Genomic DNA, 43,331 nt, shown 5'->3' with positions numbered 1-43,331 from the left:
AGCCCGCTCGCCACAAGTCGCCTTATTTAAGCCCGCGGCCACATTCAGGGTGCCAGGAAGTCGAACACCAGGTGCACTGTGCCGTAGTACTCGCCGCCGCGATATCCGTCATCGGGTTTTATCGCGGCGATGTCCAGTTCGGCGCGGCGGCCGGCGCGGGCGTCGTTGGCGTTGACCACTTCTATCGGGTCCAGGGTCAGGGCTACCCGGTTGAATTGCACCTGCAGGTCGATGCGGTTACGCCCGTTGTACAGGTACGGCTCGACCCCCAGGCGGGCCGCGACCCCGCCGTTGAGGTTTTTCACGTCGAAGTTCTTGCGCAGCCTGCCCAGTTGCTCGGTCACCAGGTTCCAGGCCAATAGTTGGTCCTGGCCCATCCAGTCCGACTCGGACGGCAGTACATAGGCCTCATGCACCGGGATGGTCACCGAAACATCGAATGAGTGGCGCTCCTGGATTGCCGCGGTGTGGGTAGCTGCCAGCATGCAAGCCGCCAGTACACCGAGTCTTGTCAGTTGCTTGGACATCATCATCACCCGTTACTTTTCTCGACCTTCATCGGTTTTTTATCCAACCCTTCCACCAACACAAAGCTGTAGCGCCGGCCCGGTTTTTTCTCGAACTTCAATTGCCGCTCCGGCAGGATGTGGTGCTTGGTGGTAGGCACGCAGTCGGTGGCGTCGGTCACCGAGCAATCATGAAACTCATCGAGCACCACGGTGCTGTTGCCGGCGTTGCGCAGTTGGTATTGATCGGTGGTGTCGCTGATCTGCGTATCAAACCGCGTGTCTTTGGGGCGCACGAAAAACACCGTGCCGTAGCCGGCCATCACGTTGATCCCGGCAGCGAGGTGGTCCTTGTAGTCGGCGCGATCTTCTTCGGTGATGCCGAAGTTGTCGTCTTTTTCCGGAACCACGGGGATAAAGCGCACGCGGAAATAGCGCTCCTTGTCGCGCGGGCCCATGTACAACAGGCGCGTGCCCTGGCGGCCGTTTACCGGGACGATCAGGCGCGACGGGCTGGCCATCAGGCCGTCGCGGCTGGTGGTGGCGCCCTTGTCGTCGGTCATCGAAGCCACCGGTACTTCGCGGGTGGTGCCGTCGGCGTTGTAGATGATTTCCAGCACATTGACCTTGATGAACGCGGTGCTGGTGCCACCATTGAATACACGCTTGAGGTAGGAGCTGCGATCGCCTTCGAGGTAGTCATACACCACCCCCACATTGATCAGCGGCCCGGCCTGGGCGGTGAGGGACATCAGGCACAACCCGATCCATAACGCTGCTTGTTTCATGTTTACTACGCCTCATTGATTGAATGCGGCGGGCCAGGCCCGCCGGTGGTGCGGCGAGACTAAATCTCGGAATCCCAGATCACGGTCGCCACGCCCGAGTAAGTGCTGCCCGGCTGGTTGAGCATGCCGGCCATGTCGTCCCGCAGGACTTCAAAATGCAGGGTGCCGGGACGGTCGTTGACGTAGAACAACGGCTGGAACAGGTCGGTGCCGTCACCGTCCAGGCGCAAGGGGCGTTTTTGCACGGCCTGGTTACCACGCCCATCGATGCCGCTGGGCAGTGTCACGGCGATCTGCAACGGCACTTCATCGCCATTGGCGTTGCGCAGGCCGCAGGTGTTGCCCATCACGATCGAGCACTCCAGCTGCATTTTGAAACGCGAACTGGCGGCGATGCGGAAGGTCTGGTCGCGGTACAGCCGGGTCGGCGCACGCCCACGGTTGAGCCAGGCTTGCCAGCCGCCCTCGGGGATCAGCTCGATACGGTTGCCGCCAGGGGGGATATCAACCTTGAGGTCGTGTTCCACGCTCAGGATAAAGTTGAAGGTGAGCGCATTTTTATTGGTGACCAAAACGTCGCCAAAGTCGTAATCGCCACCCGGGCCCATGGTGTAGGTGATGCTGCCGTGGTACTGGCCACCCGACATGGTCAATGGGTTTGGCGTCCTGAGTTCATAGGCGTATTCCAGAGTGGCGATCCGCATATAGCTCAGGTCATGGGAAGGTTGACGAGCGCAAGCGCCCACCCCTTCAGGTGTCAGCCAGAACCAGGACGCGGCAGAAACCCCGGCAGCAAGATGGCCGGTCCGTCGACAGCCGCCTGGTGGATTAAGCCATTGGCCCTGCCAACTGAATCCAGGTTTGGCCCAGGTCGATACGCCTGGCGGCCGGGGTATGTACCACGTCGAACCGATGCCCGCGATGCGTAGTTGCACGGTCTCGGTTTCCCCGGTGGCAGTGTGGGTCACTTGCAGGTCACGCCAGTCCGAAGGCACCTTGACCATGAAGCCTTTACGCTCATCCTCGTGGTTGGCCAGGATGGGTTGGTTGGAGTCCGCCCTGAGGTCGTTGTCCCTGAGGCTGAAAATCCCCAACGCCCGGCACTGGGTGGGAATATGCGCCGCACAAATCGAGCTGATCGGCGTGGTGTTTTCGAAGTCGTTCTTCATCGGGTTGGCCGGGTCGGGCCGGAACCGCGCAGTGATCTGCTCGTCCGCCAGTGACGCGCTGGCGCTGAACAACAGCGCCGCGCACACGGCCATGACCAAGGTGTTGAAGGGTTTCATCGTGAGAGTTCTCGTCATGGCACTCAACCTGCGGTGCGAGTGCTGGAGGTGTTTTCAGCAAGGGTGTCCGGCGTGCAACGCAGGTCACCGATCATCAACACGTCGTGTTCATTGGCGGAGGTGGCCGGGTCCAGGCGGAACTGGCACAGCAACTGGTCGCGGTAGCGCACTTCGAGGGTCGGCGAGCTGGCGCTCATTTCCATCGAGAAGAACCCATCGACTTCGCTGACACCACGGCTGGCGTGGTTGATCACGTGATGGCCCTTGAGCGGCTGGCCCTGGGCATCAAGCAGGCGCCCGAGCACCGACACGGTCTTCATCACGGTGATTTTGCGGTAGTCCACCCCGCCCCGGTTGAGGTGGTAGGTGGTCCGCGCCGGTTGGATGTTGGCCGCCGGCGGGTGGTTGCCTTCAAAGTCGAAGTTCACCGTGCTGCTCTTGTAGGCGGCCACCGGCACAAAGTTGCGCCCGGGCCGCAGGATGGCGCCGCCACCGCTGAAGTCGTCGGCACGCAAGGTGATCTCATCGAGGTCAGTCTCGACGTCGACGATCATGCCCGCGCCATTGGTCTGGTACTGGCTGGTCATCAGCATCTGGTCGCCACCGGCAACGAAGGTGCTGTGCAGGTTCAGGCCACCGCTGAGGTTGCCGTTGAACGAGCTGCGTTGGACGAAGCCATCACCGCTGACGACATCACTGTCAAAGCTGGCCATGCCCGACAGGCCGACGCCGTAGGTGTCGGTGATCGCCGTGGCCGAGACGCTTTGCAGCAGGTGCTCGGTGAGGTCCTGGCGGTAGGTGACCGAGGCATTGTTATCGCGGCCACCGTCGCGGTCGGTACGGGTACCGATGCTGCCGGAAATCTGCCGGCCATCGCCGCCCAAGGCCAGGCTCACGGAGAGGTCCACGCCACGATTGCGCTGATCGCCGGTGCCAGAAGTGCCCGGTCGATCGAACACCGAGAACCGCCAGTTGGCGTCGCTGCCCCACAAGGTATCGCGCCGGCTCCAGCCCAGGTCCAGCCCGGTGCCTTCGACGTTGCCCTCGCTGTGGGACAGGCGCAGGTTCCAGGAATTTCTTGCGTCGACCCGGTGGTTGACCGAGAGCGCCGAGTTGCTGGCCTGGCCGACAAAGGTATTGCGCCGCAGACGCGTGCCGTCCGGCAGGGTTTCATAGGTGTCACGGGTGTCGAGCCAACTGCGGTTATGGCTGAACACCAGGTTGGTGGCCCCAAAGGTATAGAGCCCCTGCAAATCCATGCCAGTGCCGTGTTGACGGGTCTGATAGAGGTTGGCGAAAAGGCTGGTGTTGTTGGCCACCGTCCAGTCTGCCGAGCCGCCGTATTGGAGTTGGTCGCGCACTTCGCGCGCCGACAGGCCGAGGATCACCCGTGGGTGTACCAGGTAGTTGAGCGAGGCGCCGGCAGTAACCGCGCCGGACGCCTGTTCGTCCCAATTGCTGAACAACTTGGTTTCGCGCCCGGCAAACACGTTGTAGCGCCAGCGGTCTTCCGCGTTGCGCCAGTTGCTGGGTTTGTAGACCAACTCCTGGGTGGTGCTGACGGTCAGGCCATCTTCCACCAGGCGCACTTCGACTTCGTAGATGCCGCCGGGCAACGGTCGCGTGTCCAGGGTCTGCAAGCCTGCCGCCACCGCCTGGGTGTTGACTAGCAGGCCATTGCGGTAAATCTCCACGGCGGCCTGGCGATTGGCGGTGACGTAGATCGGATAGACACTGGCCTTGGTGTTGTTGATCGCCAGGCTGTCGGAGCTGCCGTACATGACACCCAGCGCCGTATCGGGGCTGGCGCCAAAGCTGCGCAACTGACGGGTCAGGCCATCGGAGTTGGGTGTGAAATGGCCCAGGCGCAAAAAGCGACCTTCCAGTTCACGTTGGGTGTAGAGCTCGTGAATCGCGTGGCGCAGTTGTTCTTCATCGCCACTCTGGCGCGCCAGTTGCAAATTGAACACTTGGGTCCAGTTGCCCAGGCTGGCACTGGCCTGCAGACCATAACGCCCGCCCAGGTCTTCATCCTCGCCGCCGTTGAGGTTGAGCTGGTTGTTGATAATCAAGCCATGGCTGCCGCCTTCGGGCTGTGCGTGATAGCGCGGAGCGTCGCCGGCGTGTTCGACGTTCTGGGTGATGATCGACAGCAGCGAGCTTTCAAGGTTGTAGTGGGTGGACACCAGTTGCTGTGGGCAAGACTGGGTGCACGCGCCAAGAGCAACGCCGCTGGCCAGCACCGCTTGCCAGATGTCGCGGGTGGCCGCCGGGACTTTGCTGTCGCCGGTGTCGGTGAATTCCAGCAACGTCACACGTTCGTCCTGCGACAGGACAATCAGCGCCTCCCCCAGGGGTTGCTGGTCCAGTTCAACCTGTACCGCCAGCGGCACATCGAAGAAATGATCGCTGAACCCGGCAGGCAAACCCTGGGCCTGGGTCAACAGACTGGCGGGCGTGACGATACCTGGCGTGGGCGCGGCCAAGGCACTCGTACAAATCACTAGCGCAAGCGCAACCGCGATGAGCGTCATCGGGAACATGAAAGGAATACTCTGAGGGCCAAGAGACAAAACAAAAAACCAGGCCGGCCTACGGGGAGAATCAGCCGGCCCGAACGCAAATGCCCGCGGGCGTAAAAGCCCGGCGGGCACCTACACCATCAAGGTGTCGTTGGCAGCACCGCGTCGAACACCAACGGCACAGCGGTGGTGTAGGCACCGCGCTGGGTTGCCGAAGGCTTGGCTGCCACGATGCGCAGTTCAGCAGCGACGCCTGGGGTGGAGTCCGCTTCGGTGACGACTTCTTTAGGGGTGCCGGTCATCTCTACACCGTTAAAGCTGGTGGTCAGCGCAATGTTCTGTGCAACGTTGCCGTTGAACAGCACGGCCGGGCCGCCTTCGATGTAGGCGTGGACCGAGCCGTTGGTGTTTTTCACGTCGTAGACGGCGGTCAACGGCGCCAGCTCACCGCTGACAATGTTGTAGCTCATGGTTTCATCGCGGCCGAAGTTAGGGTCACGTGGCTGCGCGTGGAACACGGTTGTCGGGATATTCGCCTTGATGTTGACGGTGTGGTTGGCTTCACCGGCGGCGAATGCCATCGACGAATTCAGCGCCAGAAGGGCCAGAGGGGCAGCAATTGCGAACTTCTTGAACATGGTGATTTCCTGTTTTTCGGACAAGTTAGTGACCCACTGAAAGTTGAGAATCAGATCCAACAAACAATGAGAGCCGTCGCGATGAAACTTAAGTGATTGCAACGCGAAGCAGATGATCCACTAACTTTAAAAACAGATATGCAAGGCAGTTCCCACACTGCCGTAGCCAACAGACACAGGTCGACGCGGAAAAATATGGCACTTTGCCAAAACTTTAATTTTTTCCGTAGGATAAAGACTACATGAATGGTTACAGCAAACAAACAATGAAAAGTCCGTAAGAACAGTACCACAAAACCAACTAAGCAGAGGTGCAACGCCACCCACTAAAGTTTGAGCTTTGACTCTAATACTAGTTATGAAGCGCAACTTATGGGGAATAAATTAACTTGGCGCACGGCTCGCCCGCCCACGGATGACCGTTGGTCACCTGCCTCTGGCTGGAATTTAAGATATATCTTACGTTATGTCTAAACCACACAGCAGAGAGCATGACAATGAGAGACCCTCATTCCCACCGTGAACCCGGTGACGATCGCGACGGCTTCGAAAAACGTCCAGGCCGCGAACGCGCTGGTCGAGGCCCACGGGTCTTCGCACCCGGCGACCTGAAGCTGTTGCTACCGGCGTTGATCGCCGAACAGCCGTGCCATGGCTACGACCTGATCCGTCAGATCGAAGGCCTGTTCGATGGCGCCTACAGCCCCAGCCCTGGGGTGATCTACCCCACCCTGACGTTCCTTGAAGAAAGCGAACTGATCACCGGCGACGCCCAGGCTGGAAAAAAACGCTACACAATCACCGACGCCGGACGTCTGTTCTTAAGTGAGCAAGCCATTGCGCTGGACGGTGTGCGCATGCGCATTGATGTCAGCAAACGCTCATTGCGCGGCCACGACCGACCGCCGCAAATCCACGAGGCAGTGCACAACCTGCGCCATGCCTTGCAGTTGCACCACGGGCGCTGGAGCCCGGAAGAAATCACCCGCGTCGCGGCGCTGCTCAACAGCACCGCCCAAGCCATTGTGGACGGCCCGGCCGTCCCACCTGTACAGGGGAAAACCCTATGAGTACGCCTGTCATTCACCGTGTGAGCCACGAGATCAAACGCCGGCGCCTGGAGGTGCTGCGCGTGGTCGACATCACCCCGCGCATGCGTCGTATCACCCTGGGTGGCGAGCAGTTGGCGGGGTTCGTCAGCCTGGGTAGCGATGACCATATCAAGCTGCTGTTCGCACAGAACGCTGCCGAGCAGGCGGCACTGGAAAGCCCGACATTCAGTGTCAAGGGCGAGGGGCCACAACCGGCGATGCGCGACTACACCCCGCGTCGGATCGACCTTAGCCGCGGCGAGTTGGATATCGACTTCGTGCTGCACGGTGACGGCCCAGCTTGCACCTGGGCCGAACAGGCCAAGCCCGGCCAGCACCTGCACATTGCCGGCCCCCGCGGGTCGATGATCGTGCCGGACATCTTCGACAGCTATCTGCTGGTGGGCGACGAAACCGCCATCCCGGCCATTGCCCGCCGCCTGGAAGAACTGCCGGCAGGGCGCAAGGCGCTGGTGGTGATCGAGATTGCCGATGAGCATGAAAAGCAGGCACTCGACAGCGCAGCCGATGTGCAGGTGAACTGGGTGGTGCGTGGCCAGGATGAGTTGCTCGGCACCGTACGCGACCTGCAAGTGCCAGAAGGCTCGTTGTATGCCTGGGTCGCCACCGAGACCAAGCTGTCGCGCCAGGTACGCCGGGTGCTGCTCGACGAGCACAAGCTCAACGATGAGTTCGTCAAGGCCGTGGGTTACTGGCGTGCACAGGGCAGCGACGAGGAATAACCCTTCTCCAGGCAGACAGAGCTGCTGTGGCGAGCGGGCTTGCCCCGCGCTGGGCTGCGAAGCAGCCCCCTCTAGTTCAGACACACCGAGCCAGCAGGGTTTGGGGCGGCTTCGCCACCCAGCGCGGGGCAAGCCCGCTCGCCACAGGGGTTTTGAACTACGCTGCCGGCTTCAGGATCTTGTCCAGGCCCACTAGCGCCAATGCCACCAACACAAACCCCAACAGGATGCCCCCGGCATTCATGAACACCTGTGGATAACCCAGCGTCCCTACATCAATGAACGGGTACTGGTATTGCCCCAGGGCGTGCCCGCGCAGCAGTACATAAGCGAAGTACACCAACGGGTAAATCACCCAGTACCCGACGTGCCTGAGCCGCAGCGCGCCCTTGGGCACACAGAACCACCAGTAGCCCAGGAACAGCAACGGCATCACATCGTGCAGCAATTCGTCGGCGATAAACTGCCAGCCCTCGGGGCTCCACAAATGCCGCAACAGCAAGCTATACGCCAGGCCCACCACGACAATGCTCACCGCAATACCGCTGCTGACCGCCGGGCGCAGGAAAAACCGGCGTGCGGCCGAAGGACGATTCACCAGTGCATAACTCAACACCACAGCGGCCAGGGTGTTGGTCAGCACGGTAAAAAAGCTGAAGAAGTTCACCAGGCCGCCCAACAGGCTGGCATCGGCCATCCAGCGCGAATAGCCAATCAGGTACAGCTGGATCGTCAGGCCCGCCCAACCGGCCAGCGCTGCCCCTGCCACATATGCCCTCATTCCTGGGGGCGTTTGGTGCGCATCAACTTGACGTACAACCCTTCGACCTTTTCCCGCGCCCATGGCGTCTTGCGCAAGAACGTCAGGCTCGACTTGATGCTCGGGTCGTTCTTGAAGCAGCGGATGTCGATGCGCTCGGCAAGGCCTTGCCATTCGTAGTGCGCCACCAGCGCGGTGAGCACCTGTTCGAGGGTAACGCCGTGCAGTGGGTTGTTGTTCGGTGCGGTCATGCCGGGCCTTTGCCAAGTAAATGAAGAAGAAGCCGCGCACCTTAGCCGAGGTGCCAGGCCGGTGGAAGCACGACCTTGATTGTAGCCCCACCCCCGCCCCCTGTAGAAGCGAGCTTGCTCGCGAAAATCGTCAACGCTGAAGCGGGGCATCAGGTTTAACGCGGCGTCCTGAAGTTTTTCGCGAGCAAGCTCGCTCCTACAGGGCTTGTGAAAAGTTCCACTCCACGGCCTAAAAAGAGATGTTATATTGTAACTATAAGTATCCAACTCTCTGCTCGACCAAGGAACCTCCCGATGTCCCTCTCCCCTCTCTGGCGCCTGACCCCGCTGGCGGCTGCCCTGTTGATCGGCTCCCAGGCCCACGCCCTGGAACTGCAACCCCAAGTCATCACCGGCAACCCCCTGGGCAGCCAGCAACTGGCCTCGCCCACGACGGTGCTGGAAGGCGATGACCTGACCCTGCAACAAAAAGGCAGCCTGGGCGAAACCCTGAACAAGCAGCCAGGGGTGTCGTCGTCGTACTTCGGCCCTGGCGCCAGCCGCCCGATCATCCGTGGCCAGGATGGCGACCGCATCCGCATCCTGCGCAATGGCGTCGGCGCGCTGGATGCCTCGTCGCTGTCCTATGACCATGCGGTGCCGCTGGACCCGGTCAACGTCGAGCGCATCGAGATCGTGCGCGGCCCGGCTGCCCTGCTCTACGGCGGCAGCGCCATTGGCGGCGTGGTCAACACCTTCGACAATCGCATCCCCACCGAAGCCATCGAAGGCATCCACGGTGCCGGTGAACTGCGCTACGGCGGCGCCGACACCACCCGCAGCAGCGCCGGCAAACTGGAAGCCGGCAACGGCACCTTCGCCCTGCATCTGGATGCCAGCGCGCGGGAATTCAACGACCTGAAAATCCCCGGTTACGCCCGCAGCCGCCACGCCCCCCAAAGCGAGAATGGCCCCGGCAAAAACGGCCGCCTGGGCAACAGCGACGGACGCCAGGACGGCGGCGCGGTGGGCGGTTCCTACACGTGGGACGACGGTTATGCCGGGCTGTCCTACAGCAACTCCGACAGCAACTACGGCTCACCCGCCGAACAGGATGTGCGCATCCGCATGCAGCAGGAGCATTACGCGTTCGCATCGGAGATTCGCAACCTGCAAGGCCCGTTTACCTCGGTCAAACTCGACGCCGGCTACACCGATTACGAACACCGCGAAATCGAAGGTGGCGAAACCGGCACCACCTTCAAGAACAAAGGCTATGAAGCACGCATCGAAGCGCGCCACCAGCCGATGGGGCCTTTCGATGGCATCGTCGGCGCCCAGGTCAGCCGTAGCGAATTCTCCGCCTTGGGCGAGGAAGCTTTCGTACCGCAGACCGATACCAATGCTGGCGCGCTGTTTATCCTCGAAGAAATGCAGGCCAGCGAACGCCTGAAACTGAGCCTGGGTGCACGCCTGGAGCACACCACCGTCGACCCGGACGGCAAAGGCAACGAGCGTTTCGCCAAGGCCAACAGCTCCAGCAGCTTCACCGCCGGCAGCCTGTCGTCGGGCGCGGTGTATACGCTGACGCCCATCTGGTCGCTGGCCGCGACCTTGGGCTACACCGAGCGCGCTCCGACTTTCTACGAGCTGTATGCCAACGGCGCCCACGTCGCCACCGGTACCTATGAAGTGGGTGATGCCAAGCTGTCGAAGGAAAAGGCCGTGGCCAGCGACCTGGCCCTGCGCTTTGACAATGGCACCCACAAGGGCAGCTTCGGCGTGTTCTACAGCCACTTCTCCAACTACATTGGCTTGCTGAACAGCGGCCGCACCTTGAATGACGAGGGCGAAGAAGACGCCGATGGCATCCCGGAATACACCTACTCCGGCGTGCGCGCGCGTTTCGTCGGCTTCGAAGCCCAGGATCACTGGAAACTCAGCGAAGGGGCCTACGGCAAATTCGCCCTGGAACTGTCGGGCGACTACACCCGCGCCACCAACCTGGATACCGGCGAAGCCTTGCCGCGCATCGCCCCACTGCGCTTGAACAGTGGTTTGTTGTGGGAACTGGACCGCTGGCAGGCGCGCATTGATGTCGAGCACGCTGCCGGCCAGGGCCGTGTACCGCGCAACGAAAGCGGGACCGACGGCTACACCACCTTGGGCGCCAGCGCCGGTTATCGCTTCAACCTGGGCGGCAGCCAATGGCTGGCGTTCGTCAACGGCGAGAACCTGACCAACCAGACCGTACGTTATGCCAGCTCGATCCTGCGCGATATTGCGCCGGCGCCGGGGCGCAGTGTGCAGGTGGGCTTGCGCACGACCTTCTGACAGACACTGACCTGCAACCTGTGGGAGCTGGCTTGCCTGCTCCTACATTAGTTTTGCGGTGCCTGCACCGACTGTTACCAAATCCGAAAGAATCCATCTTGCGATTAGCGCTTTCTCTCCCCGAGCCGGCGCTTTATCCTTGTCGGCAACAACCTGAAACGTTTCATCCGCCGCTCAAACCTGACCCGTTGGCACCCGCCAATCGCGGTTTGCGTACTAAAACCAAAAACTATTAAGACCTGCCCTTGCCTATGCCTGCTTTCCCAACCCTGCGCCTGTGCGCTGCACTGCTGCCTTTGTGCCTGATCACCTACGCCCAGGCCGCGCCGGCCTTTGACCGTGAGTCCCCGTGGATGCTGGGTGATTTCGGCGGCTCTCGGACAGCGCTGTCTCAACAGGGCTACGACTTCAAGATCGACTACACCGGTGAGATGGGCAGCAACCTGCACGGCGGCTCGGACCACGACCGCACTGCGCGCTACAGCGATCAATGGGCCTTCGGCAGCCACCTGGACCTGCAGAAGATCCTTGGCTGGCACGACGCCGAGTTCCAACTGACGATCACCGAGCGCAGTGGCAACAACATCACCAACGATCGCATCAACGATCCGCGGGTCGGCGGCTTTACCTCGTCCCAGGAAGTCTGGGGCCGTGGCCAGACCTGGCGCCTGACGCAGATGTGGTACCAGCAGAAGTTCTTCGACCAGAAGCTGGATATCAAGGCTGGGCGTTTTGGCGAAGGCGAGGACTTCAACAGCTTCCCCTGCGACTTCCAGAACCTGGCGTTCTGCGGCTCCCAAGTGGGCAACTGGGTCGGCGGCATCTGGTACAACTGGCCGGTCAGCCAATGGGCGCTGCGGGTCAAATACCACCTGACGCCCGAGCTGTACGCGCAAATCGGCGCCTATGAACAGAACCCGTCCAACCTCGAGCGCGGTAATGGCTTCAAGCTCAGCGGCAGCGGCACCCAAGGCGCCTTGCTGCCGGTGGAGTTGGTGTGGACCCCGAAGATCCACGGCCTTGCTGGTGAATACCGCGCCGGCTATTACTACAGCAGCGCCAAGGCCAGCGACGTGTACAAAGACCGCAACGACCAGCCCGCAGCCGTCAGTGGCGAGGCCTATCGCAGCGCCTCCAGCAAGCACGGCGTGTGGCTGGGCGTGCAGCAGCAAGTCAGCAGCCTGGCCAGCGACAACACCCGGGGCTTGAGCGTGTTCGCCAACGCGACGATGCACGATAAGAAAACCAACGCTGTGGATAACTATGTCCAGGCCGGGGTGGTCTACAAAGGCCCGTTCGATGCCCGTGCCAAGGACGATATCGGCTTTGCCGTGGCCCGCGTCCACGTCAACCCGGCGTACCGCAAGAACGCCCAGGCCAGCAACCAGGCCCGCGCGGTGTACGACTTTGACGACGCCGCCTACCTGCCGGTGCAAGACACCGAATACAGCGCCGAACTCTATTACGGCGTGCACGTCAGCAACTGGCTGACGGTGCGCCCGAACCTGCAGTACATCCGTCATCCGGGGGCCGTCGCCCAGGTGGATGACGCGCTGGTCGGCGGGATCAAGCTGCAAGCGTCCTTCTGAATCGCAATAAACGCAATTAGCCCTGAACCAAGCCTGCGCGCAAACGTCATCTACAGTGAACAAGCGCGGGACTACCTTAAACGTCACGGAGAATCACACTATGAGCACTGATGGTGCTTCAAGTCCAAGCCGCCTGCTGCCCAGGCTGCTGGGGATCTTGCTGCTGATCATGGGCCTGGCCTTGTTGGCCGGGGGCATCAAGCTGAGCATGCTCGGCGGGTCGCTGTACTACCTGCTGGCCGGTATCGGCATCACCCTGACCGGCTTCCTGCTGCTGGCCACCCGCCGTGCGGCGCTGGGCCTGTACGCGGTGGTGCTGTTCGCCAGTACCGTGTGGGCCCTGTGGGAAGTCGGCCTGGACTGGTGGCAGTTGGTACCGCGCCTGGCCCTGCTGTTTGGCTTGGGTATCGTCATGCTCCTGCCGTGGTTCCGCCGCCCCTTGCTGCGTGGGCAACCTGCCCCGCTGGGCACTGGCGCGCTGAGCGTGGCCGTGGTGCTGGCCGGTGCAACCGCCGTGGCCAGCCAGTTCACCAACCCCGGTGAAATCAAAGGCCAACTGGACCGCGATGCGGTACCGGGCATGACCAATGCCGCGCCGGCCCAGGCCGATGGCGACTGGAACTCCTATGGCCGCTCGGCTTTCGGTGACCGTTACTCGCCCCTGGCGCAGATCACCCCGCAAAACGCGCACAAGCTGGTGCCGGCCTGGACCTATCGCACCGGCGACCTGCCTGGCCCTGGCGACCCCGGTGAAACCACCGCGGAAAACACCCCGCTGAAAGTCAACGGCATGCTCTACGTGTGCACGCCGCACAGCCAGGTGATCGCCCTTGACCCGGATACCGGCAAGGAAATCTGGCGTTTCGACCCTAAGCTCTCGACGCAGAAAGCCGAGAACTTCAAGGGCTGGGCGCACATGACCTGCCGTGGCGTGACCTATCACGATGACGCCGCCTATGCCGCCACCGAGCAAAGCCCGGCCACTGACGCCACTGCGCCAGCCGCCAATGCGTGCCCGCGCCGGATCTTCCTGCCGACCGCCGACACCCGCCTGATCGCCCTGAACGCCGACACCGGCAAGATGTGCGAAGACTTCGGTGACAAAGGCCAGGTCGACCTGGGCGCCAACATCGGCGCTTTCGCCCCAGGTGGCTACTACTCCACCTCGCCGCCCGCCGTTACCAAGAACCTGGTGGTGATTGGCGGTCACGTAACCGATAACGTCTCCACCGACGAGCCGAGCGGCGTGATCCGCGCGTTCGACGTGCACACCGGCAAGCTGGTGTGGAACTGGGACAGCGGCAACCCGGACGACACTACGCCGATTGCCGAAGGCAAGACCTACACCCGCAACTCGCCGAACATGTGGTCCATGTTCGCCGTCGACGAAAAACTCGGCATGCTCTACCTGCCGATGGGCAACCAGACCCCGGACCAGTTCGGGGGCTACCGCACGCCTGCGTCGGAACTGCACGCTGCCGGCCTGACAGCGCTGGATATCGACACCGGTAAAGTGCGCTGGCACTACCAGTTCACCCACCATGACCTGTGGGACATGGACGTGGGCGGGCAGCCGAGCCTGATCGACATCAAGACCGCCGCCGGCGTGAAACAAGCCGTGATGGCCTCGACCAAGCAAGGCAGCATCTACGTGCTGGACCGGGCGACCGGCGAGCCAGTGGTGCCGATCAACGAAATCCCTGTGCCGCAAGGCGCAGTGGCCGGTGATCACACTTCGCCAACCCAGCCCAAGTCCGACCTCAACTTCATGCCACCGCCCCTCAAGGAACGTGACATGTGGGGTGTGACCCCGTTCGACCAACTGCTGTGCCGGATCGACTTCAAGTCCCTGCGCTACGACGGCCCGTTCACCCCGCCATCGCTGCAAGGCTCGATCGTCTACCCAGGCAACTTCGGCGTGTTCGACTGGGGCGGCATCTCGGTTGACCCGGTGCGCCAGATCGCGTTCGTCAACCCGAGCTACATGGCGTTCAAATCGACCATGATCCCGGCCGAGAAAATCGCCGCCATGGGCCCGCGTGTTAGCGAGACAGAAGGCGTGCAGCCGAACAAAGGCACGCCATATGGCGTGGTCCTGGAAGCGATGCTCTCGCCAATGGGCCTGCCGTGCCAGGCTCCGGCCTGGGGTTATGTGGCAGCCGTGGACTTGACCAACAACAAGACTATCTGGATGCACAAGAACGGCACCGTGCGTGACAGCTCGCCGGTTCCCATCCCCCTGAGCATGGGCGTGCCAAGCCTGGGCGGGACCTTCACCACCGCCGGTGGCGTGTCCTTCCTCAGCGGTACCCTTGATCAGTACCTGCGTGCCTATGACGTGAAAAACGGCAAGCAACTGTGGGAAGGCCGCCTGCCTGCAGGCGCACAGACCACCCCAATGACCTACACCGGCAAGGACGGCAAGCAGTACGTGCTGGTCGTGGCGGGCGGTCATGGTTCCCTGGGGACCAAGCAGGGTGACTATGTAATGGCGTTCAAACTGGCCGACTAAACCAGCCAGCAACAAAAAAGCCCCGCAATTGCGGGGCTTTTTATTGGCAATACAGTCCAACTGTAGGAGCTGGCTTGCCGGCGATGGTCGTTAACGATGACGTTGGGTACCTGACACCCCAAGTTGTTCTTGCTGGCGCCATCGCTGGCAAGCCAGCTCCTACAAGGGATATAGCTGCGCAGGCCAGCGTGGTTTGACGGGGCGCCTGAGATCAAAAGCAGAGCAACAGCAAAACCAAAGTGCGGAGCTGCTTACCTGTGGGGCTGTGTTGGGACGCTCAGACAGCGCTGCGGTCGCGGCGCATCCACATCTCAAAGGCCATGGCATTCAGCGGCCGGCTGATCAGGTAGCCCTGGGCCGTGTCGCAATTCCATTGCTTGAGCAGCCTCAAGCTCGGCTCGAACTCCACCCCTTCGGCCACGACCTTGAGCCCCAGGTTGTGGCTCATCTCGATGGTCGAACGCACGATCACCGCGTCGCCGCTGGTGCTGTCGAGGTTGCGTACAAAGGACTGGTCAATCTTCAGTTCCTGCACCGGCAGGCGCTGCAATTGGGCCAGGGACGAGTAGCCCGTGCCGAAGTCGTCCACCGACAGGCTGATGCCACAGCCACGCAGTTGCTCGAGGATGCGCAAGGCCTGTTCCGGGTTGTGCATGATCGCGCTTTCGGTGATTTCGAAAATCAACTGCCCGGCCAGCACCCCGTGCAGTTCCAGCAGCTCGGTCACCCGCGGCGCCAGCCCTTCGTCGCCCAGGTCGTCGACCGAGATGTTCACCGAAAGCTGCACCTCCAGCCCACGCACGCTCCACTCTGCCAACTGGCGGATCGCTTCTTCAATCACCCAATGAGTCAGGCTGGCCATGCTGCCGGAGCGTTCGGCCAGGGGGATGAATTCGGCGGGGGACACCAGGCCCAGGGTCGGGTGCTGCCAGCGCAACAGCGCTTCGGCCTGGCGCACGTAGCCGTGGCGCAGGTCGAGCTTGGGTTGATAACACAGGAACAATTCGTCTTCGATGGCGGCACGCCGCAGGTCGCGGATCAGGCTGATCTGGCGTTGGTGGGCGAGGTCTCGGTCCTGTTGATAGATCTGCAAATAGCCGGGCAGCGCGGCGGCATCGTGGCGGGCAATGGCGGCGCGGCTGATCAGTTCTTCAACCTGCAGGCCATCTTCGGGGTAGGCGGCAATGCCCATGCTCACTTCGTGGCGCAGTTCATCGCCACCGACCCGCTGCGGCTCGGTGAGCAGGCTGTAGAGGCGGTCGGCGCGGGCCACGGCGCTGTCGAGCTTGGTGTTTTCCAGCAACACGAGAAATTCGCTGCCGGTAATGCGCGCCGCCGAATCCCCCGCCGCCAGGCTCGACAGCAGGCAGCGGCTGGCTTCACGGAGCATTTCCTCGACGCCCTGGGGGCCGAAGCCTTCGTTGATCACCCGGTAGTTTTCGATCCCCAGGTACAGCAACACCACCGGCCGCCGCGCACTGATCGCACTGCCCAGGCGCTCCATGGCCAGGGCGCGGTTGGGCAGCCCGGTCAGGGCATCGTGCAAGGCGTTATGGGCCAGTTGTCGTTCACGCACGGCGATGCCGCTCTGCATCGCATTGAAGGCACGGGCCAGCAGGCCGAACTCATCCTTGCCACGCACCGCTACGGGCGTGCGGTAATCACCGGCGCCGATACGCTCGGCCGCCTGCACCAGGGCATCCAGCGGGCGCGATACGCGGCGCGCCATCAACAGTGCGCCCACCAGAGAAACCATCAAGGCCGCCAGGGCAATGCCGAGAAATTGCCGGTCCAGCGGCGCGAAGGATTGCAGGGCATGGTCCAGCGGGCTTTGCAGCAAAGCCATGACTTGCCCGCCATCGCCGGTGTTGGCCAGGGCCAGGACCTGGCTGAGAAAACGCTGGCCGTGCCATTCGCTCATCTGCGCCAATGGGTTGATGTTCGAGTTCTGCAGCGCCTGGATGATAGCCGGGCGGTCCGCCAACGGCTGGGTGCTGAACAAGGTGCCTGGCTGGCCGTTGTCCAGGCTCATGAACGACACTTCCAGATTGCTCAGGGAGCGGAGTTCGGCGGCGAATACCTCATCCATGGCGAACCCCATGACCACCCGGGCGATGGGCAGCGGGTCCAGGACATCTTCCTGGACCAGCAGGAACGGTTGCCCGGCCAGGGCGACGATGAGCATTTGCAGGGAGTTGCGCCGCGCATGGCGCAGCGCCTGGGCATAGGGAAAGGCCTGTTGGGCGGGCACCCCATCGAGGGTACTGACGAGGACCTGCCCATCGAGCCCCAGCACAAACACCTCGCTGCTGCGGATCCCCGTGCCATGGCGCTGCAGGGCCGCGAGGATCTGTGCCGGCTGGCCTTCAGCAACTGCGCGGCGAAACTGCGCGTCCACCGTGAGCCAGTCCAGGCCGTATTGCAGGCGGCGGCCACGCAAGTCCAGCAAGCGCTCGAACACTCGGCTGCCGGTCTCCAATTGCACTTGGGCCTGGTTTTCCACGGCGCGGGAGGTAGCGCCCTGGACGGCGAAGTACACCGCGCCCACCACGACCAGCAGCAATAACGCCAACACCCCGGCCAGACGGGTCTGGAAGGCATGGCGCCATTTCATCCGCTTGCCTCCTGGCAGCGTGCCCGCGCCCCAGCTCAAGCGTCCTTTTGTCATACGCATCCCTCGCGACTGCAGAGCCGGTGTCAAATAAATGCCCGTTCACTGAGCACATTCGGAAAACCCAGATTAGCCGTCGCTGGGCAGAAGTAAACCTAATAAATGCGGGTGGTTGGCTGACATTATTTTGACGACAGATCACCGTCTAAATGGCCCTGACAGGCCGTAAACCACCCCTGTTTTGTACCGGCGCGACGCGACGATCCGACTGGCCCACGCCCATAGGGCTGCTGCACTGACATTCGAAAATGTCATGCAATTTGTTGCTAACAACGCGCCGCCATTGAAACCACCCCTCACCTGCCCCATCTAACCTCCATACTTCACTATGCAGGTGCCCCATGAGCGACCAGCAAGAATTCCCCGATATCGACCTCAACGACTACGCCGACCCCGAAAACGCCGAAACTCCGTCGTCCAACACCGGCCTCGCCCTGCCTGGGCAGAACCTGCCGGACAAGGTCTATATCATCCCGATCCACAACCGCCCGTTCTTCCCGGCGCAAGTGTTGCCGGTGATCGTCAATGAAGAGCCCTGGGCCGAGACCCTGGAGTTGGTGAGCAAATCCGACCATCACTCCCTGGCCCTGTTCTTCATGGACACCCCGCCCGAAGACCCACGGCATTTCGATACCTCTGCCTTGCCGCTGTACGGCACCCTGGTCAAGGTGCACCACGCCAGCCGCGAGAACGGCAAGCTGCAATTCGTCGCCCAGGGCCTGACCCGCGTGCGCATCAAGACCTGGCTCAAGCACCACCGCCCACCGTACCTGGTGGAAGTCGAATACCCGCACCAGCCCAGCGAGCCGACCGACGAGGTCAAGGCCTACGGCATGGCGCTGATCAATGCGATCAAGGAGCTGCTGCCGCTCAACCCGCTGTACAGCGAAGAGCTGAAGAACTACCTCAACCGCTTCAGCCCCAACGATCCGTCGCCCCTGACTGACTTCGCCGCCGCGCTGACGTCGGCCACCGGTAACGAGTTGCAGGAAGTGCTGGACTGCGTGCCGATGCTCAAGCGCATGGAAAAAGTGTTGCCGATGCTGCGCAAAGAGGTTGAAGTCGCGCGCCTGCAAAAGGAAATTTCCGCCGAGGTAAACCGCAAGATCGGCGAACACCAGCGCGAGTTCTTCCTCAAGGAACAGCTCAAGGTGATCCAGCAGGAACTGGGGCTGACCAAGGACGATCGCAGCGCTGACGTCGAACAGTTCGAGCAACGCCTGGAAGGCAAAGTGCTGCCGGCCCAGGCGCAGAAACGCATCGATGAAGAACTCAACAAGCTGTCGATCCTCGAGACCGGCTCGCCGGAATACGCGGTCACGCGCAACTACCTGGACTGGGCCACCTCGGTGCCGTGGGGCGTGTATGGCGAGGACAAACTGGACCTCAAGCACGCGCGCAAAGTCCTGGATAAGCACCATGCGGGCCTGGATGACATCAAGAGCCGCATCCTCGAGTTCCTCGCCGTCGGTGCCTATAAAGGCGAAGTCGCCGGGTCCATCGTGCTGCTGGTGGGCCCGCCGGGCGTGGGCAAGACCAGCGTCGGCAAATCCATTGCCGAGTCCCTGGGGCGGCCGTTCTACCGCTTCAGCGTCGGCGGCATGCGCGACGAGGCCGAGATCAAGGGCCATCGCCGCACCTACATCGGCGCCCTGCCGGGCAAGCTGGTGCAGGCGCTCAAGGATGTGGAGGTGATGAACCCGGTGATCATGCTCGACGAGATCGACAAGATGGGCCAGAGCTTCCAGGGCGACCCCGCGTCGGCCCTGCTGGAAACCCTCGACCCGGAACAGAACGTCGAATTCCTCGACCACTACCTGGACCTGCGCCTGGACCTGTCCAAAGTGCTGTTCGTGTGTACCGCCAACACCCTGGACTCAATCCCCGGGCCGCTGCTGGACCGCATGGAAGTGATTCGCCTGTCGGGCTATATCACCGAAGAAAAAGTCGCCATCGCCAAGCGTCACCTGTGGCCAAAACAGCTGGAAAAAGCCGGCGTGGCCAAGAACAGCCTGAGCATCACCGACGGCGCCCTGCGCGCGCTGATCGACGGCTATGCCCGCGAAGCCGGGGTGCGTCAGTTGGAAAAACAGCTGGGCAAGCTGGTACGCAAAGCGGTGGTCAAGCTGCTGGATGAACCGGATTCAGTGATCAAGATCGGCAACAAGGACCTGGAAAGCTCCCTGGGGATGCCGGTGTTTCGCAACGAGCAAGTGCTGTCGGGCACCGGCGTCATCACCGGCCTGGCCTGGACCAGCATGGGTGGCGCGACCTTGCCGATCGAGGCGACGCGCATCCACACGCTCAATCGCGGCTTCAAGCTCACCGGGCAATTGGGTGAAGTGATGAAGGAATCCGCCGAAATCGCCTACAGCTACATCAGCTCCAACCTGAAGTCGTTTGGCGGTGATCCGAAGTTCTTCGATGAAGCCTTCGTGCACCTGCACGTACCGGAAGGCGCCACGCCCAAAGACGGCCCGAGTGCCGGGGTGACCATGGCCAGTGCGTTGTTGTCGCTGGCACGTAACCAGCCGCCGAAAAAAGGCGTGGCCATGACCGGCGAACTGACCCTGACCGGGCACGTGCTGCCGATTGGCGGCGTGCGTGAGAAGGTGATTGCGGCGCGGCGGCAGAAGATTCACGAGTTGATCCTGCCAGAGCCTAACCGTGGCAGCTTCGAGGAATTGCCGGAGTACCTCAAAGAGGGCATGACGGTGCACTTTGCCAAGCGGTTTGCGGATGTGGCGAAGGTGTTGTTCTGATAGTTCTGTAGCGCCTGCACTGGCCTCATCGCGGGCAAGCCCGCTCCCACATTTGACCGAGTGCATCCTTTGGAACGCGGTCGAATGTGGGAGCGGGCTTGCCCGCGATGGCGCCAGCCGCCTCAACCCAAAACCCTGCTGTAACACCTTGTCTCATCTTCGGTTATGCTCGCCCTTCGTCGCCAATAAACGGAGCCTTCATGACCGCTGCCCGCCTGCTTCTTCCGCTAAGCCTCGCCCTGCTCGCGGCTTGCGCCAGTGCACCGAAGCAAAACGTCACCGTCGAAAAACAGAGCGCCTGCCCGCTCAAGCTCAAGGCCGGGCAAAACCTGACCCTGACCTTGCCAAGCAACCCCACCACCGGTTATCGCTGGGCGATCCAGGATTCGGCCGGCGGCGTGCTGCGCAGCCTCGGCCCCGAGGTCTACAGCAATCCCGAGGACGCCGGTGTGGTCGGTGCCGCGGGGCAATCGACCTGGCGCTTCCAGGCCTTTACCGCCGGTAGTGGCCGCCTGCGCCTGACCTCCCAACAACCCTGGGCCCCGGAAGTGAATCCGGTGGACACCTTTGACTGCGCCATTACGGTGAACTGATATGCCATGGATGATTCTTGCGTCGATGGGGGCGGGTACCTTTATCTACGGCCTGAGCACGCACGCGACATTGCTCTGCCTGTTGGTCAAGCCGCTGCCGGTACTGGCGATGTTGGGTTGGCTGCATGACGCGCCACCCAGCGACTATCGACGCTGGATCAGCCTGGGGTTGATCTTCTCCCTGGTCGGCGATGTGTTGCTGGCCTGGCCCGGCGACCTGTTTATCTTCGGCCTGGGCGCATTCCTGGTCGCGCACCTGGCGTACCTCAAGGCCTACTTCAGCGACTGCCGCCGCCCGGCACTGTTGCCACTCGCACTGGCGCTGGGGGTTGGGGCGATCTTGTTGAGCATCCTGATTTCCCACGGCCTGGGCGACTTGCTGATTCCGGTGGTGGTGTATGCGCTGGTGATCAGCGCCATGCTCTGGCGGGCACTGGCTCGCCTGGGCAGCGATGTACCCAAGCGCTCGGCGCAACTGGCGGCCATTGGCGCGGCGTTGTTTGTGTTTTCCGACACGCTGATCGGCATCAACCGCTTTGTGGTGACCTTCGATGCCGCGCCGTATCTGTTGATCATTACCTATTGGTTGGGCCAGTGGGGCATCACCGCATCGGCGTTCCATCAGACAACCCGCGCATCCAGGGAGCAAGTTGGCTAAAATGCCGGCCTTTTCCCCTTCGTCGCCGGAACAGCCGTGAGCAAAGAACCCGATCGCCTATTCGCCCAGCCCTTGCCCCAGGTGCCGGACTTCGCCTTTAACGAGGACGTGGTGCGGGTGTTCCCGGACATGATCAAGCGCTCGGTGCCCGGCTACCCGACCATTGTCGAGAACCTCGGTGTGCTCGCCGCGCAGTTTGCCCAGCCCAATAGCGTGCTGTACGACCTGGGCTCGTCCCTCGGCGCCGTGACCCAGGCCCTGCGCCGCCACGTGCGCACCGACGGTTGCCGGGTGATCGCTGTGGATAACTCGGCGGCGATGGTGGAGCGCTGTCGCGAATACCTCAACGGCCAGGACTCGATGTTCCAGGAGCTGTTGCCGGTGGAGGTGATCGACGGCGATATCCTCGCCCTGCAGTTCCAGCCGGCCTCGGTGGTGGCGCTGAATTTCACCCTGCAATTTATCGCCCCCGAGGAACGCCTGGCGCTGCTTGGGCGGATCCGCCAGGCGCTGCTGCCGGGTGGCGCGCTGATTCTCTCGGAAAAACTGCGCTTCAATGATCCCCAAGAGCATGCACTGCTCACCGACCTGCATGTGGCGTTCAAGCGCGCCAACGGCTACAGCGAGCTGGAAATCGCCCAGAAGCGCAGCGCCATCGAAAACGTCATGAAGCCCGACAGCCTCGAAGAACACCGCGAACGCCTGTTGGCGGCCGGGTTCTCGAAAGTCGTGCCGTGGTTCCAGTGTCTTAACTTTGCCTCGTTGATTGCCTTGCCATGATTGATCTGTCTCCCCTCGCCCGCCATCTGGTCGGCACGCCCCTGGCCGTCTGGGCCCAAGGCCTGCAAGCACAACTCGATGCAAAAATGGAAAAGGGTCATGGCGACCTCGCGCGCTGGCAAAGTGCGCTGGACGCATTACCCAAGATCCTGCCCAGTGAAATCGACCTGCTCAACGGTCTGACCCTCGACACCGATTGCGATGACGCGACCCGCACGCAGATGCATACCGCGTTGATGGGCCTGAGCCCGTGGCGCAAGGGGCCGTTCGATCTGTTCGGGGTGCATGTGGACACCGAATGGCGCTCGGACTGGAAATGGTCGCGGGTCGCGCCGCACCTGAACCTCAAAGGCAAACGCATCCTCGATGTGGGTTGTGGCAACGGCTACTACATGTGGCGCATGCTCGGCGCCGGTGCCGACAGCGTGATTGGCGTCGATCCCAACTGGCTGTTTTTCTGCCAGTTCCAGGCGGTGCAGCGCTACCTGTCGGCTCCCAACGCCTGGCACCTGCCGTTCCCGTTCGAAGACCTGCCGCCGAACATGGAAGGTTTCGACACCGTGTTTTCCATGGGCGTGTTCTACCACCGCCGCTCGCCGATCGAGCACTTGCTGGCACTCAAGGATTGCCTGGTCAAGGGCGGCGAACTGGTGCTGGAAACCTTGGTGATCGAAGGTGATCAGCAGCAGGTGCTGGTGCCGGAAGACCGCTATGCGCAGATGCGCAACGTGTGGTTTCTGCCATCCGTACCGGCACTGATGCTGTGGCTGCGCCGTGCTGGCTTCAGCGATGTGCGTTGCGTGGATGTCAGCGTGACCACGGTCGAGGAACAACGTGGGACCGAGTGGATGAAGTATCAATCCCTGAGTGACTTCCTCGACCCTGAGGATCACAGCAAAACGATTGAGGGGCTGCCGGCGCCGATGCGAGCGGTGATCATCGCCAAGAAATAGCCCATGCCTGTAGGAGCCGGCTTGCCGGCGATGCAGGCACCGCGGTGTATCAGGCAGACCGCGGTGATGCTATCGCAGGCAAGCAAGCTCCCACATCGATTGGATTGCCAAATTGGGATTTATGGTGTGTTCAGGCCGTGGGCTTGGCCCTTCTGGCCTTGAAGAACTCACTCAACACCGCCCCGCACTCCTCGGCCAACACCCCGCCTTCATACAACACCCGATGGTTCAAAAAGCCCTGGGTAAAGAACTGCCCCTGGCTCTGCACAATCCCCGCCTTGGGCTCCAGTGCGCCGTACACCACCCGGGCGATGCGCGAATGCACGATCAAACCTGCGCACATGCTGCACGGCTCCAGGGTCACATACAGGGTGCTGCCCGGCAGACGGTAGTTGCTGACGGCCTGGGCGGCCGCGCGGATGGCGACCATCTCGGCGTGGGCGCTCGGGTCGCTGCCGCTGATCGGGCAGTTGAAGCCGCGCCCGATGATTTCACCGTCCTGCACCAGCACCGCACCCACCGGTACTTCACCAAGGGCCGCGCCTTGGGCGGCGAGGGCCAGGGCTGCGCGCATAAAGTCCTGGTCACGGCTGCGGTCGATAATCGCCGTCGGGCGAATCTGGCGCATCACGCCACCTCGATGGCGGCCATCAGGCCGGTTTCCATATGGTCGATCACGTGGCAATGGAACATCCACACCCCGGGGTTATCTGCCACCAACGCCACGCGGGCGCGTTCATTCTTGCCCAGCAAGTAGGTGTCGGTGAAGTACGGCGTGACCTTGTGGCGGTTCGAGGCGATCACCTTGAAACTCATGCCATGCAGGTGGATCGGGTGCTGGTACTGGGTCATGTTTTTCAATTCAAAAATATAGCTCTTGCCCAATTCGAGCTTGGCAATCGGCCGGTCGGCGCAGGTCTTGTCGGTGATATCCCAGGCCTGGCCGTTGATCTGCCACAGGCTCGGCGGCCTGTTCTCGACATTGACCGAGACCGAACCGACCCATTCGAAATTGAAGTTGAGTTTCTCGGCATTGGCCAGGTCCGGTTCGGCAATCGGGTTGGCCGGCAACGCGGGCGGCCACTCGCCAGGGGCGTCGGTGTTGGCCACCGAGCGGAAGGTGCCCAGGCGCACCGGGCCATTGCGGATCGACAGCTCTTCGCCGGCCGGCGGGGCCTTGATTGCCAGGCAAATACGCATGCCCGGACCCAGCCAGTACTCCTTGCCCAAGGGCCGTGGCTCGATGGGGTTGCCGTCCAGGGCGTAGATCTGCGCCTCGGCGTTGGGGATATTCAGGCGATAGGTCAGGGTGTTGTCCAGGTTGAGCAGGCGCACCCGGGTGATTTGCCCGGCCGGCAGGTCAATGACCGCCTGGGGCACGCCATTGATAGTCGACAGGCGCCCGGCCGTACCGCCACGCGCCGCTTCACGGGGGATGCTGAACTCGACAAATTCACCCTGTTCGTCGATATGCCAGTTTTTCAGGCTCAGGGTGCGCTCATGCTTGAAGCCGGTGGGCTCGCGCTCTTCGACAATCAAAGGGCCGACCAGGCCACGGCCCAGCTCTTCGCTGCTGCTCACATGGGGGTGATACCAGTAGCTGCCGGCATCCGGCACGCGGAACTGGTAATCGAAATACTCGCCGGGCAATACCGGCAGTTGCGAGACGTAGGGCACGCCGTCCATTTCCAGGGGCAGGCGGATACCGTGCCAGTGGATGGTGGTGGCGACCGGCAGGTGGTTGATAAACCGCACCCGCAGCCACTCGCCCTGACGTACGCGCAACTCGGTGCCCGGCGCCGACGGGCCGAACGCCCAGGCCTGGGTTGTGTGCCCCGGCACCAGTTCCACGTCCAGTGGCGCGGCGATCAGTTCGTAATCGCGCCCGGCACTGGCGTCCGCGACTTTCCCCAGCCAGTAGCGATAGGCGCCACCGGCACCCACGCCCACTACTGCCAGGCCGGCGAGGCCACCTAGGATTTGTCGACGGGAAAAGGATCGGGACACAACAACCTCACGTATCTGCGCGGGCGCAAGGCCCGCAAAGGGCAAATACGATACACCCCCACAGGCTAAACAGTAAGGCTTCGCATTGCCGCAGGAGACCTGTAGGAGCGAGCTTGCTCGCGAAGGTCGTTAACGATGACGCGGGGATTCTGGCCCCCCGCGCTGTTCTCGGGCTTTTCGCGAGCAAGCTCGCTCCTACAGGTTGATCCAGGGTCAGTGCTTGGCGGCGGCCAGGATCAGCGCTTTCATCTCGGCTACCGCGCCTTTGAAACCGACGAACAGCGCATGGGCGACCAGCGCGTGGCCGATGTTCAGTTCGTTGATGCCCTTGATCGCCGCCACAGCCTCAACGTTGTGGTAGTGCAGGCCATGGCCGGCATTGACGATCAAGCCTTCACGCAGGCCGCAGGCCACGCCGTCGATGATGCGTTGCAGTTCGTCGGCGACTTCGGTCGGGGTGGTGGCATCGGCGTAACGGCCTGTGTGCAGTTCGATCGCTGGGGCACCCACGCGGCGCGAGGCTTCGATCTGCCGTTGGTCGGCGTCGATAAACAGCGAGACTTCGCTGCCAATCTGCGACAGGCGTTCGACCGCGGCTTTGATCCGCGCTTCCTGGCCGGCCACATCCAGACCGCCTTCGGTGGTCAGTTCCTGACGGGTTTCCGGAACCAGGCAAATATGCGCCGGGCGGATGCGCTCGGCGAAGGCCATCATTTCTTCGGTGATGCCCATCTCGAAGTTCATGCGGGTCTGCAGCACATCCTTGAGCACCAGCACGTCGCGTTCCTGGATGTGCCGGCGGTCTTCGCGCAGGTGCACGGTGATCCCGTCGGCGCCTGCTTCTTCGGCGTCCAGCGCGGCCTTGACCGGGTCAGGGTAACGGGTGCCCCGGGCCTGGCGCAGGGTAGCAACGTGGTCGATGTTGACGCCAAGAAGAATGCGATTGCTGGTGGTCACGGAAGCGCTCCTGAAAAGGGAAAGAATCGGCGCACAGCATACACGGGGATGTCAGGGCTTTCGAAACAACTCGCGACTGACCAGAGGCCGGCCGCCCAGATGCACGGCCAGGGCCTGGCGCATCAGGCGCTTGGCGGCGGACAGGGCGCCAGGCGCGCTCCAGTCGGCCTCGGCCATCGCCAGCAACTCAGTGCCCTGGAACAGGCCCGGTTGCAGCAGGTAGACCCGCTCCAGCCCGGCATCCACTTGCAGGCGGTACATGCCGTCGCTGGCGATCGGTTCGCCGTGCAAGTCATTGCTCAGTTCGAAGCCGTAGCCCAGGTCGTCAAGCAGGCGCCATTCGAATGCGCGCAACAGCGGCTCCAGCGGGCGGCCTTCGGCCAGGGCCAACAGGGTGGCAGCGTAGTGATCGAACACCGCAGGGTGCGGGTCCTCGGCGGGCAGCAGGCGGATCAGCAGTTCGTTGAGGTAGAGGCCACTGAACAGCGCCTCGCCATTGAGCCAGGCAGAAGTGCCGATGCTTTCCAGGCGCCCGACGTTTTTCAGCTCGCCCTTGCCACGAAATTCCACGTCCAGGGCCACGAATGGTCGCGCCAGCGTCCCCGCCTTGCCCCGCGCACTGCGCAACACCGCGCGCAGGCGGCCTTGGGGCGTGAGGAAGTCCACCAGGGCGCTGGTCTCGCGGTAGGCGCGGCTGTGCAGCACGTAGGCGGGTTGGCTGGGAGGTGGGGATTGGGACATGAATGTCTCTTCGCAGAACTTAAGAACAGCGATAAACCAATGTGGGAGCTGGCTTGTGTGGGAGCTGGCTTGCCTGCGATGCAGACGCCTCGATGTATCAAGTAGACCGAGGCGATGCTATCGCAGGCAAGCCAGCTCCCACACAAGCCCGCTCCCACATTTTGTCCTGCGATGTGACTGGAGACTGATTACAGGTCGCCGTAGCCCAGGGAGCGCAGTGCGCGCTCGTCATCGGACCAGCCACCCTTAACCTTCACCCACAGGTTGAGCATGATCTTGGAATCGAACAGCAATTCCATGTCCTTGCGCGCTTCGGTGCCGATGCGCTTGATGCGCTCGCCCTTGTCGCCAATGATGATTTTCTTCTGGCCGTCACGTTCGACGAGGATCAACGCATGAATGTGCAGGGTCTTGCCCTGCTGCTTGAACTCTTCGATTTCCACGGTGATCTGGTACGGCAGCTCGGCGCCCATCTGGCGCATGATTTTCTCGCGTACCAGCTCGGCGGCAAGGAAACGGCTGCTGCGGTCGGTGATCTGGTCTTCCGGGAAGAAGTGCTCGTTCTCCGGCAGGTAGCCAGCGATCACCCGCTCCAGGGCTTCGAGGTTGTGCCCGTGCTGGGCCGAGATCGGCATGATCTGGGCGTTCGGCAGTTGTTCCTGCAACCAGCTCAGGTGCGGCATCAACTCGGCTTTGTCTTCGATGCGGTCGGTCTTGTTCAGCGCGACGATCAATGGCCCGGTGACGTACTGCACACGCTCCAGCACCATCTGGTCTTCATCGGTCCACTTGGTGCGGTCAACCACGAAGATCACCACGTCGACGTCTTTCAACGCCGCCGAAGCAGTCTTGTTCATGTAACGGTTCAGGGCTTTCTCGCCGCCTTTGTGCATGCCCGGGGTGTCGACATAGACCGCTTGCACGTTGCCTTCGGTCTTGATGCCCAGCATGTTGTGGCGGGTGGTCTGCGGCTTGCGCGAGGTGATCGCCAGCTTCTGCCCCAGGATATGGTTCAGCAGCGTGGACTTGCCCACGTTGGGACGGCCGACGATGGCAACATAGCCACAGCGTGTTGCGGTTGAATCAGTCATGGCCATTCTCCACGCCCAGGGCAATCAGTGCTGCAGCGGCCGCTACCTGTTCGGCAATACGACGGCTCACACCCTGACCTCGGCTTTTTTCGTTCAATAAGGTGACTTCGCATTCGACGAAGAACACACGGCAGTGCGGTTCACCCTGGATATCCACCACTTCGTAGCGTGGCAGTTCGCAGCCGCGCGATTGCAGGAATTCCTGCAGGCGGGTCTTGGGATCCTTGTTGGTATCCACCAGGGTCAGGCTGTCGATTTCCGACGCCAGCCAGGCCATGACCCGCTCCTTGGCCACTTCCATCCCGGCATCCAGGTAGATCGCACCGATCAGGGCTTCCAGGGCATCGGCCAGGATCGACTCGCGACGGAAACCGCCGCTCTTCAACTCACCGGAACCCAAGCGCAGGTACTCGCCCAGGTCAAAACCACGGGCCAGCACGGCCAGGGTCTCGCCCTTCACCAGGCGCGCGCGCAGGCGCGACAGCTGGCCTTCACGGGCCAGGGGGAAGCGGTTGAACAGGGCTTCGCCAGCGGCGAAGTTGAGAATGGCATCACCCAAAAATTCCAGGCGTTCGTTGTTGCGCCCGGCAAAACTGCGGTGTGTGAGGGCAAGGACCATCAATTCCTGGTCCTTGAAGGTGTAGCCGAGCTGACGCTCAAGACGACTCAAAGAAACGCTCACGGTTTACCTACTTTCAGTACGTGGCGGCAAAGGCCATCGACGATTAACGCTGTGTTCAAATTCAAATCCTGGCAATGCTGTGTGTTGCTCGAGGCCCGACCAATGTCCAAGCCCCAGAAAAGCATTCGGCGCTGTGTTCACAGCGCCGCATGGATTACTTGATCAGCCCCACCCGCGAGAAGTTCGGCAGGTGGCTGAGTTTGGGTTCCGGCCAGCTCATCCAGACCGCGAAGGCCTTGCCGACGATATTCTGGTCGGGAACCATGCCCAGCAGCTCCTTGGGAATGCTTGGATCGTCCCAGTAGCGGCTGTCATTGGAGTTGTCGCGGTTGTCGCCCATCATGAAGTAGTGCCCGGCAGGCACGGTCCACTGGTTGTCGGGCGGCGAACGGTAGCGGCTCATTTCCTTGCGGATCTGGTGCTCTACCGCCCCGAGTTTTTCCTCGTACAGCTCGGCGCTGCCCAGGGTGTTCGGCTCGGAACCGATGAGTTTCTCGGCCACCGACTCGCCATTGACGAACAGGCGCTTGTCGCTGGTGTAGCGGATCACGTCACCCGGCAGGCCGACCACACGCTTGATGTAGTTGACGTTCGGATCGCTTGGGTAGCGGAACACCATCACATCGCCGCGTTGCGGATCACCCACCTCGATGATTTTCTTGTCGATCACCGGCAAGCGGATCCCGTAGGAAAACTTGTTCACCAGGATGAAGTCGCCGACATCCAGGGTTGGCTTCATCGACCCCGAAGGGATCTGGAACGGCTCCACCAGAAACGAGCGCAGCACCAGCACGATGAACAACACCGGGAAGAACGACTTGCCGTATTCAACCAGCAAGGGCTCTTTGTTCAGCTTCTCGATCACCACGCCATCGGGCTGGCTGACGCTGCCCTGATAGGACGCGATGGCCGCCCGACGACGCGGGGCGAAGAACACCAGATCGAGCAGCGCCAGGAGACCACAGACGGCAACGGCGATGACCAGCAACAGCGGGAAATTTAGTGACATAGGACCTAACTATCCAACCTGAGCACCGCAAGGAAGGCTTCTTGTGGAATTTCCACGTTGCCCACTTGCTTCATGCGTTTTTTACCGGCCTTTTGCTTCTCAAGCAGCTTGCGCTTACGGCTCACGTCGCCACCGTAGCATTTGGCCAGTACGTTCTTTCTGAGTGCCTTGACGGAGGTCCGCGCAATGATCTGTCCGCCAATGGCGGCCTGGATCGCGACGTCGAACATCTGGCGCGGAATCAGTTCTTTCATCTTCTCGGTAAGCTGGCGGCCTTTGTAGTGCGCATTGTCCTTGTGGACGATGAGCGCCAGGGCATCCACCTTGTCACCGTTGATCAATACATCGAGCTTCACCAGATTGGCCGATTGATAACGGTCGAAATGGTAATCCAGCGAAGCATAGCCGCGACTGGTGGATTTGAGACGGTCAAAGAAGTCCAGGACCACTTCGTTCATCGGCAAATCATAGGTCACTTGGACCTGGGTACCGAGGAACAGCATGTCGTGCTGCACGCCACGCTTTTCGATACACAGGGTAATGACGTTACCCAGGTGCTCTTGCGGCACAAGAATATTGGCCCGCACGATCGGTTCGCGCATGTCTTCGATGGACGACAGATCCGGCAGCTTGGACGGGTTGTCGACGTAAATCGTTTCACCGGTTTTCAGCGCCAGCTCAAAAATAACCGTCGGCGCGGTGGTGATCAGGTCCAGGTCGTACTCGCGCTCCAGGCGCTCCTGGATGATCTCCATGTGCAGCATGCCCAGGAACCCGCAGCGGAAACCGAAGCCCAGGGCGTCGGAGCTTTCCGGGGTGTACTGCAACGACGAGTCGTTGAGGGTCAGCTTCTGCAGGGCTTCGCGGAAGTCCTCGAAGTCGTCGGAGCTGACCGGGAACAGGCCGGCGTAGACCTGTGGCTGGATGCGTTTGAAACCTGGCAGCACGTCGACATCAGGCGTCGAGCTCAAGGTCAGGGTGTCACCGACCGGTGCACCGTGGATGTCCTTGATACCGGCGATGATGAAGCCTACTTCACCGGCTTTCAGGTCAACGGTGGCGGTGTGTTTCGGGTTGAATACACCGACGCTGTCCACCAGGTGGATCTTGCCGGTGGACTTGACCAGGATCTTGTCGCCCTTCTTCACCCGGCCATGGCGCACACGTACCAGGGAGACAACGCCCAGGTAGTTGTCGAACCAGGAGTCGATGATCAACGCTTGCAGCGGATCTTCGATGTTGCCGGTGGGGGCCGGAATGGTCTTGACCAGGCGCTCAAGCACTTCGTCGACGCCCAGGCCGGTCTTGGCGCTGCACTCGACGGCGTCGGTGGCGTCAATGCCGATGATTTTTTCGATTTCTTCCTTTACCCGGTCCGGATCGGCCTGTGGCAGGTCGATCTTGTTCAGCACCGGCATGACTTCCAGGCCCTGCTCGATGGCGGTGTAGCAGTTGGCCACGGACTGGGCTTCTACACCCTGACCCGCGTCCACCACCAGCAACGCGCCTTCACAGGCCGCCAGGGAACGGCTGACTTCGTAGGTGAAGTCGACGTGGCCCGGGGTGTCAATGAAGTTCAGTTGGTACTTGATACCGTCTTTGGCGGTGTAGTACAGGGTAACGCTGTGGGCCTTGATGGTGATCCCGCGCTCGCGTTCGAGGTCCATGGAGTCCAGGACCTGGGCTTCCATTTCACGCTCGGCAAGGCCGCCGCACATCTGGATGAATCGATCGGCCAGCGTCGACTTACCATGGTCAATGTGGGCGATGATGGAGAAATTGCGGATATGACTCAAATCACTCACGGATCAACACTCAAAAAGGCTGCAGGCAGATTGCCCGCTGAAAAATAGCCGGGAATTGTACCTGATGCTCGGGCCAGACGTCATCTTTGGCGACCAATAACAAAAATGCCCCGTTCTTGCGAATGGGGCATTTTTTGTTCAACACGCGCGGATCAACCGGCCCGCCGCAGCAGCCAGAACCCGGCCAGGGCACAGATGCCGGTCGGCACCAGCACCGCAAACAGCGGCGAGAAGCCGAATACCAGGCTCGACGGCCCCAGCAGGTCCTGGGCAATGCGGAAGGTGAAACCGACCAATACCCCGGTAAATACACGCTGGCCCAGGGTTACCGAGCGCAACGGGCCGAAAATAAACGAAATCGCCATCAGCACCAGCGCGGCGGTCACCACCGGCTGCAACACCTTGACCCAAAATGCCAACCAGTAGCGGCCGTTGTTCAGGCCCTGCTCCTTGAGGTAGTGGATATAGCTCCACAAACCGGAGATCGGCAGGCTTTCCGGGATCATCACCACGGTATTGAGCAGTTCCGGCTTGAGCGCGATGTCCCAGGCCTGGGTCGGCTCGTTGATCACTTCGGTGCTGGCCTCGGTGCCTTTGCCAGGATTGCGGAAATGGGTGGTGGTGACATCGCTCAACACCCACTGGTTGTCACTGAACTGTGCCCGCTTGGCAAAGCTCGACGACAGCATGTGGCGCTCGTCATCAAAGCGATAGCGGGTGACACCCACCAAAAGGCCGCCGGGTTGCACCGCGTTGATGTGAATGAATTCATCACCCTGGCGGTGCCACAGGCCCCGCTTGGAGCTCTGGGCATCGCCCGAACCCTGGGCCAGCGCACGGTTGGCCTGGGCTGTGGTTTCCGCCGGTGGCGCCACGTATTCGCCGATCAGCACGCTGGCGGCCATCAGCAGCAGCATGGGTTTCATCACGGCCCAGACGATACGGGCAATGGACACCCCGGCTGCGCGCATGATGGTCAGTTCGCTGTTGCTGGCCAGGCTGCCCAGGCCGATCAGGCAACCGATCAGCGCCGCCATCGGCATCATGTCGTAGAGCCGGCGCGGCGCGGTCAGCGCCACGTAGCTCAGTACGTCAGTGACCGTATAGGTATCGGTGACGTTGCCCACTTCATCAATGAAGGCAAACAACGACGCCAGGCCGAGGATGATGCCCAATACCGCCAGGATGGCGACCAGTACGCTGCTACCGATGTAGCGATCCAACTTACCCACGAGCCATCTCCTTCATGCCGCGACGGCTCTGCATTTTCAAACGAATCGGTTCCCAGTACAGCAGGCCCAGGCCAATCATCAGGAAGATGCCGTGGACCCACCACAACCCCAGGGTCGGCGACAGCTTGCCCTTCTCCAGGGAGCCACGGGCGGAAATCAGGATGGTCAGGTAGGCCATGTACAAAAGGATCGCCGGCAGCAACTTGAGGAAGCGGCCCTGACGCGGGTTGACCCGGGACAGTGGCACCGCCATCAAGGTGACGATAAACACCAGCAACGGCAGGGAAATACGCCATTGCAGCTCGGCAATCGAGCGCCGTTCCTGGCTGCCGATCAGGGCCTGGGTCGGGATCGCATCGCGGTCGGTGACCTCGTTGCTCACATCCGGCCGGGCCAGCATGACGCCATAGGTGTCGTACTTGATGGCGCGGTAGTCGGCCTGGCCGGGGCTGCCGTCGTAGCGGTAGCCGTTTTCCAGGATCAGGTAGCGGCTGCCGTCCGGACGCACTTCCTGGCGCCCGCTATCGGCCACCAACACGGAAATGCCACGGTCTTTCTTGTCCTGGCCCAGGCGTTTCTCGGAGATGAATACACCACCGAGGTTGGCCCGATCATCGGTCATGCGCTCGGTGTAGGTCACCCGGGTGCCGTCGTTGAGCGCCTGGAAGCGGCCCGGCTCGAGGGTATCGAACTCGGTCATGGCGTCCTGCTTGTTGAGCACCAGCTGAAACTGCATGGCGCCCTGGGGGGCCAGGCTCAGGCTCAGCCAGGCCACCACCAGCGCCACGCCGGTGGCCGGAACCATGGTCATGGCCAACAGCCGCTGCTGGCTCATGCCGGTGGCCGACAGTACGGTCATCTCGCTTTCGAGATAGAGCCGGCCATAGGCCAGCAGGATCCCGAGAAACAGACCCAGGGGCAGGATCAGTTGCAGGAAGCCTGGCAGGCGAAAACCCATGATCAGGAACAGAGAACCCGGATCCAGGGCACCCGAGGCAGCCTGGGCCAGGTATTTGACGAAACGACCACTCATGATGATGACCAGCAATACCGCACTCACGGCACTCAGGGTCAGCAGGACTTCGCGGGACAGATAACGGAAGACGATCAAACCAGACACTCCAGGGTTGTCAGGCTAAGGCGGCCAAACAAGCAAGCATATCAAGTCGCCCCGTTGACACGGGCCGGCGAAAAAGATGGCGCATTATCCTGTGATTGTCGGCGCCTGTCACGGAGCTTGCTCACACCGGTGCACAAAGCTGGCTTCAAGGGTTGTCAGGCTCGGGCGGCGCGGTACAAACTGCGGGCTTTGTCGCGGTCACCCACAGGTGGCCCAGCCTACAGGCCGGAGTACAGACTCCAGGCTCTTTGACCTTATATAAGGGACCCGAACATGGAATTGGTTGTAAAAAGCGTTAGCCCCGAAACGTTGAAGACCGCCACCCTCGTGGTCGCCGTCGGCGAAGGCCGCAAGCTCGGCGCCGCCGCCAAACAAGTCGACGAACTGAGCGGTGGCGCCATCAGCGCCGTGCTCAAGCGTGGCGACCTGGCCGGCAAAGTCGGGCAAAGCCTGCTGCTGCAAAGCCTGCCCAACCTTAAAGCCGACCGCGTATTGCTGGTAGGCGTGGGCAAGGACGCCGAACTGGGCGACCGCCCGTTCCGCAAGATCATCAGCGGTATCCTCAGCACCCTCAAGGGCCTGGGCGGCAGCGATGCGGCACTGGCGCTGGACGAAATCGTGGTCAAGGGCCGCGACAGCTACGGCAAGACCCGCCTGCTGGCCGAAACCCTGCTGGATGGCGGCTACACCTTCGATCAGTTCAAGAGCCAGAAAGCCGAACCCCGCGCCCTGAAGAAAATCACCCTGCTGACCATCAAGGCCGCCCAGGCTGAAGTGCAGCGCGCCGCCACCCACGCCCAGGCCATCGCGGCCGGCATGGCGTTCACCCGCGACTTGGGCAATATGCCACCAAACATCTGCCACCCAACCTACCTCGGCGAACAGGCCAAGGCCCTGGGCAAAGAGTTCAAGGGCCTGAAAGTCGAGGTCCTGGACGAGAAGAAGATCAAGGACCTGGGCATGGGCTCGTTCTATGCCGTGGGCCAGGGCAGCGACCAGCCACCGCGCCTGATCGTCATGCAATACAACGGCGGCAAGAAGGCCGACAAACCGTTCGCCCTGGTCGGTAAAGGCATCACGTTCGACACCGGCGGTATCAGCCTCAAACCGGGCGCCGGCATGGACGAGATGAAATACGACATGGGCGGTGCCGCCAGTGTCTTCGGTACCCTGCGTGCCGTGCTCGAACTCAAGCTGCCGATCAACCTGGTGTGCATCCTGGCCTGTGCCGAGAACATGCCGAGCGGCGGTGCTGCCCGCCCCGGTGACATCGTGACCACCATGAGCGGCCAGACCGTGGAAATCCTCAACACCGATGCCGAAGGCCGCCTGGTGCTGTGCGATGCCCTGACCTACGCCGAGCGCTTCAAGCCGCAAGCGGTGATCGACATTGCTACCTTGACCGGCGCCTGCATCGTGGCCCTGGGCTCCCATACCTCGGGCCTTTTGGGCAACAACGACGAACTGGTCGAACAACTGCTCAGCGCCGGCAAGGCTGCCGACGACCGCGCCTGGCAATTGCCGCTGTTCGATGAGTACCAGGAGCAACTGGACAGCCCGTTTGCCGACATCGCCAACATTGGCGGGCCAAAGGCCGGCACCATCACCGCCGCCTGCTTCCTGTCGCGGTTTGCCAAGAACTTCAACTGGGCCCACCTGGATATCGCCGGCACGGCCTGGACCAGCGGCGGCAAGGACAAGGGCGCTACCGGTCGTCCGGTTCCGCTGCTGACCCAGTACCTGCTGGATCGCGCCAAGGCCTAAACATCACGGCCCCTGCTTGAGCCTGTAGGAGCGAGCTTGCTCGCGAAAAACGTCAACGATAACGCGTACAGCCTGAATAAACGCGTTGCTCTTGAGTTCTTCGCGAGCAAGCTCGCTCCTACAGGGGAAAGCATGCAGGCCGCTGCAGGACATGTAATGACCCAAGTCGACTTCTATATATTGCCCAGCGCCGATCCGTCGGCTCGCCTGGACTTTGCCTGCAAACTCACGGAAAAGGCCTGGCGCATGGGCCACCGCATCTACCTGCATTGCAGCGACGCCGCCCAGCGTGACGACCTCGATGCCCGCCTGTGGCGCTTTAAGGGTGAGAGTTTCGTGCCCCACGGCCCCGCAGAATCTGAGCCCGAAGGGCTGGTGGTGCTGGGTTTGGGCGACAGTTGTGGTGATCACCATGACCTATTGGTCAACCTGGACCTGAAAGTGCCGGCCTTCGCCAAGGGTTTCGCCCGCGTGGCGGAAGTGGTGGTGGAAGATCCGGCTATTCGTCAGGCCGCGCGGGAGAGTTTCCGTTTCTACCGCGAACAGGGCTATTCTCTGCAAGATCACCGATTACAGCGACTCTGAGCACATGATGGACACTTCCAACCCGCTAAAACCCTCCGACCACCTGCTGGACGACCTTGAGTCGATCCGCCAGTTGCTGGGTGATGACAACCTGCAACCGCCGCTGCTGACCGATACCGTCGCAGAAGAGGTGCAGATCCCCCTGCTGTTCGACCTGGTCAACGCCAAGCCCGCCGCTGTCGAGCCTGTGGAGCCGCCCGTCGTCCAGGCAGAGCCCGCCGCCGAAAAAGCCCCCGATGCCCTGCTGCTGCACCTGGACAACGAACTGCGCGCCGCAGCGCAATTGATCATGCAGGACGTGATCGACGACTTTGCCCCGCATATCGAAACCGAGATCAAGCGCCGGATGGATGCGCGCATGGAGCGGTTGCTCAGCCAGTACCAGTCCTAAGCCACATAGATATCCCCTGTAGGAGCGGGCTTGCCCGCGATGGCGGTGGATCAGTCGATTTGTCGATGACTGACACACCGCTATCGCGGGCAAGCCCGTTCCCACATTTGCCCCGCGCCAGCCTTGGCCCCTCTCTTCGTCTCGCCCTCTCCCCTATCCCCCGTTATACTTGTCGGCTTTCCTGAATAAATGCCAACTAGGGTCCCGCCGCGCATGGATAAGACCTACCAGCCGCACGCCATTGAAACTTCCTGGTACAACACCTGGGAATCCGAGAATTACTTCGCCCCTCAAGGCGCGGGTGATTCCTACACGATCATGATCCCGCCGCCGAACGTCACCGGCAGCCTGCACATGGGTCACGGTTTCAACAACGCGATCATGGACGCCCTGATCCGTTTCCGCCGCATGCAGGGTCGCAACACCCTGTGGCAGCCGGGCACCGACCATGCCGGCATTGCCACCCAGATGCTGGTGGAACGCCAACTGGAAGCCACCGGCCAGAGCCGTCACGACCTGGGCCGCGAGAAATTCCTGGAGAAGATCTGGGAGTGGAAGGATCAGTCCGGCGGCAATATCAGCCGTCAGATCCGTCGCCTCGGTTCGTCCGTAGACTGGAGCCGCGAGCGCTTCACCATGGACGATGGCCTGTCGGAAGCGGTCAAGGAAGCCTTCGTGCGCCTGCATGAAGATGGCCTGATCTACCGCGGCAAGCGCCTGGTAAACTGGGACACCAAGCTGCACACCGCTATTTCCGACCTTGAAGTGGAAAACCACGACGAGAAAGGTTTCCTGTGGAACCTCAAGTACCCGCTGGCCGACGGCGCCAAGACCGCCGAGGGCAATGACTACCTGATCGTCGCCACCACCCGTCCGGAAACCATGCTCGGCGACTCTGCCGTGGCCGTTAACCCGAACGATGAGCGCTACCAGGCACTGATCGGCAAATTCGTCGAGCTGCCACTGGTTGGCCGTCGCATCCCGATCATCGCCGATGATTACTGCGACCCTGAATTCGGCACCGGCTGTGTGAAAATCACCCCGGCCCACGATTTCAACGACTATGAAGTCGGCAAGCGCCACAACCTGCCGCTGCTGAACATCTTCGACAAGAACGCCGCCATTCTGCCGGCCTGCCAGGTGTTCAACCTCGACGGCACGCTGAACGACAGCATCGACGGCAAGATCCCGGCCGAATATGCCGGCCTCGACCGTTTCGAAGCGCGCAAGCAGATCGTTACCGCCTTCGATGCCGCAGGCTTGCTGGTCAGCGTGGATGACCACGCCCTGAAAGTGCCGAAAGGCGACCGCTCCGGCACCGTGATCGAGCCGTGGCTGACCGACCAGTGGTACGTGTCCACCAAACCGCTGGCAGAACCTGCGATTGCTGCCGTGGAAGATGGCCGCATCCAGTTCGTGCCCAAACAGTACGAAAACATGTACTTCTCGTGGATGCGTGATATCCAGGATTGGTGCATCAGCCGTCAACTGTGGTGGGGCCACCGCATTCCGGCCTGGTACGACGAGTCGGGCAAAGTTTATGTAGGGCGTGACGAAGCCGAAGTGCGAGCCAAGCACAACCTCGGCCCGGACGTGGCGCTGCAACAGGACAACGACGTACTGGACACCTGGTTCAGCTCTGGCCTGTGGACGTTCTCCACCCTGGGCTGGCCGCAGCAGACCGAATTCCTGAAGAAGTTCCACTCCACCGACGTGCTGGTCACCGGCTTCGATATCATTTTCTTCTGGGTTGCCCGGATGATCATGCTCACCATGCACTTGGTGAAGAACGAGGACGGCACCCCGCAGGTACCGTTCAAGACCGTGTACGTGCACGGCCTGGTGCGTGATGGCCAGGGCCAGAAGATGTCCAAGTCCAAGGGCAACGTCCTTGACCCGCTGGACATCATCGACGGCATCGACCTCGAAACCCTGGTGCAAAAGCGCACCTCGGGCCTGATGCAGCCGAAACTGGCGAAGAAGATCGAGAAGCAGACCCGCGACGAGTTTGCCGACGGCATCGCCAGCTACGGCACCGACGCCCTGCGCTTCACCTTCTGCTCGCTGGCGTCCACCGGTCGCGACATCAAGTTCGACATGGGCCGCGTCGAAGGCTACCGCAACTTCTGCAACAAGATCTGGAACGCAGCGCGCTACGTGCTGGACAAGGGCGAAGACTGCGGCCAGAACGGCGAAGCCTTCGAACTGAGCCTGGCGGATCGCTGGATCATCTCGCAGTTGCAGCGCACCGAAGCCGAAGTGACCCGCCAACTCGACCAGTTCCGTTTCGACCTGGCCGCGCAGGCGCTGTACGAGTTCATCTGGAACCAGTATTGCGACTGGTACCTGGAACTGTCCAAGCCCGTGCTGTGGGACGAGAACGCGCCGATCGAGCGTCAGCGCGGCACCCGCCGCACCCTGGTGCGCGTGCTGGAAGTGGCGCTGCGCCTGGCGCACCCGTTCATGCCGTTCATCACCGAAGAAATCTGGCAGCGCCTGGCGCCGCTGGCCGGTATCGAAGGCAAGACCATCATGCTGCAACCTTGGCCAGTGGCCAATGAAGCACGCATCGACGAGGCTGCCGAAAGCGATATCGAATGGCTCAAGGCCCTGATGCTTGGCACACGCAACATCCGCGCCGAGATGAACATCGGCCCGGGCAAGCCATTGGCGGTGTTCGTGAAGAACGCCAGCGCCGAAGACCAGCGCCGTCTCACCGAGAACGACGCGCTGCTCAAGAAGCTGGCCAAGCTGGAGTCGATCACCGTATTGGCGGCTGGCGCCGAAGCACCGCTGTCCGCTACCGCACTGGTGGGCGAGATGGAAGTGCTGGTGCCGATGGCCGGCCTGATCGACAAAGGCGCCGAACTGGCGCGCCTGGACAAGGAAATCCTGCGTCTGCAAGGCGAAGTGCAGCGCGTGGGCGGCAAGTTGTCCAACGCCGCCTTCGTGGACAAGGCCCCGGCCGAAGTCATCGACAAGGAACGCGCCAAGCTGGCCGAAGCCGAACAGGCGTTGGGCAAGCTGGCGGAGCAACATGCGCGGATTTCCAGCCTGTAAGGGCCGGCCTGCGTTAAAAAAGAGGCCTTCGGGCCTCTTTTTTTGTGTTGAAAACCCAATCAAAGTGGGAGCTGGCTTGCCTGCGATGCAAGCGACTCGGTCTATCAGGCAGATCGAGGTGATGCTATCGCAGGCAAGCCAGCTCCCACATTTGCCCGGGTCGGGCTCAGGATGTGTGACAATGGCCGCCACTTTGAGCCAACACCAGAATCATCATGACCGCCCCCAGCACACCCAAACCGCCCCGCAAGAAGCCGAAAACCGCCGCCACGGCCAAGCCCGTCGTGCCGCGCAAGGAAGCGACCCTGCATCCGCGCAACCGCCACCAGGGCCGCTACGACTTCCCCGCGCTGATCAAGACCACGCCAGAACTGGCCCAGTTTGTGATCATCAACCCCTACGGCAAGGAAAGCATCGACTTCGCCAGCCCGGACGCGGTGCGGGTGTTCAACCGGGCGCTGCTCAAGGCGTTCTATGGCGTGCAGCACTGGGACATCCCCGCAGACTACCTGTGCCCACCGGTGCCGGGCCGTGCCGATTACGTGCACTTCCTCGCCGACCTGCTGGCCAGCGTCAACGACGGCAAGATTCCCCGTGGCTCGATCGTCAAGGTGCTGGACATCGGCATGGGCGCCAACTGTGTCTATCCGCTGATCGGCTACATGGACTACCGCTGGAACTTCCTCGGCTCCGAGATTGATCCGACAGCGGTCGCCGCGGCCAAGGCCATTGTGCAGTCCAACGACTTGAGCAAGGTTATCCAACTGCGCCAGCAAACCAATCCCAAGCATATTCTGCTGGGGCTGCTGGAGCCGGGTGAACGGTTTGACCTGACCATGTGCAACCCGCCGTTCCATGCCTCCATGGACGAAGCGACCAAAGGCAGCGAGCGTAAATGGCGCGCCCTGGGCAAGGCCGATCCCAAGCGCAAATTGCCGGTGCTGAACTTCGGCGGCCAATCGGCAGAGTTGTGGTGTGAAGGCGGTGAGGCGCGGTTTGTCACGCAATTGATCGCCGAAAGCGCGCATTTCGCCCATAAAGTGCTGTGGTTCAGCACCCTGGTGTCAAAAGCGTCCAACCTGCCCGCCATCGAGACCGCCCTGAAAAAAGCCGGTGTCCTGGAAAGCCAGGTGGTGGAGATGTCCCAGGGCCAGAAACAAAGCCGTTTTGTGGCCTGGACCTTCCAGACCAAGAACGAGCAGCAGATCTGGCGCCAGCGCTGGGTGCGCTGACCCCGCGTCTGTAGGAGCGAGCTTGCTCGCTCCTACAGATAAAGCAAAAAACGCAGGCAACAAAAAACCGTGCCCGGATCGCTCCGGTGCACGGTTTTTTTACTGCGTCTTACTTGTTGATCGAGTCGGTCAGGCCTTTGGCCACAACCAGCTTGATCACTTTCTTGGCAGCGATTTCGATGGCAGCGCCAGTCGAAGGGTTACGGCCGGTACGGGCTGGACGCTCGGTCACTTTCAGCTTGCCAACACCTGGCAGAGTGATTTCGCCACCGTTTTCCAGCTGGTCAGCAACAACTTGGCTCAGTTGGTCCAGCAGAGCGCGCACGGTAGTTTTCGGTGCGTCTACTGCTTCAGCCAGGTCAGCGATCAGTTGGTCTTTAGTAATAGCCATTGTGGTGTTCCTTCCCTATCAAATTCATTTGGATTGCAGAGTGCAGTGTCAGCCATCGAGCCCGACCGTCATGGCCTGGCACCCCTGGCCATAACCGCGAGAGATCGGGGTTATAGATGCTTGAAACGGGGTTTGGTTCGACCTGACAAATGCTGAATGCACGCTTAACGCCGAGACATCGCGTAAGACGGGGCAAAACTAGCACAGAGACGGGGAAATATCCGCTTCTACCTACCCATTTGGTCAGCTTTATCGCTCTAAACCGTGAAAAAAAGGCATATGGGTCGTCAGAGGCCTCCCGAAACCGCTTCAAACGACGCCGCGACCAACGGGTGCGGTACACTGGCGACTTTTTCCGGGAGGCCAACCGCTCCCGCTCAACCAGCCGAGAAGCCCATGCCGATCCGTCATTGCATCGTCCACCTGATCGACAAAAAACCCGACGGCACGCCCGCAGTTCTCCATGCCCGTGACTCTGAATTGGCCGAGTCCGCTGCCATCGAGAACATGCTCGCCGACCTCAACGAGAGCTATAACGCCAAACAAGGCAAGGCCTGGGGTTTCTTCCATGCCGAGTCCGGCGCGCACCCGTTCAGCGGCTGGTTGAAGGAATACTTCGATGGCGGCAAGGATTTCACCGCCTTCAGCCGAATTGCCGTGGAACACCTGCAAAAGCTGATGGAGGAGTCCAACCTCTCCGTCGGCGGCCATGTGCTGTTTGCCCACTATCAACAAGGCATGACCGACTACCTGGCCATTGCCCTGCTGCACCACAGCGAAGGTGTGGCGGTGACCGACGAGCTGGACGTGACGCCCTCGCGCCACCTGGACTTGGGCCAACTGCACCTGGCAGCACGCATCAACGTGTCCGAGTGGCAGAACAACAAGCAGTCCAAGCAGTACATCTCGTTTATCAAGGGTAAGAACGGCAAGAAGGTCTCGGAGTACTTCCGCGACTTTATCGGCTGCCAGGAAGGTGTCGATGGGCCGGGCGAGACCCGCACCTTGCTCAAGGCGTTCAGCGATTTCGTCGAAAGCGAAGACCTGCCGGACGAGTCGGCCCGCGAGAAAACCAAGACCCTGGTGGACTACGCCAGCAGCCAGGCCAAGCTCGGCGAGCCCATGGGCCTGGAAGAGCTGTCGGGGTTGATCGATGAAGATCGGCCAAAAGCGTTCTACGATCATATCCGCAACAAGGATTACGGCCTGTCGCCGGAAATTCCCGCAGATAAGCGCACCCTCAACCAGTTCCGTCGCTTCACCGGGCGCGCCGAAGGGTTGTCGATCAGCTTTGAAGCGCACTTGCTGGGCGACAAGATCGAGTATGACGAAGCCGCCGGCACCTTGATCATCAAGGGCCTGCCGACCCAGCTCACCGACCAGCTCAAGCGTCGTAACTGATGCTTGGCGGGGTGCTGAAGAAAGTCCTGCTGGTGTTGCTGGTGGTGGTGGCGATCCAGCACTGGGGCAAGATCGAGCGGCTGTTCAACCCCTCGCAGGTGGTCCCGGAGCAAACCCGAGCGTCAGCGCGGGTGGTGCTGTATGCCACCGACTGGTGTGGCTACTGCAAGCAGATCCAGCGATTCCTGGATCAGAAGGGCATTCCCTACAAAAACGTGGATATCGACAAGGATCCCGAAGGCCGCAAGGCCTATCAGGCGCTGGGCGGCGGCGGGATTCCGTTTGTGGATGTGAACGGCACGCTGATTCGCGAATACAACCCGGACGCGATCCTGTCCGCCCTCAAATAACTGTGGCGAGGGGGCTTGTCCCGGTACAAACCGGGGACATCGTTTACATTTCTAACCGGGGACATGGTTTACAGGTTAATACGCATGGTCAGGAGGT

At 61.6% G+C, this 43,331-nt stretch carries 36 protein-coding genes; 17 read left to right on the top strand and 19 right to left on the bottom strand.

The annotated features are described in order from the left end of the window. Nucleotides 1-44: 44 nt before the first annotated feature. The 5 genes from BHC62_RS18210 to BHC62_RS18190 form a co-directional block, all read right to left on the bottom strand. Nucleotides 45-527 (bottom strand): CS1 type fimbrial major subunit, encoded by a 483-nt coding sequence (locus BHC62_RS18210; RefSeq protein WP_029297441.1) that lies wholly within the window; start codon nucleotides 525-527, stop codon nucleotides 45-47. A gap of 5 nt (nucleotides 528-532) precedes the next feature. Next, nucleotides 533-1,294 carry a pilus assembly protein gene (locus BHC62_RS18205; RefSeq protein WP_070995725.1) on the bottom strand — a complete coding sequence of 254 codons (762 nt, stop codon included), beginning with the start codon at nucleotides 1,292-1,294 and terminating at the stop codon, nucleotides 533-535. Nucleotides 1,295-1,353: 59 nt separating this feature from the next. Then, nucleotides 1,354-2,598, bottom strand: coding sequence for a hypothetical protein (locus BHC62_RS18200; RefSeq protein WP_224791123.1), 1,245 nt, complete (start codon nucleotides 2,596-2,598; stop codon nucleotides 1,354-1,356). 5 nt (nucleotides 2,599-2,603) lie between these two features. Beyond that, entirely contained in the window at nucleotides 2,604-5,123 is a 2,520-nt protein-coding gene (locus BHC62_RS18195) for a TcfC E-set like domain-containing protein (protein WP_070995724.1), read from the bottom strand. 119 nt (nucleotides 5,124-5,242) lie between these two features. Beyond that, entirely contained in the window at nucleotides 5,243-5,740 is a 498-nt protein-coding gene (locus BHC62_RS18190; RefSeq protein WP_029297446.1) for a CS1 type fimbrial major subunit, read from the bottom strand. 497 nt (nucleotides 5,741-6,237) lie between these two features. Between BHC62_RS18190 and BHC62_RS18185 the strand changes: the two genes are divergently transcribed. Next, nucleotides 6,238-6,810 carry a PadR family transcriptional regulator gene (locus BHC62_RS18185; protein WP_070995723.1) on the top strand — a complete coding sequence of 191 codons (573 nt, stop codon included), beginning with the start codon at nucleotides 6,238-6,240 and terminating at the stop codon, nucleotides 6,808-6,810. After that, nucleotides 6,807-7,574 (top strand): siderophore-interacting protein, encoded by a 768-nt coding sequence (locus BHC62_RS18180; RefSeq protein ID WP_070995722.1) that lies wholly within the window; start codon nucleotides 6,807-6,809, stop codon nucleotides 7,572-7,574. The genes BHC62_RS18185 and BHC62_RS18180 overlap by 4 nt, the downstream gene beginning before the upstream one ends. 157 nt (nucleotides 7,575-7,731) lie before the next feature. On the opposite strand, the gene BHC62_RS18175 is transcribed toward BHC62_RS18180, so the two are convergent. Continuing rightward, nucleotides 7,732-8,355, bottom strand: a complete 624-nt coding sequence (locus BHC62_RS18175; protein ID WP_070995721.1) for a Pr6Pr family membrane protein — start codon at nucleotides 8,353-8,355, stop codon at nucleotides 7,732-7,734. Next, complete coding sequence (locus BHC62_RS18170) at nucleotides 8,352-8,585, bottom strand: VF530 family DNA-binding protein (RefSeq protein ID WP_029297450.1); 234 nt, start codon at nucleotides 8,583-8,585, stop codon at nucleotides 8,352-8,354. Before BHC62_RS18170 ends, BHC62_RS18175 begins: the two co-directional genes overlap by 4 nt. A 294-nt stretch (nucleotides 8,586-8,879) precedes the next feature. Between BHC62_RS18170 and BHC62_RS18165 the strand changes: the two genes are divergently transcribed. The 3 genes from BHC62_RS18165 to BHC62_RS18155 all read left to right on the top strand — a co-directional run bounded on the left by BHC62_RS18165 (nucleotide 8,880) and on the right by BHC62_RS18155 (nucleotide 14,999). Continuing rightward, a complete protein-coding gene (locus tag BHC62_RS18165) occupies nucleotides 8,880-10,898 on the top strand; it encodes a TonB-dependent receptor (protein ID WP_070995720.1) in 2,019 nt (672 codons plus the stop codon). A gap of 251 nt (nucleotides 10,899-11,149) precedes the next feature. Next, nucleotides 11,150-12,487 (top strand): carbohydrate porin, encoded by a 1,338-nt coding sequence (locus BHC62_RS18160; protein WP_070995719.1) that lies wholly within the window; start codon nucleotides 11,150-11,152, stop codon nucleotides 12,485-12,487. Between the two features lie 100 nt (nucleotides 12,488-12,587). Continuing rightward, nucleotides 12,588-14,999, top strand: coding sequence for a glucose/quinate/shikimate family membrane-bound PQQ-dependent dehydrogenase (locus BHC62_RS18155; RefSeq protein ID WP_070995718.1), 2,412 nt, complete (start codon nucleotides 12,588-12,590; stop codon nucleotides 14,997-14,999). Nucleotides 15,000-15,276: 277 nt separating this feature from the next. On the opposite strand, the gene BHC62_RS18150 is transcribed toward BHC62_RS18155, so the two are convergent. Beyond that, a complete protein-coding gene (locus BHC62_RS18150; protein WP_070995717.1) occupies nucleotides 15,277-17,613 on the bottom strand; it encodes a bifunctional diguanylate cyclase/phosphodiesterase in 2,337 nt (778 codons plus the stop codon). A 398-nt stretch (nucleotides 17,614-18,011) separates the two neighbouring features. On the opposite strand from BHC62_RS18150, the gene lon reads away from it, so the two are divergent. From lon to cmoB, 5 genes are all read left to right on the top strand, one after another. Further along, the gene (lon, locus tag BHC62_RS18145) at nucleotides 18,012-20,432 is read left to right on the top strand and encodes an endopeptidase La (RefSeq protein WP_029297455.1); all 2,421 of its coding nucleotides are present in this window, start codon (nucleotides 18,012-18,014) and stop codon (nucleotides 20,430-20,432) included. A 200-nt stretch (nucleotides 20,433-20,632) separates the two neighbouring features. Beyond that, a complete protein-coding gene (locus BHC62_RS18140) occupies nucleotides 20,633-21,025 on the top strand; it encodes a protease inhibitor I42 family protein (protein WP_029297456.1) in 393 nt (130 codons plus the stop codon). 1 nt (nucleotide 21,026) lies between these two features. Continuing rightward, complete coding sequence (locus tag BHC62_RS18135) at nucleotides 21,027-21,683, top strand: lysoplasmalogenase (RefSeq protein ID WP_070995716.1); 657 nt, start codon at nucleotides 21,027-21,029, stop codon at nucleotides 21,681-21,683. Nucleotides 21,684-21,719: 36 nt separating this feature from the next. After that, on the top strand, nucleotides 21,720-22,463 hold the full coding sequence (gene cmoA / locus BHC62_RS18130; protein ID WP_029297461.1) for a carboxy-S-adenosyl-L-methionine synthase CmoA: 744 nt from the start codon (nucleotides 21,720-21,722) through the stop codon (nucleotides 22,461-22,463). After that, the gene (gene cmoB, locus BHC62_RS18125) at nucleotides 22,460-23,416 is read left to right on the top strand and encodes a tRNA 5-methoxyuridine(34)/uridine 5-oxyacetic acid(34) synthase CmoB (protein ID WP_070995715.1); all 957 of its coding nucleotides are present in this window, start codon (nucleotides 22,460-22,462) and stop codon (nucleotides 23,414-23,416) included. The genes cmoA and cmoB overlap by 4 nt, the downstream gene beginning before the upstream one ends. A 130-nt stretch (nucleotides 23,417-23,546) precedes the next feature. On the opposite strand, the gene tadA is transcribed toward cmoB, so the two are convergent. The 10 genes from tadA to lptF all read right to left on the bottom strand — a co-directional run bounded on the left by tadA (nucleotide 23,547) and on the right by lptF (nucleotide 34,051). Continuing rightward, nucleotides 23,547-24,044 carry a tRNA adenosine(34) deaminase TadA gene (gene tadA, locus BHC62_RS18120; protein WP_070995714.1) on the bottom strand — a complete coding sequence of 166 codons (498 nt, stop codon included), beginning with the start codon at nucleotides 24,042-24,044 and terminating at the stop codon, nucleotides 23,547-23,549. Beyond that, a complete protein-coding gene (locus BHC62_RS18115) occupies nucleotides 24,044-25,423 on the bottom strand; it encodes a multicopper oxidase family protein (protein ID WP_029297467.1) in 1,380 nt (459 codons plus the stop codon). Before BHC62_RS18115 ends, tadA begins: the two co-directional genes overlap by 1 nt. A gap of 213 nt (nucleotides 25,424-25,636) precedes the next feature. Next, complete coding sequence (pdxJ, locus tag BHC62_RS18110; RefSeq protein ID WP_029297469.1) at nucleotides 25,637-26,380, bottom strand: pyridoxine 5'-phosphate synthase; 744 nt, start codon at nucleotides 26,378-26,380, stop codon at nucleotides 25,637-25,639. Nucleotides 26,381-26,431: 51 nt separating this feature from the next. Continuing rightward, entirely contained in the window at nucleotides 26,432-27,121 is a 690-nt protein-coding gene (recO, locus tag BHC62_RS18105; protein WP_029297471.1) for a DNA repair protein RecO, read from the bottom strand. Nucleotides 27,122-27,309: 188 nt separating this feature from the next. Further along, nucleotides 27,310-28,212: a GTPase Era gene (era, locus tag BHC62_RS18100; protein WP_029297473.1), complete on the bottom strand. Its 903-nt coding sequence runs from the start codon at nucleotides 28,210-28,212 to the stop codon at nucleotides 27,310-27,312. Continuing rightward, complete coding sequence (gene rnc, locus BHC62_RS18095) at nucleotides 28,205-28,894, bottom strand: ribonuclease III (RefSeq protein WP_029297476.1); 690 nt, start codon at nucleotides 28,892-28,894, stop codon at nucleotides 28,205-28,207. Before rnc ends, era begins: the two co-directional genes overlap by 8 nt. A gap of 154 nt (nucleotides 28,895-29,048) precedes the next feature. Continuing rightward, nucleotides 29,049-29,903 (bottom strand): signal peptidase I, encoded by an 855-nt coding sequence (lepB, locus tag BHC62_RS18090; protein WP_029297478.1) that lies wholly within the window; start codon nucleotides 29,901-29,903, stop codon nucleotides 29,049-29,051. A gap of 5 nt (nucleotides 29,904-29,908) precedes the next feature. Further along, nucleotides 29,909-31,708 carry a translation elongation factor 4 gene (gene lepA / locus BHC62_RS18085; RefSeq protein ID WP_029297480.1) on the bottom strand — a complete coding sequence of 600 codons (1,800 nt, stop codon included), beginning with the start codon at nucleotides 31,706-31,708 and terminating at the stop codon, nucleotides 29,909-29,911. Between the two features lie 152 nt (nucleotides 31,709-31,860). Then, nucleotides 31,861-32,940, bottom strand: a complete 1,080-nt coding sequence (gene lptG / locus BHC62_RS18080; RefSeq protein WP_029297482.1) for an LPS export ABC transporter permease LptG — start codon at nucleotides 32,938-32,940, stop codon at nucleotides 31,861-31,863. Continuing rightward, nucleotides 32,933-34,051: an LPS export ABC transporter permease LptF gene (lptF, locus tag BHC62_RS18075; RefSeq protein ID WP_029297484.1), complete on the bottom strand. Its 1,119-nt coding sequence runs from the start codon at nucleotides 34,049-34,051 to the stop codon at nucleotides 32,933-32,935. Before lptF ends, lptG begins: the two co-directional genes overlap by 8 nt. A 282-nt stretch (nucleotides 34,052-34,333) precedes the next feature. Between lptF and BHC62_RS18070 the strand changes: the two genes are divergently transcribed. From BHC62_RS18070 to rlmF, 5 genes are all read left to right on the top strand, one after another. After that, the gene (locus BHC62_RS18070) at nucleotides 34,334-35,824 is read left to right on the top strand and encodes a leucyl aminopeptidase (RefSeq protein ID WP_029297486.1); all 1,491 of its coding nucleotides are present in this window, start codon (nucleotides 34,334-34,336) and stop codon (nucleotides 35,822-35,824) included. Between the two features lie 156 nt (nucleotides 35,825-35,980). Next, nucleotides 35,981-36,409: a DNA polymerase III subunit chi gene (locus BHC62_RS18065; RefSeq protein ID WP_029297488.1), complete on the top strand. Its 429-nt coding sequence runs from the start codon at nucleotides 35,981-35,983 to the stop codon at nucleotides 36,407-36,409. A gap of 7 nt (nucleotides 36,410-36,416) precedes the next feature. Continuing rightward, a complete protein-coding gene (locus BHC62_RS18060) occupies nucleotides 36,417-36,800 on the top strand; it encodes a DNA polymerase III subunit chi (RefSeq protein WP_070995713.1) in 384 nt (127 codons plus the stop codon). A 213-nt stretch (nucleotides 36,801-37,013) separates the two neighbouring features. Beyond that, the gene (locus BHC62_RS18055; protein WP_070995712.1) at nucleotides 37,014-39,860 is read left to right on the top strand and encodes a valine--tRNA ligase; all 2,847 of its coding nucleotides are present in this window, start codon (nucleotides 37,014-37,016) and stop codon (nucleotides 39,858-39,860) included. Nucleotides 39,861-40,075: 215 nt separating this feature from the next. Beyond that, complete coding sequence (gene rlmF, locus BHC62_RS18050) at nucleotides 40,076-41,092, top strand: 23S rRNA (adenine(1618)-N(6))-methyltransferase RlmF (protein WP_029297495.1); 1,017 nt, start codon at nucleotides 40,076-40,078, stop codon at nucleotides 41,090-41,092. 109 nt (nucleotides 41,093-41,201) lie between these two features. Here rlmF and BHC62_RS18045 read toward each other — a convergent pair whose 3' ends face one another. Then, the gene (locus BHC62_RS18045; protein WP_029297497.1) at nucleotides 41,202-41,483 is read right to left on the bottom strand and encodes an HU family DNA-binding protein; all 282 of its coding nucleotides are present in this window, start codon (nucleotides 41,481-41,483) and stop codon (nucleotides 41,202-41,204) included. 396 nt (nucleotides 41,484-41,879) lie between these two features. On the opposite strand from BHC62_RS18045, the gene yejK reads away from it, so the two are divergent. Both yejK and BHC62_RS18035 read left to right on the top strand, forming a co-directional pair. Continuing rightward, nucleotides 41,880-42,884: a nucleoid-associated protein YejK gene (gene yejK, locus BHC62_RS18040; RefSeq protein WP_029297499.1), complete on the top strand. Its 1,005-nt coding sequence runs from the start codon at nucleotides 41,880-41,882 to the stop codon at nucleotides 42,882-42,884. Beyond that, nucleotides 42,884-43,234 (top strand): glutaredoxin family protein, encoded by a 351-nt coding sequence (locus BHC62_RS18035; RefSeq protein WP_070995711.1) that lies wholly within the window; start codon nucleotides 42,884-42,886, stop codon nucleotides 43,232-43,234. The genes yejK and BHC62_RS18035 overlap by 1 nt, the downstream gene beginning before the upstream one ends. Nucleotides 43,235-43,331 lie beyond the last annotated feature (97 nt).

It is taken from the genome of Pseudomonas sp. 06C 126, assembly GCF_001855215.1.
GTDB lineage: Bacteria > Pseudomonadota > Gammaproteobacteria > Pseudomonadales > Pseudomonadaceae > Aquipseudomonas > Aquipseudomonas proteolytica.
The sequence above is the reverse complement of the archived record's forward strand: the minus strand, read 5'-3'. Positions and strand labels throughout refer to the sequence as shown.

What these genes read in the sequence shown, in the direction of transcription:
- BHC62_RS18210 (WP_029297441.1), bottom strand. Translation starts at nt 527, where the DNA reads ATGTCCAAGCAACTGACAAGACTCGGTGTACTGGCGGCTTGCATGCTG.
- BHC62_RS18205 (WP_070995725.1), bottom strand. Translation starts at nt 1,294, where the DNA reads ATGAAACAAGCAGCGTTATGGATCGGGTTGTGCCTGATGTCCCTCACC.
- BHC62_RS18200 (WP_224791123.1), bottom strand. Translation starts at nt 2,598, where the DNA reads ATGACGAGAACTCTCACGATGAAACCCTTCAACACCTTGGTCATGGCC.
- BHC62_RS18195 (WP_070995724.1), bottom strand. Translation starts at nt 5,123, where the DNA reads ATGTTCCCGATGACGCTCATCGCGGTTGCGCTTGCGCTAGTGATTTGT.
- BHC62_RS18190 (WP_029297446.1), bottom strand. Translation starts at nt 5,740, where the DNA reads ATGTTCAAGAAGTTCGCAATTGCTGCCCCTCTGGCCCTTCTGGCGCTG.
- BHC62_RS18185 (WP_070995723.1), top strand. Translation starts at nt 6,238, where the DNA reads ATGAGAGACCCTCATTCCCACCGTGAACCCGGTGACGATCGCGACGGC.
- BHC62_RS18180 (WP_070995722.1), top strand. Translation starts at nt 6,807, where the DNA reads ATGAGTACGCCTGTCATTCACCGTGTGAGCCACGAGATCAAACGCCGG.
- BHC62_RS18175 (WP_070995721.1), bottom strand. Translation starts at nt 8,355, where the DNA reads ATGAGGGCATATGTGGCAGGGGCAGCGCTGGCCGGTTGGGCGGGCCTG.
- BHC62_RS18170 (WP_029297450.1), bottom strand. Translation starts at nt 8,585, where the DNA reads ATGACCGCACCGAACAACAACCCACTGCACGGCGTTACCCTCGAACAG.
- BHC62_RS18165 (WP_070995720.1), top strand. Translation starts at nt 8,880, where the DNA reads ATGTCCCTCTCCCCTCTCTGGCGCCTGACCCCGCTGGCGGCTGCCCTG.
- BHC62_RS18160 (WP_070995719.1), top strand. Translation starts at nt 11,150, where the DNA reads ATGCCTGCTTTCCCAACCCTGCGCCTGTGCGCTGCACTGCTGCCTTTG.
- BHC62_RS18155 (WP_070995718.1), top strand. Translation starts at nt 12,588, where the DNA reads ATGAGCACTGATGGTGCTTCAAGTCCAAGCCGCCTGCTGCCCAGGCTG.
- BHC62_RS18150 (WP_070995717.1), bottom strand. Translation starts at nt 17,613, where the DNA reads ATGAAATGGCGCCATGCCTTCCAGACCCGTCTGGCCGGGGTGTTGGCG.
- lon (WP_029297455.1), top strand. Translation starts at nt 18,012, where the DNA reads ATGAGCGACCAGCAAGAATTCCCCGATATCGACCTCAACGACTACGCC.
- BHC62_RS18140 (WP_029297456.1), top strand. Translation starts at nt 20,633, where the DNA reads ATGACCGCTGCCCGCCTGCTTCTTCCGCTAAGCCTCGCCCTGCTCGCG.
- BHC62_RS18135 (WP_070995716.1), top strand. Translation starts at nt 21,027, where the DNA reads ATGCCATGGATGATTCTTGCGTCGATGGGGGCGGGTACCTTTATCTAC.
- cmoB (WP_070995715.1), top strand. Translation starts at nt 22,460, where the DNA reads ATGATTGATCTGTCTCCCCTCGCCCGCCATCTGGTCGGCACGCCCCTG.
- tadA (WP_070995714.1), bottom strand. Translation starts at nt 24,044, where the DNA reads ATGCGCCAGATTCGCCCGACGGCGATTATCGACCGCAGCCGTGACCAG.
- recO (WP_029297471.1), bottom strand. Translation starts at nt 27,121, where the DNA reads ATGTCCCAATCCCCACCTCCCAGCCAACCCGCCTACGTGCTGCACAGC.
- era (WP_029297473.1), bottom strand. Translation starts at nt 28,212, where the DNA reads ATGACTGATTCAACCGCAACACGCTGTGGCTATGTTGCCATCGTCGGC.
- lepB (WP_029297478.1), bottom strand. Translation starts at nt 29,903, where the DNA reads ATGTCACTAAATTTCCCGCTGTTGCTGGTCATCGCCGTTGCCGTCTGT.
- BHC62_RS18070 (WP_029297486.1), top strand. Translation starts at nt 34,334, where the DNA reads ATGGAATTGGTTGTAAAAAGCGTTAGCCCCGAAACGTTGAAGACCGCC.
- BHC62_RS18065 (WP_029297488.1), top strand. Translation starts at nt 35,981, where the DNA reads ATGACCCAAGTCGACTTCTATATATTGCCCAGCGCCGATCCGTCGGCT.
- BHC62_RS18060 (WP_070995713.1), top strand. Translation starts at nt 36,417, where the DNA reads ATGGACACTTCCAACCCGCTAAAACCCTCCGACCACCTGCTGGACGAC.
- BHC62_RS18055 (WP_070995712.1), top strand. Translation starts at nt 37,014, where the DNA reads ATGGATAAGACCTACCAGCCGCACGCCATTGAAACTTCCTGGTACAAC.
- rlmF (WP_029297495.1), top strand. Translation starts at nt 40,076, where the DNA reads ATGACCGCCCCCAGCACACCCAAACCGCCCCGCAAGAAGCCGAAAACC.
- BHC62_RS18045 (WP_029297497.1), bottom strand. Translation starts at nt 41,483, where the DNA reads ATGGCTATTACTAAAGACCAACTGATCGCTGACCTGGCTGAAGCAGTA.
- yejK (WP_029297499.1), top strand. Translation starts at nt 41,880, where the DNA reads ATGCCGATCCGTCATTGCATCGTCCACCTGATCGACAAAAAACCCGAC.
- BHC62_RS18035 (WP_070995711.1), top strand. Translation starts at nt 42,884, where the DNA reads ATGCTTGGCGGGGTGCTGAAGAAAGTCCTGCTGGTGTTGCTGGTGGTG.